Annotated in this window: 53 protein-coding genes, 1 pseudogene and 1 riboswitch (1 of these 55 running past the window's edge); of the genes and pseudogenes, 29 read left to right on the top strand and 25 right to left on the bottom strand. The window is 48.0% G+C overall.

From position 1 onward, the window contains the following. A pseudogene (locus tag L2713_RS18515) lies at positions 1-258 on the bottom strand (IS110 family transposase); the annotation flags it as partial. 412 nt (positions 259-670) lie between these two features. Here L2713_RS18515 and L2713_RS18520 point away from each other — a divergent pair. The 9 genes from L2713_RS18520 (at position 671) to L2713_RS18560 (ending at position 6801) form a co-directional block, all read left to right on the top strand. Further along, positions 671-1147, top strand: coding sequence for a hypothetical protein (locus L2713_RS18520; RefSeq protein ID WP_248968896.1), 477 nt, complete (start codon positions 671-673; stop codon positions 1145-1147). After that, a complete protein-coding gene (locus L2713_RS18525; RefSeq protein ID WP_248968897.1) occupies positions 1060-2130 on the top strand; it encodes a hypothetical protein in 1071 nt (356 codons plus the stop codon). The genes L2713_RS18520 and L2713_RS18525 overlap by 88 nt, the downstream gene beginning before the upstream one ends. A gap of 150 nt (positions 2131-2280) precedes the next feature. Further along, positions 2281-2562, top strand: coding sequence for a type II toxin-antitoxin system Phd/YefM family antitoxin (locus tag L2713_RS18530; RefSeq protein WP_000086647.1), 282 nt, complete (start codon positions 2281-2283; stop codon positions 2560-2562). Continuing rightward, the gene (locus L2713_RS18535) at positions 2559-2846 is read left to right on the top strand and encodes a type II toxin-antitoxin system RelE/ParE family toxin (protein WP_029865673.1); all 288 of its coding nucleotides are present in this window, start codon (positions 2559-2561) and stop codon (positions 2844-2846) included. The genes L2713_RS18530 and L2713_RS18535 overlap by 4 nt, the downstream gene beginning before the upstream one ends. A gap of 171 nt (positions 2847-3017) precedes the next feature. After that, a complete protein-coding gene (locus L2713_RS18540; RefSeq protein ID WP_248968898.1) occupies positions 3018-3731 on the top strand; it encodes a hypothetical protein in 714 nt (237 codons plus the stop codon). Positions 3732-3883: 152 nt separating this feature from the next. Then, the gene (locus tag L2713_RS18545) at positions 3884-4213 is read left to right on the top strand and encodes a hypothetical protein (RefSeq protein ID WP_248968899.1); all 330 of its coding nucleotides are present in this window, start codon (positions 3884-3886) and stop codon (positions 4211-4213) included. A gap of 100 nt (positions 4214-4313) precedes the next feature. After that, entirely contained in the window at positions 4314-4931 is a 618-nt protein-coding gene (locus L2713_RS18550; RefSeq protein WP_248968900.1) for an immunity protein Imm33 domain-containing protein, read from the top strand. Positions 4932-5042: 111 nt separating this feature from the next. After that, positions 5043-6245: an IS4 family transposase gene (locus L2713_RS18555; protein ID WP_248968901.1), complete on the top strand. Its 1203-nt coding sequence runs from the start codon at positions 5043-5045 to the stop codon at positions 6243-6245. A gap of 133 nt (positions 6246-6378) precedes the next feature. Next, on the top strand, positions 6379-6801 hold the full coding sequence (locus L2713_RS18560; RefSeq protein ID WP_248968902.1) for a GNAT family N-acetyltransferase: 423 nt from the start codon (positions 6379-6381) through the stop codon (positions 6799-6801). Between the two features lie 373 nt (positions 6802-7174). Here the strand turns inward: L2713_RS18560 and L2713_RS18565 are convergent, their stop codons facing one another. The 9 genes from L2713_RS18565 to L2713_RS18605 all read right to left on the bottom strand — a co-directional run bounded on the left by L2713_RS18565 (position 7175) and on the right by L2713_RS18605 (position 14926). Then, positions 7175-7411 carry a DUF2897 family protein gene (locus L2713_RS18565; RefSeq protein WP_086903492.1) on the bottom strand — a complete coding sequence of 79 codons (237 nt, stop codon included), beginning with the start codon at positions 7409-7411 and terminating at the stop codon, positions 7175-7177. Between the two features lie 28 nt (positions 7412-7439). Further along, entirely contained in the window at positions 7440-8177 is a 738-nt protein-coding gene (kdsB, locus tag L2713_RS18570) for an 8-amino-3,8-dideoxy-manno-octulosonate cytidylyltransferase KdsB (RefSeq protein ID WP_011622622.1), read from the bottom strand. A gap of 82 nt (positions 8178-8259) precedes the next feature. Beyond that, a complete protein-coding gene (kdnB, locus tag L2713_RS18575; protein ID WP_011716905.1) occupies positions 8260-9330 on the bottom strand; it encodes a 3-deoxy-alpha-D-manno-octulosonate 8-oxidase KdnB in 1071 nt (356 codons plus the stop codon). Positions 9331-9349: 19 nt separating this feature from the next. Continuing rightward, the gene (gene kdnA / locus L2713_RS18580; RefSeq protein ID WP_011716906.1) at positions 9350-10537 is read right to left on the bottom strand and encodes an 8-amino-3,8-dideoxy-alpha-D-manno-octulosonate transaminase KdnA; all 1188 of its coding nucleotides are present in this window, start codon (positions 10535-10537) and stop codon (positions 9350-9352) included. Between the two features lie 429 nt (positions 10538-10966). Next, on the bottom strand, positions 10967-11572 hold the full coding sequence (gene can, locus L2713_RS18585; RefSeq protein WP_248968903.1) for a carbonate dehydratase: 606 nt from the start codon (positions 11570-11572) through the stop codon (positions 10967-10969). Positions 11573-11725: 153 nt separating this feature from the next. Then, complete coding sequence (locus tag L2713_RS18590; protein ID WP_248968904.1) at positions 11726-12556, bottom strand: alpha/beta fold hydrolase; 831 nt, start codon at positions 12554-12556, stop codon at positions 11726-11728. A gap of 65 nt (positions 12557-12621) precedes the next feature. Beyond that, on the bottom strand, positions 12622-13446 hold the full coding sequence (locus L2713_RS18595) for a M15 family metallopeptidase (RefSeq protein ID WP_248968905.1): 825 nt from the start codon (positions 13444-13446) through the stop codon (positions 12622-12624). Further along, positions 13440-14585, bottom strand: coding sequence for a succinyl-diaminopimelate desuccinylase (gene dapE, locus L2713_RS18600; protein ID WP_248968906.1), 1146 nt, complete (start codon positions 14583-14585; stop codon positions 13440-13442). The genes L2713_RS18595 and dapE overlap by 7 nt, the downstream gene beginning before the upstream one ends. Then, positions 14582-14926: an arsenate reductase gene (locus tag L2713_RS18605; protein WP_487250722.1), complete on the bottom strand. Its 345-nt coding sequence runs from the start codon at positions 14924-14926 to the stop codon at positions 14582-14584. The genes dapE and L2713_RS18605 overlap by 4 nt, the downstream gene beginning before the upstream one ends. Before the next feature lie 231 nt (positions 14927-15157). Between L2713_RS18605 and L2713_RS18610 the strand changes: the two genes are divergently transcribed. Next, the gene (locus tag L2713_RS18610; RefSeq protein WP_164717946.1) at positions 15158-15334 is read left to right on the top strand and encodes a hypothetical protein; all 177 of its coding nucleotides are present in this window, start codon (positions 15158-15160) and stop codon (positions 15332-15334) included. 85 nt (positions 15335-15419) lie between these two features. Here the strand turns inward: L2713_RS18610 and L2713_RS18615 are convergent, their stop codons facing one another. From L2713_RS18615 to L2713_RS18630, 4 genes are all read right to left on the bottom strand, one after another. After that, complete coding sequence (locus L2713_RS18615; protein WP_248968908.1) at positions 15420-18092, bottom strand: TonB-dependent receptor plug domain-containing protein; 2673 nt, start codon at positions 18090-18092, stop codon at positions 15420-15422. A 551-nt stretch (positions 18093-18643) separates the two neighbouring features. Next, a complete protein-coding gene (locus L2713_RS18620) occupies positions 18644-20053 on the bottom strand; it encodes an FUSC family protein (RefSeq protein WP_248968909.1) in 1410 nt (469 codons plus the stop codon). Between the two features lies 1 nt (position 20054). Further along, positions 20055-20930 carry an HlyD family secretion protein gene (locus L2713_RS18625; RefSeq protein WP_248968910.1) on the bottom strand — a complete coding sequence of 292 codons (876 nt, stop codon included), beginning with the start codon at positions 20928-20930 and terminating at the stop codon, positions 20055-20057. Between the two features lie 11 nt (positions 20931-20941). Beyond that, a complete protein-coding gene (locus tag L2713_RS18630) occupies positions 20942-21154 on the bottom strand; it encodes a DUF1656 domain-containing protein (RefSeq protein ID WP_248968911.1) in 213 nt (70 codons plus the stop codon). 349 nt (positions 21155-21503) lie between these two features. On the opposite strand from L2713_RS18630, the gene L2713_RS18635 reads away from it, so the two are divergent. The 4 genes from L2713_RS18635 to L2713_RS18650 all read left to right on the top strand — a co-directional run bounded on the left by L2713_RS18635 (position 21504) and on the right by L2713_RS18650 (position 25787). After that, complete coding sequence (locus tag L2713_RS18635; protein ID WP_248968912.1) at positions 21504-23021, top strand: M20 family peptidase; 1518 nt, start codon at positions 21504-21506, stop codon at positions 23019-23021. 118 nt (positions 23022-23139) lie between these two features. Beyond that, entirely contained in the window at positions 23140-23754 is a 615-nt protein-coding gene (locus L2713_RS18640) for a DUF3299 domain-containing protein (protein ID WP_248968913.1), read from the top strand. A 169-nt stretch (positions 23755-23923) separates the two neighbouring features. Further along, on the top strand, positions 23924-24802 hold the full coding sequence (gene pdxY / locus L2713_RS18645) for a pyridoxal kinase (protein WP_248968914.1): 879 nt from the start codon (positions 23924-23926) through the stop codon (positions 24800-24802). Between the two features lie 82 nt (positions 24803-24884). Next, positions 24885-25787: a LysR family transcriptional regulator gene (locus L2713_RS18650; protein ID WP_248968915.1), complete on the top strand. Its 903-nt coding sequence runs from the start codon at positions 24885-24887 to the stop codon at positions 25785-25787. A 197-nt stretch (positions 25788-25984) separates the two neighbouring features. On the opposite strand, the gene L2713_RS18655 is transcribed toward L2713_RS18650, so the two are convergent. Further along, entirely contained in the window at positions 25985-27373 is a 1389-nt protein-coding gene (locus L2713_RS18655) for an SLC13 family permease (RefSeq protein WP_248968916.1), read from the bottom strand. A gap of 79 nt (positions 27374-27452) precedes the next feature. Between L2713_RS18655 and L2713_RS18660 the strand changes: the two genes are divergently transcribed. Continuing rightward, the gene (locus tag L2713_RS18660; RefSeq protein WP_248968917.1) at positions 27453-28289 is read left to right on the top strand and encodes an AraC family transcriptional regulator; all 837 of its coding nucleotides are present in this window, start codon (positions 27453-27455) and stop codon (positions 28287-28289) included. On the opposite strand, the gene L2713_RS18665 is transcribed toward L2713_RS18660, so the two are convergent. From L2713_RS18665 to L2713_RS18675, 3 genes are all read right to left on the bottom strand, one after another. Beyond that, positions 28276-29418 carry a hypothetical protein gene (locus L2713_RS18665; protein ID WP_248968918.1) on the bottom strand — a complete coding sequence of 381 codons (1143 nt, stop codon included), beginning with the start codon at positions 29416-29418 and terminating at the stop codon, positions 28276-28278. The genes L2713_RS18660 and L2713_RS18665 overlap by 14 nt on opposite strands. A 264-nt stretch (positions 29419-29682) precedes the next feature. Continuing rightward, on the bottom strand, positions 29683-32199 hold the full coding sequence (locus L2713_RS18670) for a glucan 1,4-alpha-glucosidase (protein ID WP_248968919.1): 2517 nt from the start codon (positions 32197-32199) through the stop codon (positions 29683-29685). 129 nt (positions 32200-32328) lie between these two features. Beyond that, on the bottom strand, positions 32329-33924 hold the full coding sequence (locus tag L2713_RS18675) for an MFS transporter (protein ID WP_248968920.1): 1596 nt from the start codon (positions 33922-33924) through the stop codon (positions 32329-32331). Between the two features lie 751 nt (positions 33925-34675). Between L2713_RS18675 and L2713_RS18680 the strand changes: the two genes are divergently transcribed. The 3 genes from L2713_RS18680 to L2713_RS18690 all read left to right on the top strand — a co-directional run bounded on the left by L2713_RS18680 (position 34676) and on the right by L2713_RS18690 (position 37176). After that, entirely contained in the window at positions 34676-34969 is a 294-nt protein-coding gene (locus tag L2713_RS18680; RefSeq protein ID WP_086903480.1) for a YciI family protein, read from the top strand. Positions 34970-35103: 134 nt separating this feature from the next. After that, complete coding sequence (locus L2713_RS18685) at positions 35104-35982, top strand: alpha/beta fold hydrolase (protein WP_248968921.1); 879 nt, start codon at positions 35104-35106, stop codon at positions 35980-35982. Between the two features lie 186 nt (positions 35983-36168). Continuing rightward, positions 36169-37176, top strand: coding sequence for a class I SAM-dependent rRNA methyltransferase (locus L2713_RS18690; protein ID WP_248968922.1), 1008 nt, complete (start codon positions 36169-36171; stop codon positions 37174-37176). Between the two features lie 68 nt (positions 37177-37244). On the opposite strand, the gene L2713_RS18695 is transcribed toward L2713_RS18690, so the two are convergent. From L2713_RS18695 to L2713_RS18705, 3 genes are all read right to left on the bottom strand, one after another. Then, positions 37245-37694 (bottom strand): carboxymuconolactone decarboxylase family protein, encoded by a 450-nt coding sequence (locus L2713_RS18695; protein WP_248968923.1) that lies wholly within the window; start codon positions 37692-37694, stop codon positions 37245-37247. A 36-nt stretch (positions 37695-37730) separates the two neighbouring features. Continuing rightward, complete coding sequence (locus tag L2713_RS18700) at positions 37731-38615, bottom strand: helix-turn-helix domain-containing protein (protein ID WP_248968924.1); 885 nt, start codon at positions 38613-38615, stop codon at positions 37731-37733. 285 nt (positions 38616-38900) lie between these two features. Then, positions 38901-41012 carry a glycoside hydrolase family 97 protein gene (locus L2713_RS18705; protein WP_248968925.1) on the bottom strand — a complete coding sequence of 704 codons (2112 nt, stop codon included), beginning with the start codon at positions 41010-41012 and terminating at the stop codon, positions 38901-38903. Between the two features lie 263 nt (positions 41013-41275). Between L2713_RS18705 and L2713_RS18710 the strand changes: the two genes are divergently transcribed. Together L2713_RS18710 and L2713_RS18715 are read left to right on the top strand one after the other, a co-directional pair. Next, positions 41276-42118: a tRNA (adenine(22)-N(1))-methyltransferase gene (locus L2713_RS18710; protein WP_248968926.1), complete on the top strand. Its 843-nt coding sequence runs from the start codon at positions 41276-41278 to the stop codon at positions 42116-42118. Between the two features lie 114 nt (positions 42119-42232). Next, positions 42233-42763 carry an NUDIX hydrolase gene (locus L2713_RS18715; RefSeq protein ID WP_086903475.1) on the top strand — a complete coding sequence of 177 codons (531 nt, stop codon included), beginning with the start codon at positions 42233-42235 and terminating at the stop codon, positions 42761-42763. Between the two features lie 90 nt (positions 42764-42853). Here L2713_RS18715 and trhA read toward each other — a convergent pair whose 3' ends face one another. Further along, entirely contained in the window at positions 42854-43537 is a 684-nt protein-coding gene (gene trhA / locus L2713_RS18720) for a PAQR family membrane homeostasis protein TrhA (RefSeq protein WP_248968927.1), read from the bottom strand. 276 nt (positions 43538-43813) lie between these two features. Between trhA and L2713_RS18725 the strand changes: the two genes are divergently transcribed. The 9 genes from L2713_RS18725 to L2713_RS18765 all read left to right on the top strand — a co-directional run bounded on the left by L2713_RS18725 (position 43814) and on the right by L2713_RS18765 (position 54967). Further along, entirely contained in the window at positions 43814-44995 is a 1182-nt protein-coding gene (locus L2713_RS18725; protein ID WP_248968928.1) for a prolipoprotein diacylglyceryl transferase, read from the top strand. Positions 44996-45170: 175 nt separating this feature from the next. After that, positions 45171-45269: riboswitch (TPP riboswitch) on the top strand. A 158-nt stretch (positions 45270-45427) separates the two neighbouring features. Continuing rightward, the gene (gene thiC / locus L2713_RS18730; protein ID WP_248968929.1) at positions 45428-47644 is read left to right on the top strand and encodes a phosphomethylpyrimidine synthase ThiC; all 2217 of its coding nucleotides are present in this window, start codon (positions 45428-45430) and stop codon (positions 47642-47644) included. Between the two features lie 2 nt (positions 47645-47646). Then, on the top strand, positions 47647-49344 hold the full coding sequence (thiE, locus tag L2713_RS18735; protein ID WP_248968930.1) for a thiamine phosphate synthase: 1698 nt from the start codon (positions 47647-47649) through the stop codon (positions 49342-49344). Beyond that, on the top strand, positions 49341-50357 hold the full coding sequence (locus tag L2713_RS18740; protein ID WP_248968931.1) for a HesA/MoeB/ThiF family protein: 1017 nt from the start codon (positions 49341-49343) through the stop codon (positions 50355-50357). The genes thiE and L2713_RS18740 overlap by 4 nt, the downstream gene beginning before the upstream one ends. Further along, the gene (gene thiS / locus L2713_RS18745) at positions 50354-50557 is read left to right on the top strand and encodes a sulfur carrier protein ThiS (protein WP_011622655.1); all 204 of its coding nucleotides are present in this window, start codon (positions 50354-50356) and stop codon (positions 50555-50557) included. The genes L2713_RS18740 and thiS overlap by 4 nt, the downstream gene beginning before the upstream one ends. Before the next feature lies 1 nt (position 50558). After that, positions 50559-51323: a thiazole synthase gene (locus L2713_RS18750; protein ID WP_089067858.1), complete on the top strand. Its 765-nt coding sequence runs from the start codon at positions 50559-50561 to the stop codon at positions 51321-51323. Next, the gene (gene thiH, locus L2713_RS18755; RefSeq protein ID WP_011622657.1) at positions 51320-52435 is read left to right on the top strand and encodes a 2-iminoacetate synthase ThiH; all 1116 of its coding nucleotides are present in this window, start codon (positions 51320-51322) and stop codon (positions 52433-52435) included. The genes L2713_RS18750 and thiH overlap by 4 nt, the downstream gene beginning before the upstream one ends. Positions 52436-52559: 124 nt before the next feature. After that, positions 52560-52823: a chemotaxis protein gene (locus L2713_RS18760; protein ID WP_086903466.1), complete on the top strand. Its 264-nt coding sequence runs from the start codon at positions 52560-52562 to the stop codon at positions 52821-52823. 2 nt (positions 52824-52825) lie between these two features. Continuing rightward, entirely contained in the window at positions 52826-54967 is a 2142-nt protein-coding gene (locus L2713_RS18765) for a putative metalloprotease CJM1_0395 family protein (RefSeq protein WP_248968932.1), read from the top strand. Between the two features lie 178 nt (positions 54968-55145). Here the strand turns inward: L2713_RS18765 and L2713_RS18770 are convergent, their stop codons facing one another. The 3 genes from L2713_RS18770 to L2713_RS18780 all read right to left on the bottom strand — a co-directional run. After that, positions 55146-56048 carry a LysR family transcriptional regulator gene (locus L2713_RS18770; RefSeq protein WP_011716942.1) on the bottom strand — a complete coding sequence of 301 codons (903 nt, stop codon included), beginning with the start codon at positions 56046-56048 and terminating at the stop codon, positions 55146-55148. Between the two features lie 174 nt (positions 56049-56222). Continuing rightward, a complete protein-coding gene (locus L2713_RS18775) occupies positions 56223-57422 on the bottom strand; it encodes a DUF3541 domain-containing protein (RefSeq protein ID WP_248968933.1) in 1200 nt (399 codons plus the stop codon). Then, positions 57349-57671 carry the 3' portion of a M3 family metallopeptidase gene (locus tag L2713_RS18780; RefSeq protein ID WP_248968934.1) on the bottom strand. It continues 1585 nt past the right edge of the window, so the window shows 323 of its 1908 coding nt (coding positions 1586-1908); the start codon falls outside the window, past its right edge; its stop codon occupies positions 57349-57351. Before L2713_RS18780 ends, L2713_RS18775 begins: the two co-directional genes overlap by 74 nt.

A 57671-nucleotide genomic window follows, 5' to 3' on the forward strand; every position in this document is an offset into this window, starting at 1 on the left:
GTTACCTTGCCGAAAAGGCACGACAAATTGAGGAGCAATTAACTTGACGCTGTGGCCCAACAGCTCAAATTCTCTGGCCCAGTAATTTGCGCCACTACAGGCTTCCATCACAATCAGACAAGGCTCAATTTGAGCGAGAAAGGGCAGCAAGTCTTTGCGTCTAAGCATTTTCTTTTTGAGTACCTTGCCAGCTTTATCGACACCAACAGCATGAAAAACAGACTTTGCGATATCTAAACCGATTGTAGTAATCTTCATAGGTGGACCCGTCCTCTTTCTGATGAGTTTTAGCGACTACATCGTGGCCCATTGTGAGGCCGATTAAAAGTGGATGGGTCCATTCCATTATCCATGCCGAGACTCACGCAATTTGTCTATTCGCCCTGCGGCAACTCCGAGGGGAGGTGTATTCCTTGGAGCTTTGAGTCGTTAGATGGCAATTCATCAGTAAAAAATAAGCGTGAAAGAACGAGAAAGGTAAAACGATATCAACCTATTACCTATTAAACTGTATAAAAACCGCTACCGCAAAAAAGCAAATTCCTATAGCATCATTTATACCCATTTACACGGATGTGGCAGCAGCGGCCAAGTCCAACAAGCGATTTATGCCCTGCAAACAGCGCAGCGCATAAATACTAAGAAGTTATATTTCAATCGGAGTACTTAAGTGAGTCAGCAGGAATTACACGACTTAATTATTTATCAAGATAGATACTTTGAGATATTGACCGAGTTTTTCCTCAGCGTGACAGGACGTCTGCCACGTGACTTTTCACCTCTGGATAGATTTTCGGAATCTATTCAAAGAATGGCTGTTAGTTTAAGAGAAAGCTCTAGCCGGGCTGAAAGTGCTATGGTGGCATTTTCAACTCTCGAAACGGAACTTAAGAAACTATATTCGGAAGAAGGTGGAAAAGCCTTTAGCGCAGCTAAGAAACTAGATGCATGTAAATTGAATTTGGGCGGAAGCAGTCGTTTCCTAGAAACACAGTTAAATGCTACACGCAAATCACTTCTATATTCCGATACAGTTTTAATTCCAGACCCCGTAATGCCATGGCTAGAGAAAAACGAGACGAAGAGAAGTTTAGTCATGTTATCCCGCTTCAGATGGCATTTTTCATATTGCATTTGTGTGATCTAAAAGGAGATGAATTTGATCTCCCACCATTTTTTGTATTTCCAAGTTTTGAGAAGTCACTTGAAGAATATGATCAGCAAACGCAAGAAAATAGCATTCAGCTTATCACCGATGTATTTTCGCATTATGTAGACTCAGGTATAACGCATCCTGAAGATATTTTGGAGTTTGCTACAAAATACCCTGACCTGTACTTTGAAAAAATTGAAGGAGCGAGGCTCTTTGTCTCACCCGGATCTGAACCTGGGGAGCCTCTAAAAGTAGAGTTAGAAAATTACAAGGCAGAAATGAGGCAATGGAGGTCAGAAGATTGGTGTAATGAGCTGTTTTCGAAAGGTGATGCTAGCGTTGTGACCAACGCTATTTTTGAGCGCATTATGCCAAACTACCATTTACTGGAAAATTCCGATGAGCTAAGAAGTCATCCATTTCTGTGTGTAAACGCACAGGCGCATTATTACCAACTTATCGCAAGTATGAAAAATTCATCTGCTGGTGAAGTTGCCTCATTTGATCCATCTACCTCAGCAATTCTACAGTCTCTTACGTCTAAAAGGCTTGATTATTTGGCCAATATCAAAGACGCGCAGCTCGTAGCATTGAGGAAGACCGATGAGAATGTTGAATTTAGGAGAGAGCTAAGAGATTTAGTTAACAGTTTGCCTAATACCAATCTCGAAGATTTAGGGTATGTTGCTGCCGAAGTGTGCTCTCACATTGAAAGAGCCATATCGAAACACGAGAAGCAGATTTCATCACTTAATGATAAATATCAAGCCAAACATAAATACACGGCTTTAATTGCTGGTGGCACACTAGCTGTAACGATGTTTCCAGTTCTTGCCCCTTTCTTGGGTGCATTACTTCCCCTAGGTGGGGTGGCTGCAACAGGTAAATATATTTCCGATAAGCTCGATGAAAAAGCAGAAATTGGACAATTTTCTCACTCCATGATGGGTGTGATATCGAGAGCGAAAGGGAAATGAAATATAACAAGGCGCTGCTACGGAAAATTTACTCGCTGGCGCTCCTAAATTTCCGCAGAGCGCGGCGTTATAACACAGAATCAACTTCTTGCTCAAAACGGTTAGTTGAACTATTATCTGTACGTTATTTTGTACCAATTGGAGTTCAATATGAGTCGTATTCATTTCGATCAAGATATTCAGCCGTTATCTGAATTTCGTGCAGGTGTTGCTTCTTACATCAAACAAATCAATGAGACTCGCCGTCCATTGGTCATTACACAGCGTGGTAAAGGTGTTGCTGTTGTTCTTGATGTTGCAGAGTATGAAGCAATGCAAGAGAAAATCGAATTACTAGAAGAAATGCGCACAGCTGAAGCTCAATTAGCTTCAGGCCTTGGTGTTTCCAATGATGATGCTCGTGCTCAAGTACTGGGGCGCATTAAGAAATGAAAGTAGTTTGGTCTCCATTAGCGCTTCAGAAGCTAGGCGATGCAGCGGAGTTTATTTCTTTGGATAATCCATCTGCGGCAGAAAAGTGGGTAAATGAAGTTTTTGATAAAACCGAACTACTTGGAAGCATGCCTGAAATGGGGCGCTTTGTTCCTGAAATGCCCCATACGAACTATCGTGAAATCATCTTTGGTCACTATCGGATTATCTACAGCTTAAGTCACGAAATCCGCGTGCTAACAGTTCGTAATTGTCGCCAAATACTGTCTGAAGATGACGTGTAAAACTGTGTTATAACAAAGCGTTAAAGACAGATTCGCAACGCGTGGCATTTTGGGTATGAATTGGCTTTTGTGTTTACGGTACAATGGTTTAGGTTCGGTGGTAGCGTTGCTCACTACTTAACGCGGCGTTAGGCTACTTGTGAAGTTTATAGCAAAATAAGGATAGTTTTAGTGACAAAGCGACAGAGCGAAGACGTTAACAATGTAATGAGTGAGTTCATAAATACATTCGATGAATTTGTTGCTTGTATGCATTTTGCGACCAAAGGTATTGAGGTGGCAGGTTTAGAGCTAGCAAAGCAGAGTCTCACGGAAGGGCATCAAACTTGGATTGCTTCTGATTGCGAAGATAATCCAAAGATGCACGCTAGGGTAAACACAAAAGAGTTTATTACGAAAAGTGGGAAAAATAGCCACTTTTCCAATGAAATTAGAAAGTCATTGTTATGCACAATGTATTCATTATGGGACGAGGTATATCGCCACCGTGTAGCCAAAGTTACGGGGTATGAAGCAAGGTATATCGAATGTCCATTAATGGGAGACCTTAGAAAAATAAGGCATTGTATATTGCACCATAAATCAATTGTTCCAGATAATGGGATTGCTTTTGAGGTACTTGAGTGGGATTTGCTACCAGGCAAGTTAGAAGTTACGTATGAACTATTTTTGGATTTCAATGATGCTGTCAGAGGGAAAAGATTGAATATAAGTGGATTTTCACTTTCACCTAAATTAGCTGAACTTACTCCCGAAATGACCAATAAAGAACGAAAAAGTTTTGACGAATTCTTTAAGAACAGAGAAAACAGAATCAATAGTGTGGAATGGCCGGGACTAGCCAAATTTTTAGATAGAATTGGTCAATTACCAGAACAAAAGTGACTTTCCCAACTGGTAGCCTAACAAGCAATTTAAGAGGGATTCACAACGCTTGGCATTTTTGTTTTTACTTCAAATTTAGTGTTTATGGCACAATGCTTTAGGTTGGGTGGAGGCGTTGTTCACCCCTTAATTGGGCGTTATGAAGCATGAACATGGATCGAGTTGAAGCTCTTAAACAAATAGTCAGATTCGGAGACAAAAGAGAGTTTGCTTATTCGGCTTTAGCAAGCTTCCCGTTCGACAGTGAAGTTGAGTTGGTTAAGGTTACAAAAGAAGATTTAGCCAATGTATTAGATAAGTTTCTCTTGAACGAAATTACGGCTGATGATCTAGAACTTTGGGCTAATTTTATCGAGTGTAGGGACGATCTAAATTATGCAGAGATCGAAGACTATATTTACGCCTTAGCCAATCCGGTTCTGGTAGGAGAAATAGACATTATAAAAATCAACAAGATGGCGAAGCTATTAAATGCTTCATAACAAGTTGCTTAATTTCGTTCCGGCCACTAAAAGCGTGGCCTCCACGGGACAGCCTACACTGCGTTTCGGCTGCCCATTAGCAAAGCGTTATGGAGATATCGTGAGTAAAACTTGGTCATTGGAAGATGTTACTATTATCGGTAAGGGGGCTCCATACACTTTTTATTTACCTTCAAGTTCGGTGATCAAGCAACTGAAAGAAGGAAATATTGTAAAGCTAATGTTTAAATGTGGTGTTGAAAATGAGCATGGTTGGACGGCTGAAAGGATGTGGGTAATTATTACTGAAGCTAACAATGGTTGCTATAAAGGTACCTTGGACAATGACCCAAGTTACATACCAGATATTAAATATCAGGATCTAGTTGAGTTTGAAGCTAAGCACATAATGCAAACCGACATAGAAGAAACTGAAGAAGATATTGTCGAAAAGTACCTACCCAGATGTTATGTAACTTCACAAGTATTAAAAGATGGGTTACCCGTTGGTCAATTGTATCGCGAGCCCCCATCAGAAGAGGAAGAGAATTATAGTGGCTGGACTTTATTTTCTGGTTTAGAAACTGAAGAGTACCTAAAAAATGGTGAAAACTGGAATTACGTATCTCTAGGTGCAGTTTTAAACCAATGTGATAGGTTTATTTCATTACTAGATATAGAAGACTATGAGCATGAGTATTCATGGGATAACTCCATATCTGCGTTTATCAAAATATAACGCGCCAAGCTAGTGAATCCCCAGATAAATTCGATGGGATTCAAATAAGTAGACACGCATGATGCTGTTTGATCTAATCAATTTCGCCAAAAACCTACTAGATCCAACATCATGCGTAATATCGACATATTACACGATTTACTCAAAAAACAATGCCCTCAAATACATCAAAAACGCCTTAATTCTCTGATGGTTGCTACCGAGTCTTTACTCGATGGTAATCAACTCTCGTTAACCCAGTTAGGACGGAACATAACGGGGAATGTTGCACCAAAACACAATATCAAGCGCATTGACCGACTGCTCGGAAATTTACATGTTATCAAAGATAAGTTCGCTATTTATCAATGGCATGCACAATATCTCTGCGGCGCAAATCCGATGCCCATTATTCTTGTGGATTGGTCTGATGTACGCGAGCAACTGCGAATGATGACCTTACGCGCATCAATCAGTGTTAAAGGTCGCTCCATTACTTTGTACGAACGCACTTTTCTGTTTGAAGATTACAATGCCCCACGCAGTCATAACACTTTCTTAGCTGAGCTTGCTAACGTATTGCCGCCAGGATGCTGCCCGCTCATCATCACCGATGCAGGTTATCGCAATACTTGGTTTAGGGAAGTCGAACGCCATGGTTGGTTTTGGCTAGGGAGAGTTCGCGGTGACGTCAGTTTTATGCTCAACGGCCAAACATCATGGCAGTCAAATAAATCCCTCTATCCTAAAGCGAATTCAACCGCGAAATACATAGGTAGCGTCAAGTTAGCACGCAAGTCTCCACTACAATGTTGCCTGCACTTGTTTAAAGCTAAACCTAAGCTGCGTAAGGATAAACGTTCTTCTAAGGCTGGGCGAAATCACACCGCACAAAAGAGTTACAGCTTAGGGAGTAAAGAGCCTTGGCTACTCGCCACCAATTTACCGCCGGACTACTTTGGCCCTTCGAAGGTCGTCGATTTGTATGCTAAACGAATGCAAATTGAAGAAACCTTCCGCGATTTAAAAAGTCCGCAATATGGCATGGGCCTCAGACAAAGCCGCAGCCGTTGTCCAAAGCGATATGATGTATTGCTGCTCATCGCTATGCTAGCTGAAATCGTGTTATGGTGTATTGGGTTAGCGGCACAACACCTTGGATGGCAAAGATATTTTCAAGCCAATACCGTGAGACAGCGGGCAGTGCTATCAATTGTTAGACTTGGAAAGGAAGTACGTAAAAGAGACAAATATCCGGTAAAGGAGGCAATTTTTCGCTGGGCATTAGTCGAATATATAAACTTAGTTCATGACGCTGGAAGACCTAAATTATGAGGGGATCCCCCAGCGCGCCAAGTTAACGGGACAATTTTAAGCTGGCTCCCGTCGTTTCGCTCCTAACTTTAGCCAGTTTAAATTTAGCCAGTTTAAAATTTGCCCCTGCTTGGGGCGTTAGGAGACTAGACTAGTGGTTACATTTAGACCAGCTAAGGATTTAGCAAAAGCAGCATATTTTACTCTGTCGAATATGCAGCCATATTATGCACAATACTCTGTAGATTGGGATGAAGCTCAGATTGAGCAAATGACACAAGAACTTGTGAACTTTGATATTTTGTTTGAAGAAAAGCTTGTTGGTGTCGTTAGATTATCTTTTGACACTGAAGCGTGCTGGTTACGAGATTTGCAAGTGGATCAGAGTTACCAGAATCGTGGGATTGGCTCAATTGCTATTGCTGAGGCAGAACGTCTGGCTAAAGAGCATAGCTCTCACATTTTGAAGCTTAAAGTGTTTAAAAATAGCCCTGCCGTTCATTTGTATAAGAGACAAGGGTTTGGTTTAACAAGTGAATATGAGCGGTTTTACTACATGAGCCGTGCCGTCTGCTAACCATCAAATTTTATCGCCAGCCAAAAGCGCTGGCGGTGACGTCAACCCGCAGGGCGGCTTTCCTCGCTAAATTGGGGCGTTAACCCATAGATATTTTTACCCGAAATTCACTTGATACAGCTGACGTCCTGACACGCTTTTGTCCCTTTCCACGCGCTCTTGCTTCGGCTTTTATGAAACTTCAATACGTAAGGCCCGCTCTTATCCTGACGCATTTTAGTGGCGAGTATTATTCTTGATAATTCAATACTTCATCTTTGCTTTGAAAGATTGGGCGTATACGCAAAGCTATACCGAAACGTTATTTCTCACCCACAAAAAAGGCGCTATTGCGCCTTTTTGATTGATAAATCAGAGGAGTAAAGCGACTCGCTTAGGGTTTATCTTGCTCAACTTGGGTTGATTTATCGCGATTTTCAATCGCCGTATCCGCAGACTTATCGGCATCGGGTGAGGAGTTCGCGCGATTATCGGTCTTTAACTGCTTTTCTTTATCGTGCTGACCAAACTGTGGCAGTTTGAATTTTGCACTGTATTTCAGTGCGGCAAGATTGCTGGCAATCACACCGACCACCAAAATAATAATGATCCACACTTCTAAGCTCGACATGACAACTCCTTATTGAGCAACGCCCTGATTAATCAACGGCTAAACGCTGCTCACACTTACGAATATCTTCCGGCGTGTCAACTTCGATTGAGTCGAAGGCGCTGATGGCGACTTTGATCTTATGGCCATGTTCTAGGGCACGTAGCTGCTCTAATTTTTCCAGATCTTCGAGACGACCTAAGGGGAGGGCAGCGAAGGCTTGCACGAATCTGCGGGTGTAAGCATACACACCTAAGTGTTTGTAAACTGGATAATCTTTGGTATCGCGGCCGAAGGGAATACGTGCGCGGGAGAAATACAGCGCGTAATAGTCGTTATCGAACACCATCTTCACATGCATTGGATCGTCGAGCTCGGCTTTGTTGACAATTTCATAGCCGAGGGTCGCCATTTCAAACTCGCCTGGATGACGTTCGAAGAGGCTGATCACTTGCTCGATGGAAGTCGGGTCGATTAGGGGTTGGTCGCCTTGAAGGTTGATGACCAGATCGTCATCCTTCAAACCTAATTGGTTAATCGCATCATTGATACGGTCTGTGCCCGATGCCGCATCAGGGCTGGTCATGACCACTTTGCCACCGAAGCCTTCTACGGCGCTTTTGATACGCTCATCATCGGTTGCAACATAAATATTGGTGAGGCCTTTGGCTAACGACGCGCGTTCATACACGTGTTGGATCATCGGCTTGCCGTTAATCGGGGCTAAGGGCTTGCCCGGGAAGCGGCTTGAACCGTAACGCGCCGGGATTAACAGAGTCACATTCATTAAATTATCCTAATTTATCAAAGATATGCAGTGTAGATAGACAAAAGGGCTCACAACGAGCCCTTGTCATCTGCTTGAGAGCTTAAATGCGACGGAACAGCGCAGTCAACATTTCGTCAGTGACTTTCTCTTCCCATGTTGGGCCGTACACGTTTGCCCATAATGGACCCATGCTCTTAGTCACGGCAACCATTTTCGCGATGGTTTCATCTGGCAGATCTTTACAGATGTTCTTCGGCAGAGTGATGTTGTGCTTCTTCATCATCAGACGGAATTCAGCCACACCTTCTGGGTAGAATTCTTCTAACACGTCGAAGGCGATACAGTTACCGATACCATGGTGGTAGCCGAGGATGTAAGACAGACCATAAGATACCGCGTGGCATGCACCCACTTGGCTGTAAGCGATACTCATACCGCCCATAAATGACGCCATCATCAGCTTGTCGTCTTTTTCTGGGTGATCTTCTAAGTACACTTGGCGGCAAAGCTCCATGGCTTTTTCGGCGTATGACTTAGAGAATTCGTTTAAGAAGGTACCTTCTAATGATTCAACGCAGTGGATATAGCAATCCATACCTGTGTAGAACCATTGGTCAGTTTCAACACCTTCGATTAACTCAGAGTCCATGATGATTTGGTCGAACACTGTGTAATCTGAGTTCAGACCCAGTTTACGCACTGGACCACATAATACTGCGGTGCGTGATGCCTCAGCACCCGTACCTGAAATCGTTGGAATACCAATGTGGTGAACCGCTGGGTTTTTGATTAAATCCCAACCTTGGTACATGGCAGAGCCGCCTGGGTTGGTCAGCATTAGTGATACCGCTTTTGCGACGTCCATGGTTGAACCGCCACCTAAACCGACGACGCTAACCGGTTGTTTGCCGTTGAAGGCTTGAACTTGCTCGGTCAGAGTGTCGATTTGCACTGTGCTTGGCTCATCATCTACGTTAACCCAAATCAGTAAGTCTTGGGCTTTCACTGGGATGCGTGCTTCGAGTGGTTTGCCTTGGTGAACGTCATCGACTAAAAATACCACGAAGTCATCGTCGGCCTTACGCTGAGCAGCTAATACTTCGTCTAATTGTGCGAAGGAGCCACGACCGAAGATCATCTTTTCAACTACTTTAAAATTTTTAAAACTCATTGCAAAAACTCCCGTTTAATTATTGGGCAAATGCTTTCTTAATGTTTTCAATACGCTCGGCAATCTGAGCATCGGTCCAAGACAATTTAATGAGCATGGAAATAGTGCGGCTCATAATGGCATCAGATTTCGGCACAGAAATTTGAGTATAGTCAGGTCTGTCGGCGATTAATGTGATTGGCAACGCAGCAGGGGCCTTAAGCTCCTGAATGTGTTTCCAGTTTTTCAGATAATGCCAGTTGTTCACGTACCAGTAGAAGCAACCGTCAACGCCATTCTCAGCCAGTTTTTTGCTGATCTCTTGGGTACGTGCTTCTGTTGGTAACATAAAGCTTAAGAAGCCAGCTGAATCACCCTCTGGATCGGGAATTTCGCGGAAGCTGACTTCAGGAATGCTCGCCATCGCTTCTTTAATGACTTTTTTGTTTTTACGTTGAATGTCGATAATGGTATCGAGTTTACGTAACTGGGCTAAACCTAAGGCCGCGTTCATTTCAGAGATACGGAAGTTCAAACCCATAATCGGGTGTGACTCGGCGCCACGGTCTTTACCAATATGGTCATGGCCGTGATCGGAGAACATATGGGCGTGATCGTAGATTTCGGTGTTATTGGTGATCACCGCGCCGCCTTCACCACAGGTGATGGTTTTAACAGAATCGAAAGAGTAACAACCTACATCACCGATAGTACCTAGGGCTTGGCCCTTGTAGCTGCCACCAATGGCTTGGCAAGCATCTTCTAACAATACGATGTTGTGCTTAGCGCAAACGGCTTTGATTTCGTCCATCTTGGCCATAGAGCCACACATGTGTACTAAGTTCACTGCTTTAGTACGTGGGGTGATCGCCGCTTCAATGCCTTCTGGTGATAGACACAGTGTCTCGTCGATTTCGGCAAAAATTGGCACAGCACCGGCCATGAAAATCGCTTCTACAGAAGCAACAAAGGTAAAAGGTGGCACGATAACTTCGTCGCCAGCACCAATGCCTGCCGCCATTAAGGCTGTTTGCAGCGCAGCAGTACCGCTAGATAAGAGGTGAGCATGCTTAACATTCATTTTCTCGCAGAGCAGTTGCTCCATATCGCGAGTCTTCCAGCGATCATTACGCATATGGTCGAAGTTATAACGGAAGGTAAAGCCGTGCTCCATCACATCGGCGACTTCTTGCTTTTCTTCTGGACCAAATAATTCAAAACCGGGCATGGAAGGTATCTCCTTAGAATTTGTGGCGCATGGTCGCGCTGCAATTAACTGGCGGATTATAACTGGGCTAAAGATCCCTTGCGATGTTTTATTGATGAAAATAAGGTCATGTTGACGTTTCGAGCTTAGATTTTGCTCACTTAACACTGTGTTATTGCATGTGTTCGTGCATGTTAGCCTTTGCGAGCCGTTGTATTAGGGCATGGGAGTCCCTTAAGCGAGGTGTAGCTCGTGGCTTAGCCGATTGGTGGAGATTAACTGCGTCGTTCAGAGCCAATGGGGCGAGTGTGGAAGCACCTTGGCAGCAAGTTAAGTTAGGCGGTTGGATCTTGTATGTGGCGTGCGATAGATATTGGCATGCATTAAAACAAAAAACCTGCACGGGGCAGGTTTTTGGCGGCGCTTATGGCGCGTTTAACGCAAACCGATTTAAATCTTTTGCGCGCGATCGACAGTCACATCAAGGTCGGTTAATAGACCATTATCAATACCGTAAATCCAGCCGTGGATCGCCAGTTCTTGGCCGCGAGACCAAGCTTCCTGCACGATTGTGCTGCTGGTGACATTAGAAACCTGTTCAATTACGTTGAGTTCACACAGACGGTCGAAACGCTTGGCATCATCCATTTGCATTAATTCATCCTGATGAAGACGGTAAACATCACGTAAATGACCGAGCCAATTGTCGATAAGCCCTAAGCGTTGATTCCCCATGGCCGCACGTACACCACCACAGCCGTAATGGCCTACTACCATAATGTGCTTCACCTTAAGCACATCGATGGCGTATTGCAGAACAGATAGGCAGTTAAGATCGGTGTGGATCACCATGTTGGCAATATTGCGGTGAACGAAGACTTCGCCCGGCATTAAATCGATGATTTGGTTTGAAGGTACTCGGCTGTCGGAACAACCAATCCAAAGATATTCAGGGTTCTGCTGTTTCGCCAGCTGCTCAAAAAAATCAGGGTGCTCTTGGCGAATGCGTCCGGCCCAGCGGCGGTTGTTATCGAATAAGGGTTTGAGTAGTTTCATTTTAACCTATTGTTTTATTGACATATTAAAATGTCTTTATTGCCCTAAGTGATGCAAGCTGCACATTTTTAGCAAGAGTATACCAGTTAATTTACGCTTGCTGGTCTATCCAATGTGCCACGGTTGGGTGGCACATTGCTGATACGTGCGCCGTTACAATACTTTCGCTAAAAACCGAGTTAAATGCTCAGTGACAAACTCGGCTTGCTCTAGGCTAGAAATATGCCCAGCGTTAGGAATATGCACTAATTGACTGCCGTCGATGGCATCGCTCATCAGGTAACTTTCGAGCACGCTGCGGGCCTTGTCTTCGACTCCGACCATGACTAAACAGGGCAGAGTCAATTGCTCGGCAAACTCCATGGTATCGCGGCGGCCAAAAATCATTCGGCCAAGCTTAACTATGCTCGGGATAGTCTCTGGCGTTTGCGCGGCCAAGTAGTCTTCAAAACGCTGTACTAATTCGGGGTTATTTTGTTTGGCATTATCGGCGAAAAACAGTGGCGAAATGGCGCTGATGAGTGGCGCAGGAATGCTGCCGGCGGCTTGGATCATGTCCAGCATGCCATAATATTTAGCGCGGGTGATCTCGGGCTCAAACCCGATAAAACTGTCGAGCATCACCAGAGCATTGACGCGCGCGGGGGCTTTAAGCACGAGCTCGGCGCCCCACATGGCACCCACGGATAAACCGATAACCGCAAATTGCTCGATATTGAGGCTATCCATCAGGGTCAGCATATGCTCGCTGATGTCTAAGAGGCTGTTGCAGCTTTCTGGGACGGCGCCCGATTGGCCGTGTCCCCAGAGTTCGGGCACGATGCAGCGGTAGTGTTGACTTAAGCTGGCAATTTGCGGCGCCCACATGGCGCTATCCCAGAGGTAACTGTGGCCAAATAACAGCGCTGGGCCTGAACCTATATCGAGGTAACTGAGTTGGCTACCGGCGATGTTGAGTTGTTTTCTGTGTGAAGAAAAATCCATAAAACCTACTTTTAAAGATAAGCGCCGAGTGTAAGGCGCCATCAAGTTGTGCGAATGGCGACACCTTAAGGCTTCGCTATTCGATGTACATATTCCGCGACAAGCACGGGTAAGCGGGCGAGCACCGCGTCTTTAAGCAACATATCGCTGTGCTGGATAACCTGCGCTAAGGCCTGCACCTCAAATTGGGGTAACAGGGTTTGAGACACGGGGAAATAGCTGATATGCCAAGGCTCGGCGCTGACGGCGCTTTTACCGCGCTGAAAAGGAAAATAAAACCCAAAATCCTTGGCGTGCTGGAGTAGCCACTGGTGCAAGTGGGCGCAGGGGCCGCCATCAGTGTATTCGGCTTCCACTAACCGCAGGGATTTTACCTCGATTTGCTTGGCATCAAACACATCGATATCTGTGCCCCAGTGATGACGTGACGCGCCGGGCAGTGCCGACCAGAGCAAAATCAAATCGACTAATGCATCATCGCTCAGTGGACTGATATCCACGGGCTGCTCGTTGATATCCAGCACTGCACGTTTACCGCTGGCCTTGGCGTTCCAAATGGCGAGTTGCCGGTCAAAAGGCCGATAGGCCGAGCAAATCGCGAGGGCTATCCCATCTTTGGCGGCGCTGTCCGCCATCGCCTTAAAGGCGAGGGCAGTTTGAGCCTCCAGCATGAAGCGTGTTTCGCTCGGGTGATAGGGACTCAGCAGTTCGACTAGCTTCAGCTTATCCGCTGACTTTTGGGTTGCAGCAGCGGATAAGTCGGTCTGTAAGCCCGTGTCTAAACCGCTTGTGACACCACTTTCTATACCGCTCTCTATTCCACTTTCTATTCCACTCACTATCCCATAAAGCTGGGCGGTGTTGGCTAAGCGTGGGGTGGCGTTTAACACAGTAATTGTTCCAAAATCACTTCGTAGCACAGGGCTAACTGCTCGAGATCGTCGATCTTCACGCACTCGTTCACTTTATGGATAGTGGCGTTCACTGGACCGAGTTCCAACACTTTGGCGCCCGTTGGTGCAATAAAGCGTCCATCTGAGGTGCCGCCCGTGGTTTGCGGATCGGTATCATAGCCAGTGATCTGACGTATAGCATGGCGAGTCGCGTCTAACAGTGGGCCTTCGCCGGTTAAAAATGGCAGGCCGTTGAAGGTCCAGCTGATGTCATAATCCAGTTCGTGGGCGGTTAATAGGGCTTCCACGCGCTCGATTAATATCTCGGCGGTCACTTCGGTCGAATAACGGAAGTTAAACATCACCTCTAGGGTGCCTGGGATCACGTTCGATGCGCCCGTACCGCCATTAATATTGGCGATTTGCATGCTGGTGGGCGGGAAGAATTCGTTGCCATTATCCCAATGGGTTTGGCTTAACTCGGCTAAAAACGGCGCGGCTTTGTGGATTGGGTTATCCGCAAGGTGCGGATAGGCCACATGGCCCTGAATGCCCTTAACGGTTAAGTTGGCGGTCAGGCTGCCACGGCGCCCATTTTTGACCACATCACCGAGTTTTAGGGTCGATGAGGGTTCGCCCACCAGCGCCCAAGTGATTTTTTCATTACGGGCTTCTAGGGTGTCGATAACCCGTGTGGTGCCATTGATAAAGGGGCCTTCTTCATCACTGGTGATCAAAAACGCAATCGAGCCGGGATGATTTGGGTGCTTAGCCACAAAACGCTCGGTTGCGACGATCATCGCCGCCAGTGAGCCTTTCATGTCTGCCGCGCCGCGGCCATAGAGGTAACCGTCAATAATGGTTGGCTCAAAAGGCGGGGTATGCCAGCGGCTTAAATCGCCCGCGGGCACTACATCGGTATGGCCGGCAAAACAAAATACTGGGCCTTCATTACCGCGACGCGCCCACATATTGGTGGTGTCTTCAAAGACCATGGGCTCAATATTAAAGCCAATGGCGGCAAGACGTTCGGCCATCAGGGTTTGGCAGCCTTCATCCAGCGGAGTGACCGAAGGACGGGCGATTAACGCTTTAGTCAGTTCGGTAACTGGGTGGGTGTTCGAAGCGTGCGTCATAGGGAAAAGACCTTCTTATATTCGGCTTCGTTAAAGCCCACCTGCACTTGTTCACCCACAACCAGCACAGGGCGCTTGATCAGCGTCGGGTAAGTGAGCATCAGTTGAATGGCTTTGGCTTGGTCGATATTGGCCTTATCTGCATCACTCAAGGCGCGAAAACTGGTACTGCGTTTGTTAAAGACAGTTTCCCATCCTGCAATTTGACACCAATGCTGAAGATCCTTTTCTGCTAATCCATCTTCCCTAAAGTCATGGAAGTTGACCGAAAGTTGATGGGTTTCAATCCATTTACGTGCTTTACGCACTGTATCGCAATTTTTAATACCAAAAAGGGTCAAGATGATGCTCCTATCGAGGGGCGCCGTTGGCACGCATTGATTTTGCTCGCATTGTGGCATTGTGCGTTAGATGCCACAAGGGGGTTATCGTATTGTGTGGTCATCAATTGCAGCCGATGCAGCCAATGGCAAAAGATTTTTCAGCGCAAGTGCTTAAGCGTCACTTAAGTATTGGCTTCTAGCCTAAGTATTGAACCTGAGCATTGAGCCTAAATCGACAAGGGGATCGCTATGAATATCAGTGCAAGCAGCCCAATGTTAGCGCATAGCTATGCTGCCAACCGTTCGTCTTCACCCACAGCGTTACCCGCTCAGCCTGCGCCAGCCAAGGTGGAAGAGGTGAGCGAGTCCGCCAAGGAGCGAGCCCGTGAGGCAACTAGAGGCGAATCGATTGATACCTATGCGTAACTGAGTGTGAAGCCAATAGATAAAAGCCGAGCAGTTGCTCGGCTTTGTGTTTTAGGAAGCAATGCTAATCAAAACATGAGGTTGATTAGAAGTTCATCTCTACCGCTAAATAATATTCACGTCCAACAACGTTGTAGTAAGAACGTGGGTAATGCGGCCAAGAGTTTTGGGTTTCGTCAATCTCAGGGCCTGCATCGAAGATATTATTAATCCCGCCGGAGAACTTAATCGCATCGGTTAACATATAGCTGGCGGCCCAGTTCACTTCGACATGGCTGTCGATAGTGACGGCGTATTTATCCGCCAAGCCATTGTTAATGAATGCCTCTTTACGCTGGCCATTCATGCTGTCGGTGTACTTGATCAGCAGGTTGGTAGCGAAGTCATCGTAGTTCCAACCCAGATTTAAGTTACCGCGGATTTGCGGGGCAGAGCCGTCACCATCGATCAGATCTAAAGGCTCAGAATCTGGAGTTAATTGCTCCTCCCACTTCAGCAAATAGGTGCCTTCCAAGCGGGCGGTGACATCGCCGTAGCCTGAAGTCTCATAGCGATAGCCCACCGAGAAGTCGATACCCGAAGTTTCTTGGGATGACATGTTGATGGCTTGAGTATTCACTTGAATTAACTTGCCGCTTGCATCGCGGAAAATCTTATCGGCGAAGGCGTCAGAGTGATCCAAGATATACTGGGCGCTTGGGCTATTGACTAGGTTATCGATTTCAACAATCCAGTAGTCCAAGGTTAAATTGAGATCGTTATAATCCCACACCATGCCGAGGTTATAGTTTTTACCGGTTTCGGCTTCAAGTTCTGGGTTTGCACCGATAGTAATTGGCAGTGAGTCAATCTTCTCACAGGCTGGGCCCGTGCCACCTGCGGCCTCACAGGTTGGAGTGTCGATCACTGTGCTATAGGCTGCCGTTGGTTCACCAAATAAGCGTTGCATATCTGGCGCTCGGAAGGTTTCCGCATACAGACCGCGTAACAACAGATTATCAATCGGGCGATACTCGACTGCGACTTGTGGACTGAATTGACCACCCACATCGGATAAATCGTCATAGTAGTCGTAACGGCCCGCAAGGGTGACGGTGAGGTTTTCAATCACGGGCACGGCGACTTCGGCATAACCTGCGTATTGCTCACGTTCACCTTGAGCGCTGCTGCCGCCTTTACCAATCACGCCACCATTGCTGGTAAAGCTATCGGACTTGTCGTAGAACCATTCTTTACCGTATTCGACGCCCACGGCATAAGCCACTGTACCTGCTGGTAATTCAAAGGCTTCGCCACTGATCCCCGCGTTAAAGCTCGACAGGGTAGATTGCCCCTTCTTGCCACCTTGGAAATCTAGCATTGCGGCATCGTCCGGTGAAATCACATCCAGTAGAGAATTGCCGTTTGTGCCCGCGGTGAGGTAATTCCACATGCTTTGGTAGGTGGGCGAACCTGCGGTGGTGGAGTCTACCGTTTGGCGCGCAATCGACCACGAGGTGTCGTACTCGATAGTATCCGTGAGGTAACCTTTACTGCCTAATAAGAAGGAGAAGTTATTGGTCTCAAAATCAGAGGTGCGTGGACCTAACTCAGACATACGGCGAGTGTAGTAATAGTCTCCATCGGCCGCGCCGGCAAAATCTCCGCCGAAGGCGGTATTTTTATCGAACACTTGAGATAAGCCATTGAGCTCATCGACGATAGTGACGTTATCGCCCGACACGTTAAACATAAAATCGTCGCCCACAGTGGCCGATTCAATTTCTGTGTAGGTCGAGGCATGGGTGTAATCGAGGCGCGAATACAGCTGATGATTGTCGTTTAAGTCTTTGGTGAGGTTAATCATGGTGGAGTAGCGCTTTTGCTCAGGCGAAAAGTCGCGCTGTGCGGAGCGATCGAAACCACATTTGCCATTGGACATCATCACATAGCCGCGTGCATCACATTCGGCGGCGCTTAAGCTCTTGAGCAATTTGCCATTGCTATCCACAAGGTTGGCGCCATAGGAGCTGTAACCAGCATAATAGTTACCTGGGATTATATCAGTGCCCCATTCAGGGCGGTCTGAGGCTTTTAATGCTTGGCGATCTTCATATTCGGCGAAGAAGGTCAGGTTTGCTTTATCGCTGCTGACACCCGTCATAAAGGAGAACTGGTTGTTCTGCAGGCCGCCATCGAAGGTATCTGAGTGGCGGTATTTGAAGGTGCTTTGCTCAACGTCTTTTTTCAAGATGATGTTGATTACACCGCCCATCGCATCGGAGCCGTAAATGGCCGAGGCACCCGTGGTTAAAATTTCAATACGCTCAATCGCCCCTAACGGAATGTTGGCGGTATCGACAAAGCTATCAGTGCCGCCAGCGCCAAAGGGATATTTAGGCACACGTTTACCGTTGATCAGCGTCAGTACACGTCCAGCGCCCACACCACGAAGGTTGACGGCAGATGCTGCTGGGGTAAAGCCGTGCACTTCCTGTTGAGTCATCGACCCACCGGAGTTTTGCGACAGGTTGCCTAACACGTCTTGCACTGAGTTAAAGCCGCCTTTTTCGATATCTGCGGCGCTCACCACCACGATAGGCGAGGCATTTTCAAGATCGGTACGTTTAATACGTGAACCCGTGACCTCAATACGTTCCACTTTATCATTGATAACGGCCGCTTCATCGGCGGCAAATACTTGCGGTGTCACCGAGGCGGAGACCAAAGCGAGTAAACTAAAACGAACCGCACGCGCCACGGTTGTTTGCGTAGTCATATTTTCATTCCCTTAACAATGCCATGACGATCAGGAAGGGTTTCATCACGGCTTATATTTATTTGCAACTGCCCTCCATAGTCGGAAAATTATCATTAACAACTTTAATATCAACAGCTTAATTGTTATTCGCATGCTGCCTGGATGTTGCGTTTGTAAAAGCGGAGAGGCTAATTAAGCGTGAGGGGAAATAAAGGGTGACGGAACGGTATGCGCTATGGCGTGGTTGTATCTCAATGTAACGAAACATTATCTTTACAATGTCAATTTATATCCTAGGTCTTTAGTTTGATTGAGTTTTAGATTCTGTGAGCTGAATCAAGGTGGGATAAAAGTGGTGGATTGGAAGTATCTTATTAACTGTTGAAAAATAGCGCATTATTGCCGCAGCTTTAGGGATTTAACAAATCGCTCTGCAAAATGGACAAGATACGGACTTTTACCTGTCGTTATGGATCTATACAGTTACACATGTTATCCGGCGCGCAAAATGCCTCGAGGGGGAGATGTCCCCCATGGATGCATTTACCTAGAGCAAAGGTATTTAGGTATTAGTGACTGGCCGTGGCCTTGTTACTGGCGGGCATATTGGCCTGAGTATCAAGGATATTAGGTTGAAACACATCAGCGCAGATTTTTGCGATCATCAACACCATCACAATATATGTCATCATGCTCATGGGCATGACGATGTCAAAACGGGGAGTGAGGTTTAATGCGCCAGAGGTTAATACCAAGAGTAAATTGACTCCCAGCACCTTGTATATCCCAAGTCTTGGGGTATCGAAGATCTTCCAGATAGCAACCACGTTGATAAAGTAGAAACAGGCGAGCTGCCACAGCTCTGTAAATCCAGGCATGATAAAAACAAATTGTGCGAGATAAAAACCACCTAAACTGATTGTAGCCCAAAAGGCATCTTTAATCATGCTGCTTAGCAGTAGCGGAACGTTGGCTGCGATAACGCCTGCAAGCATAGGGAACACAAAGCCGCCGGGAACGGGCAGATAAATCCATATCATGATGGCAACGACAAAGGTAAACACGCCTTGTACAACTTTCATCCCATCCTCTTTTAGATGCTGCTTAACGCTGCGAGAGTAAGAAAAGCTTGGATGCGTGGCGTAGGGCTGTGTTCGCTCAATCAGTGCTTGTGGCAATAGGGCTTGAGTGGGGTCATTGCTTTCGGCCTGCATCAGTTTTTGTTGGATCTCATCAAGATAACAGGTTAACTCGCTTGCGGTGTGGCGCGCGCTATCAAGCAGGCGAATAATCACATGCATCTCGTGAATACGATTCAGCCACTGGGATTGATAAAACTGCAAATCATAACTGCCACTATTGGGGAGCGCTAACAGGTGATTAAGCGAAGTGGTGTCTTGCTGTAAGCGTGAAATCTCATCTTGTGGTAACTGGCCATTTTGCAGCTTATCGATTGCCTCGGATAGCGCGTGTCGCAGTGCCTCATACTTGCCCACAAAGATACTTTGAGTCGTGACTGGCCAAAGCACTTTATAGATCAAAGAGAACACCACAATCCCTAACATTGTCTCTTGCAGCCGTAACACAATCGTTTGGAAGGTATTAGTGTTATCGAATCCCCCCATGCAGCAAACGATGGTGCAGACACAGAAACCCTGAATGAAGATATAACCGTATTTTTTATCACTAGCCATAAAGAGGCTGGCGGCCAAAAACAGTGAGTAAAAGGCGAAAAATAAAAAGCGTTCCTGAGAAAAGAAGACGATCAGAAATAGGGCATATCCTACGCCCAAGAGCGCGCCGATGATGCGGTTTTGGCCTTTTTGCAGCGCGTGAGCAAAGGTTTCGTCCAGTGCCATCACCGCGACTGTTATCGCAGCCCAATAGGGTTTTTCCCATTGAAACCCAATCGCTAAGCAAAGCGAGCAAACAACTGCCAGTGCCGCTTTAATGGCTTCTTTAGAGGTGGCTTTTAACATATTAATGCTCGACTGATTGTTTGATGACTTTGATTGAGGCCGTCATGCCTACGCGCAGTTGAAAATCGGTGGGAAGCGCCTTGAACGTGACCTTGACCGGAATACGCTGTGCCAAACGGATCCATTGGAAATTAGGATTGATGTTAGGTAACAGTTCGTTGCCTTTCAGGCCATCTTGTTTAGCAATACCAAAGCCAATGCTTTGTACTTGCGCGTCAAACACCCGATCAGAATCCATCAACAGCGTCACGAAGGCCTTATCATTGGGGGCAACACCTTCAAGATCGGTTTCCTTAAAGTAGCCTTCTACCCAAAAACTATTCGCGTCGATAAGCGCAACCACGGGCGTATTGGCCATCGCATGTGAGCCGATACGAAGGTTAAAGCTGGTCAGGAAACCATCGGTCGGGGCATACACTTTGGTGTACTGTAAATTCAATTTTGCCTCTTCGACACCAGCTCGCGCCAGTTCAAGGCTGGCCCGGGCCGATGTCACTGTATTACTGAGATTATTGAGTGTGAGCACTGGCACTGAGCCGGGAGTGCGCTTTTGCAAATCGTTGGCGCGCTTGTCCTCATTCAAGGCTCTTTCAAGCACGGCCTGTTCCTGCGACTGTGAAGCCATGGCTTTGTGATAGGCCGCCTGATAGAGGCTATCGTCGATTTCAAACAGTAGCTCGCCTTCTTTGACATGGCTGTTGTCTTCCACATAGATATGAGTGATTTGACCTGTGACCCGAGGTGTAATGGAAATGATATGGGCGTTCACTCGACCGTCCCGCGTCCACGGATGTTGATTGTAGATCTGGTAAAAATGGGCGATGACGCTGCCAGCACCCAGTAATAGCAGTAATGTGATGAAGTAACGTTTAAACATGATGGCTTACCTTAAAAAACATAAATGAATTGGCTAATAGCGCCGCAGAAGATAATTGTCAGGCTGATTTCGGCTAACACAGGATGACCGACGTAACGATAAAAACCTGTTTTGACGATGATTTTTGTCACCAATAGGGTAAAACCATAGGCGAGCGTGACGACAAGGAGGAGCGGCGGGAGATAAATCTCGCCAAACGCGAGTTCGTGGGGTACGGTGTACATAATGCACCTCTTAAATGTTTGTTGCTTAAGAGGATAAAGTGGCAAAAACAGAATCAATAATCACATATGTAGGATGCCACCCATCAAATACCCGATTAAGTCTGTCTTGTGCTGAGAAGAAGGGCACTTTTTTGGATTATTCCTTTACTCAAGGAAAAATCGCTCTTAAAGGAGAAGTCATTAAGTGTCGGTTTCGATGGGGTGTGGGGAACAAGCCAAGGATCATCGCCTGTGGCCTATGTAGGGTGCAATCCTTCAAATGCGATTGGTTTGACGTGAAAATTTTGATGATACTGAGCCCATCAACACGAAATGTAATCCAATCTCTCGTTAATGAAGGAAACTCGTTATGACAAAGCAATCAATCATCTTTACCTGTATCGCCTCTGCGCTTGCACTGTCAGCCAGTACTTTTGCAGTAGAAAACCAAGATTTCAGTTCAATGCAGATGAAAGGCATTGAGAAGGTCGAAGTTAAAGTCGATCTCGACGGCGCGGCTCAGCGTCTCTCACAGGCGGTGCAGTTCCCAACTATCTCTAACCAAGACCGCAGCGATTTTGATGAAAAAGCATTTAATGATTATCACGACTTTTTGGTTAAGTCGTACCCATTAGTGCACAAAACCTTAAAGCGTGAGCTGGTTGGCTCACCCCGTCCATTTAGCTTGATTTACACATGGGAAGGTAAAAATCCTGCATTAGCACCAGCAGTGTTTATGGCGCACCAAGATGTGGTTCCAGTGGCGGCAGAGTCGCGTGATCAATGGAAAGTTGACCCGTTCTCCGGTGCCATTAAAGATGGTTATATTTGGGGCCGCGGTTCATTAGACGACAAAAACCAAATCCAAGCGATTTTAGAAGCGGCAGAAATGAAGATCAAAGAAGGCTTCCAACCCGATCGCACTATCCTGTTTGTCTTCGGTCATGATGAAGAGGTGGGTGGCCCCGAAGGCGCTAAACATGCGGCGGATATTATTGAGCAACGTTATGACAAAATTGCCTTTGTGATTGACGAATCTGCACCGCTGATCCCCGGCGTATTCCCAGGTATTCGCGAAAACACCGCGCTGATTGGGATTGCCCAAAAGGGATATGTCAGTCTTGAGATTGCCATTAATGGTATGGGAGGGCACTCATCACAACCACCCGTAGAGTCGAATATTGTGGCACTGGCCAAAGCGGTTGAGAAGGTTGAGGCGGCGCAGTTCCCCTACAAGATACATGATGCAATTCGTTACCAGTATCGCTTTATGGGGCCTGAGTTACCCGAATCGCAGCAGCCCATGTATAAGGCCGTGGCTTATGGTAACAATGATAGTGTGAGTGAACTTGAGAAGAAGTTTATGGAAGTGATGTCGCAAAACCAAGTGACGCGCGCCATGCTGCATACCACGACTGCCGTGACCATGTTTAACGCGGGGATTAAAGATAACGTGTTGCCGCCAGCGGCAACGGCGGTTGTGAACTTTAGACCTATGCCTGGGGATACGCCTGAAGTGATTATCGAGCACGTGAAAAAAGCCATTAACGATGACCGTATCAGCATTCGTGATATTTCGGCCTCAACACCTGCAACCAATGTGGCGGATCCCAATGGTGGTGGTTATAAATTGCTTGAGAAGACTATCCGTCAAACCTGGGGTAACGATCTGATTGTGTCACCTTTCTTTGTGATTGGTGGTTCGGACTCTAAACACTTCCAAGCCCGTGATTTTGCGCCAGATGTGTACACTATTACCGCATTACAGTTGGAGAACGTTAAGGAGTTTGAAGGTTTCCATGGCGTGAACGAACGTATTCTTGTTGAAGAGTATGGCCGCTCAATTGGTTTCTTCTACCAACTGATGGATAACTTAACGAACCTATAAGACACAAGCTCACATCCAGACAGTGAGGTGGCTACAACAACGCAGCCACCCACTGTTTTTACTCGCTAAAGTACTTTCGTAAGATCCGCACAATCTCATCCTCTCGGAGATGAAACCGATGAAACACTTCATTTTATTGATGGCGCTCCTGACATCATCCTGGGTTAATGCCACAGAAATCCTCACGTGGGATGTGCTTAAGCCTAATCCTTCCCAGCAACAAGCTTTATCTGCGAGCGATAAAGCCTTGGTCAGCGAGATCCATTTGTATGAACTTGCACAGCAGTCTCGCCAGTTAAGCCAACTCGAGTACGATGGCTATATTCAGCGGATAGCACTGGCAGAAAAACGAGGCCTAGATGTTAAAGAAGCCGTAGCGCAAATGGTGCTCGGTGAGCAAGATGCGACCGCGGCGATCCCAGCGCTTGAAGTGAATGATATGCAGCTACGCGGTTATCTCATTCCACTCGAACATCAAGGCCTTATTGGCAATCAATTTGTGTTAGTGCCTTCAGCCGGTGCCTGCACCCATACACCGCCGCCACCCGCAAATCAAACGGTATTGGTTGAGATCCCTAAGGGCTATCAGTTACATGGCCTTTATACGCCAGTGTGGGTTAAGGGCAATATTCGGGCCGAGCCTATCAATACTTCGGTTGCGCTGTCCGATGGGTATCAGGCGTTGCAGGCTGGATATGTGATAGATGCAACGGCGATCCTTGATTATCACTAACACAGCTTAAAATGGGTGAGGGAGAGAGTGTTGAATCCCGTTCTTGCCTTATCAAATGTTTACTGGCGCGATTGTGCTGTTTATCGTCAAGACAATATCCACTGGGATAGAGCAGCGAATAACCCGAGCCATTTTTTGATGTGTACTCTCAGAGGTTAAAAGATTTTCGATGGAAGGCATTATTTCTATTCAGTCCAACTTAGTCTACGGACACGGGGGCAACAGCGCGGCGGTTTTTCCTGTTCAACGTATGGGGCTTGAGATCTGGCCAATCAATACTGCGCAATACTCTAACCATAGCCAATACCAGCAAGGTTGGACCGGGCGTTGTTATCCTGCAAGCGATATCAGAGAACTACTGCATGGGCTGGGCAATATTGAGCTACTGGCTCATTGCAAAGCCATTATCTCGGGCCATCAAGCGAGCGTGGCGCAATGCATCGCGGTCAAAGAAGCCGTGATGCAGGTAAAGTCCCAAAGTGCGGCGGCGCTTTATGTGTGCGATCCCTCACTAGATGAAAGTTATCAGAAAATGGATAGCGAACAAGCAGTTAGTCAGCACCTGTTAACTGAGCTTATGCCGATGGCCGACGTGATTGTTGCTAATCTTTCTGAGCTGGTGCAATTCACCCATTGTCAGATTGAGACTGTCGCGCAAGCGGTGAATGCCTGTAAACAAGCTTTAGCTTTAGGGCCTAAGATGGTGCTACTGAAAAACCTGAGATTTATCGATGACACGAGTTATAGCATGATGTTAGTGACGGCTAAAACTGCCTATCTAAGCCAGCGGCCCTTGCTTAGGTTTGAGGTGATACCTGCGGGGATCCGCGAATTGCTCACGGCGATCTTTACCGCTTGTTTAGTAAAACAGATGTCGCCCGCGGCGGCATTGCGACATACCAATAATGCCGTTTACGGCGTGCTGGAACTCACGCAGGATAATGGCAGTCTGGAGCTTGAAACCATCGGTGGCCAGTATGAGTTTGTTGAGCCAACCCATGATTTCGCGCTGAAAAAATTGCAATTTTCGTCTAACTCACAAAATTGAACTGATATCTAGTTGATTTCTCTGGTTTACCAATCTTTATCGGTGCTATCTTTATTTCACTGATGAGGGTGCAGGGAACACTATGAATTTTAGTCTTGAACAACTGCTGGCATTTGTCACTGTGTATGAACACTTATCCTTTAGTAAAGCGGCGGTAAAGCTCAACAAGCACAGAACTACGATAGGACAGGTGATCACTAATCTTGAAGATCAGCTCGCCGTGACCTTGTTCGAGCGTATTGGCCGCTCCGTTGAGCCGACGGAAGACGGCCATCTTCTGTATCATTACGCCAAGCAAGCGATTGAACAGGCCAGAGTGTTCGATAAAATTGCGCTCAGTTTGTCATACGGTGAACTTGAGCGAGTGGTGATTGCTTACCCAAGCTTTATTCCCCATCAAGCGCTCTATCTTATCCGTAAACAGTTAGTGCAGGATTTCCCAACATTGCGAGTCGAGTTTTTGGTACGTGACCGTGCGGCGATCAAGCATGGCATTGTGGATGGTTCGATTCACTTTGGCATAGTGAACATCCATGATAGTACGGCTATTCATAGCATGGATACGGCATTTCTTGGTCATGTGGAATTTCTGCCTTACGTACAAGAAGGCGGAAAGTTCGCCTCGATGGAACCTGCAATCGTCGGCGATCTGTTAAAAACCGAGCGCCAATTTATTTTAAAGTCGCTGGTGGATGAGGGCCTAGGGGATAAATTTGTATTGTCGGCGAATAACGAACAGGTTGACCAACTGGCGCTGATCATCAAGATGATCAAGGAAGGGCTCGGCTGGGCATGGCTACCCAAGGCGCTGTCAGAATCTCAGTTCGCGTTGGATGGTGTGGTGCCCGTCAACTCCGACATGTTGTTTGAAGGGCTTAAGTTACCCATCTCACTCTGGTGTCCACACTCAAAGAGCGTGAAAAATATCAAGGCTTCAATCATCAAAGCCATCGCCGATCACGTAAAAAAGTATCACTTAACCTAGTTCGTAACTAATAATGCACGCAGTTAATAGACGACTAAAGGGCTTACTTAGGGGCGGATCCTCAGTAAGCCCTTGCGTAGGCTGCGGTGTTATCTGTTCAACTGTTTAACTATTGTGTGCTGCTTAGGCGTTTACATCGCTCACGCCGTATGAATTCCTTTGCGAATAATGTTCAGCAACTTAGGGTTTGATGCGTGTTAGCTTATCCAGCCCAATAACTGCCACCAGAGGTAGTCCAGCGGCATCAGCACTAGTAAGGTGATCAGCGCTAAGGGTAAGGTGACTTTCAGCAGATGGGCGAGGGACTCCTGAGATAATTGCATCGCCAAAATCAGCGGCGGCGCTTGATAGGGGAAAATCACCGTCGAAAAGCCGATCACTTGGGTCATCAAAACTGCAGGGAGAGAAAACCCTGTCGCATTCGCCAAGTCGGCAGCCATCGGGGTTAATACCGTAGGCACACCAGGCACGGTTGCCACTAATCCGGTTAAGGTCGATATCAGTGATAAGGACATAAAGTTGAGGAAAGAGGCGCCTTGTGACAAGGGAAGGTATTGGCTGAATACTTGACCGAGTTCGCTGCCAAGCCCAGATTGATTGACTAAGACGCCTAGCCCGAGTGCAGCGGCAACAAAGATAACCGTTGAAAAATCAACTGACTGATTAAAACGCTTTGGTTCAATAATGCCCCATTTCGGCAGTAAGAGGATAATCGCGGTCGTTAGCCCCACCCATGCAGGATTGATCCCGTGCCATGAGTCAGTTATCCAAAATAACAGGGTGATGATGAGTAACACCCCGAGTTTAACTTGCTTGACCACGTCATACGCTTCGATATCCGTCGCTGCCGCCATCTGGGTTTTATCTATCTTGGCCGGAAACAAATACACCACGAGTGCCACTATGATGGCCGATTTGAGCAGACCCAAAATCGGAAAGTGCAGAAACAGATATTCTGCATAGCCAAAATGCACGTTAAACAGATTTTCACTCGCACCAGCCAAAATCATATTTGGAATATTGGCGGGCAGTACCGCAAGGCTTGGCATATTACAGGCGAGTGCTAGGGCGGTGGCTATGCCTATTCTACCATTGCTGCCACGGCTAAACCCGAGCTGCTCGGCCAAGGCCATGCCGATGGGCAGCATCACAACCGCGCGCCCCACGGAGGATGGCATCACAAATCCCAATAGCATCGCGCTGATGACCAATCCTGCAATCATGCGTGGATAACTCATGGTTAACGCGGGGGCGATAAGGGCGGCGAGGCGGCGACTTAATCCCGACTCTGAAATGGCGCTACCAATGACAAAGCCAGAGATAATTAACCACACCGCCGCCGAACCGAATCCCGAGAACAACGCACTGGGATCGATCAGCTTGAAAATGGTGGCCAGGGCAAAAAAGATCAGCCCAGCCATAAAGGGCGGAATAAAACCCGTGCTCCAAAACAGCAGGGTGATGAGTACGACCGATGCGCTGTAGGAAAAAAGGGTGGGATGCTGCTTGAGTGGAAACATAGCCAACAAAACGGCGACGAGCATGGCGCTAAAGATCAACCATTTTTTAATACTTAACTTATCCATAGGGGATCACCTTAATATTGCGGGCATTGATATTGCGGCCTAAGATAGCCCAGTTGATATGGCGTTTTAAGGTGGCAACGTGTCAGATGTTATTTCCAAAGCGACAATGTTGGCGCCCAGCCAATTTGCGTTCACGTTAGACGCAAATCGTCCCGTATTGAGTAATGCGCGCAATCTCGAGGCCGAAATGGGCGTTGAACCCCATTCTCACCCTCGGGGGCAGTTACTTTGGGCGGCAAAAGGGATTTTACGGGTACAGAGCGACAATGCGGTTTGGGTGGTGCCATCGACCCATGCCGTGTGGCTCCCCAGTGGTTGCCGGCATCAAATTAACTGTGAAACCCATGCCCATCTTCGCAACTTGTATATTGATCCCAGTTATCGCGTAAGAGTGCAGGACACGCAGGTGGTGATGGTTACCATGACGCCGCTAATGCGGGAAATGGTGCTGAAGCTATGTCAAAGCACCTCGATGGAACCCGCAAAGTATTTCCGCTTGGGTTTAAGTGCCATTGACGAGCTAGATACACTCGACAGTGTGAATACCTATTTGAATGCGGGCTCGGATCCGCGTCTTGGCCGAGTGATCCAACTGTTGATCAAAAAACCGCAGGCGGAATATACCTTGGCCGAATTAGCCCAAGGCGCGGGGGCGAGTATCAGAACCATAGAACGACTCTTTAAAGCCGAAACCGGACAGACCTATAGACAATGGCGCCAAAGGTACCGATTACTCAACTCCCTTGAGCGGTTAACCCAAGGGGAGAGCACGACGGGCGTGGCCCATAGTCTGGGGTATTTGAGTGTCAGTAGCTTTAGCGCAGCATTTAAAGCCCTATTTGGTTGCACGCCTCAGGAATACGCCCAAAAAAGCGTGCAAGCCACAGCCCTAAGCCACGGGCCTACAGCAGTCTAGTGATGAGTTGGACTCTTTGTGGCTCAAGCTCATTCAAACCTTGTTGATAGCGGTCTAATGGTGGAATGCTCGAGCAGAGGACAAATTTACCTAGCGGGTTATACATAAACTGGCCGACGACAGCGATAGACAAATGGGCGGGGCAATCTTGCAGAGGTGTTGTACCATCTAAAATTGCCGCGTAGCGATTCGCTGTGTCTTGAGGTTGCATTAACGGCGTCAGTAACCATTGCGTCACTGTTGTGCTGATATCTTCATCATCAATTGTCTGTAATGCTTTGGTCATGCCTGTAAAGTAATACCATTCTCCCGCTTTCGTGCTATCAAACGACATCACCGCTGACGGAATAGGCATTTGCCAGCTAACGGGAATAGCGCTGTTGAGTTGAGCGTGTGGTAATTGCTTCAAGACTAATTCGCCAAATTTCATATTTGTTGTGATGCCGTTTTGACTAACGGTTTTTATTAGCAGCACATGGGTGTTGGCGGCTACGCGTTGCCAAAACAACATATCTTGATTAATCACATCGGCAATCTGCTGCGCAGACATGGTTTGAGCGTGAGCCAGTAAATCGATGAAGTAGAGTTTTTGTGCCGTGAGCAGATGTGAAAGTGACGGAGAAGACAAAAAGACATTAAATTGGCTGCCTTCTTGCCAAGTATCTAACTGAATTAATGTTTTATAACGCGCGATTAATTCGGCGTTTGTTACGAGGAGTTCGTCAAAAGGCGTTTGTTCTGTCAGTACAGGGAGACAACTGGACAAAAAGTCATCACGATTAATGCACTCGTTGAATGGTGTTTGCGGTTTATCTATACGCGTTGTGTTTAGCGTTGGGGAACGCTCCAAAATGCCAAGCTGTTGTATGGTTTTGAGTCGAGAAATCCCGGCATCCATCGGTGAGGTACCACTATTCACATCAAAGCCCAGCGCATAGAGATAGGCATTCTGAGCTTGGTTATTCGCTAATGCCTTATCACTCTTTTGAATTTCGTCTAGGTAGGCTTTAGCCTGCTCTGAAGCTGGGCTATCTTTCATGTTGATGGCGACAAGGATCAGATAAAGACTCACTGGCACCAAGAATAGCGTGAGCAAAATCCATTTGATTGCGGTTTTTAAATGTTTCATCAAAACTCCACTTTTCGATAAATTAACAAAATCGCAAATAGATTAACATTTGAGCCAGCTTCTGTAAGTCAATTTTTTATTTAAACAACTGCAATAAAAACAAGTATTCACGTAAAAATCAGAGAATACCTTTACTGTGCATAAATGGATGATGTGGGCGAATTGAAGGAATTAATTCGGTGCTGAATGATATGCCACTTGTGATCATAAAGCCCGCAAAACTGAGGTTTTGCGGGCTTTATTCATTGGTATCAGCCTTAAAAACTATTTCAACGCTTCTGGGACGATAGGGTAGTTATCCCAGACTCGACCATCGCTCATTGAACGCACCAGCTTGATATATTCAGCGTGGGTCCAGGCGAGCGGGGTGGCGGAGTTAGTGCCTTGGCCGAGTTGATATTGGTAACGTGTGGCGTTACCCACACCGTCCCACGCTTGTTCGGGGAGCATTAGACCCGCGTTGGCGAAGGTTTCCATCCCTTGCACATAGGTATTGATAAGCTGCTGTTTGGTTTGCTGCGCGTGAGCACCGCTTAGCTCTCCCTTCGCGCTGGCGAGGGCCAATTCAAAATGGCCACGCTCACCGGTGAAGAAGGGCCAGACGCGGCCGCGTTGGTTGTCGCTATTACTGCCTGATTCGGCGTAGTTTGCACCAGTGAGGGTATCTTCACCGTAGCCATCGTTACCGTATCGTCTAAACCCAGGAACACTGCTGCCATCTTTTGCAGTAAAGTTGTATTTGAGGCGTAAATTGTCCTCAAGCTCAGTATTATCCACCAGCGTTAGGCTTTGATTAATCAGCTTATCGGTGGCGCCACGCACGCCGTAGCGCACCAACTCTAAAAAGCCGCCATCGAGGATCTGACGTTGATCTAATCCCGCACGACCATTATTGGCGGCGAGTTGCTCGGCGGTGTTTGGCTCACCGTTGGGGCTTAATCGCAGATAATAAGGCGCTTTAATGCCTTGGCTATCGGTAAGCAAACCTTGAGTCGTCACTAAGTGTTTTTCAAGTTGTTGATTAAGCATTTTGGCGGTTGCGAGATAACGCTGACTGGCATCGCTATCGTTTACTGCCTTGGCAATATCACTCGCGGCCACTAAGCCTGCGATCACTGCGGCCGTGGTGGAAGGCGAATAACCAGCTTGTTCTTCCCAACGTTCTTGCTGGGTTTTCGGTGGCGTAATTTGCGTGTGATTCCAGTCAAGATTCACCTCACCGCCGCTAACTAAAAAGTCCGCCGCGGCTTTTAGCATCTCTTGATACCAATGGCTCAGTTCCGCTTGACTCAGCACGCCTGCCTGCCAGAGTTTCCAGCCGAGCATGATCGGCATCGCCGTTTGGTCGAGCTGTACGCCCACCCATTCGATTTGGCCATCCACATGAGTCTTTTGTAAAAACCAACCGGGCGTGCCGCTATAGCCTGGAGTTTTGTCACTCACTTGCACCTTTTTAAGGTACTCAAAGGCGACTTTAGGCGTTTGCGTATCGCCCATGGCGAGAAATGCCATGGCGCACTGGTAAAAGTCACGGGGCCAAACGGCTTTGTAACCCGTGCTGGGTGTGACAGCAGGGACAGTATCGCCCCAAGGATTAGAAAGCGACGCGATAAGGGCGCCCGCGTAGGTTTTATCTTCCTGCGCCTTAAGTACCATGGCACTGGTATACAGCAGCTTGCCATTATCTGTGGTGCTTTGCGCCATATCAGGCATCGCGGGTAGCGATTGTAAATAACTGTGCCAACCGGCGTTGTATTGGCTCAGCACAGCGTCATACCCCGCCGTTAAGCTGGCGTTGGCATTGGCTAAACTGCTGGCTTCATCATGGCCAAAACCAATCGCCAAATTCACATTAAGAGGTTGATTCGCTTGGAGTGCAGGATAACTGGCGGTAAAAGCAATGTTGCCTTGAGTAGGCTTTTCGGCGCTGCTGGTGGCCTGATACAGGGTATCGAGCTTGCCGTTATCGGCTAAATCGGTCAAACCGTCGGATACACCGACAAAGCCCGTAGTCGCCTGCGTAAAATCGATATCCGATTTCACTGTCATTACGCTGCTGTGTGGGTCAGCGGTGCGAGCGATAAGGGCTTGATGATCGATTCTGCCAATATCATTCGCGCCCGCATTATCGATATGGGGGTTAACGTATAAATGCGGTGTGATGCCTGCTTCAAAGGCGGTAAACGTCACGCGCATCATCAGCGTATCGCGGTCGGGATCGGTAAAGATATGTTTTTCTATCTGATACTTACCTTCAACATCGCGATTGATAATCTTATAGGCCAAGGATTGTGGGCGGCCATTGGCATCGGTATCTAAGTATTCAATGCTACTGATAGTGTTGTCTTTTTCGGTATCGACAAAGCCATTGCCTGTGATCACAAATTGCAACTCTTTGAGCTGAGCGTTGTGAATAAGGCCGTACATGGTCTCGGTTAAAATCCCCTGTGCGACGGAGAACCACACTCGGCTAATGGGATTTTGGATGCTGTCTTGGTATTGCCCCTGAGTATAAGGCTCATAGGAGGTGCCGATACCGGTTTTGCCGGAAAACGCCCAAGTTGGGGCTTTGCCGGGGGCGCCGGGGGCTATTTGTGCGTCGGTGGCTTTGGTGACGGTTGGTGTTGATGTATCTGCATTGGGGGCCGAGGGTGAGTAGCCCGTTAAACTGGCAACGCCGATAAGGCTTGCGGCAATTGCGAGCGCAATCGGCTTACGGCTTAAGTTACAGCGGTCTGAAAAGCTGCGAGCTTGCTGCGAAGGTACTGTTGTCGATGCCATATTTATCAAAATCTCCCCAATCTATAGATGGTGCTAATTGCGATTTATTCTTGTTGTAAGCTATGTGGCCATGCGTCTTGGCGTTTAGTTGCTAAAACGCCAAGGGGGCCGAGTTGTAGGATCTGCGATTTACGCTTGAGAGTGCTGAGTATTCGGTTGCTCAACAAAGAGCACGGCAATCCCAGCGCAGAGCATCAGGACGCCGCCAGTGATCAGGGCATAGATGGGCTGACCATCAAATAATCCATTAAGAATTAAGCCTAAAACACTGGCTGCGAGCAGCTGTGGGATCACGATAAAGAAGTTAAAAATCCCCATATACACGCCCATCTTTTTCGGCGGCAAGGCGCCAGATAACATGGCGTAGGGCACGGAGAGAATCGAGGCCCAGGCGATACCTACGCCAATCATGGGTAGCCATAACAGACTGGGATCTTTGATAAAATAGAAACTGATCAACCCAAACCCGCCGCAGAACATATTAAAGGTGTGAGTCAGTTTGATGCCGATGCGTTTAGCAAGCAGTGGGATAAACAGGGCCGCAATGGCCGAAAATCCATTGTAGGAGGCGAACAGTACGCCCACCCAATCGGCACCATCGTTATAGGCCTTAGACAACACATCGCTGCTGCCAAAATGGTAGGACGTCACCGCTGAGGTGGTGTAAATCCACATCGCAAAGAGCGCGAACCAAGAGAAAAACTGCACTATGGCTAACTGATGCATGGCCTTAGGCATATGGAATAAATCATCGACCACATTAAAGACAATGCCCAGTTGCGCGCGCTGTGAGGGCGCTGATTTGCCTAAACGGAGGGCGCAGTATAGTTGCAATGGGCCAAAGGCAAAAATCCCTAAGGTTAAAATATACAGCTGCTTATCTAAATCCTGTGTCCACACCGCAAGCGTCAGTAGTGCGCCTACGGCCATCCAAACGATAGCGGCAAATTGATAATTCTTGTGGGTGCGTGTGCGATGTTGTTGCTCATCTATGCCTGCGTCAGCATTGCCATGGAAGGCGGCAAGTTCATCGGGGGAATATTCTTTGGTGGACACAACAGTCCAAGCCACGCTAAGAAACAGCACGGCGCCCCCAAAATAGAAGGCATAACGCACCGAGTCGGCTATTTCGCCCGCGGGCGCGGTATTGGCGACAGCAAAGAAGTTACTGAGAATATAGGGCAGGGCCGAGGCCACAACCGCGCCGATGCCGATAAAAAAGCTTTGCATAGCATAGCCTTGGGTGCGCTGCTTGGGAGGTAAATTATCCCCCACAAAGGCACGGAAGGGTTCCATGGCGATATTGATTGAGGCATCCATAATCCACAGCATGCCCGCGGCAATCCACAACGTAGGGGAATGCGGCATCACAAAAATGGCGAGAGTCGTACAAATGGCGCCGATTAAAAAATACGGCCGGCGGCGACCTAAGCGCCCCCAAGTGTTATCGCTCAGATAACCAATAATAGGTTGAACCAGCAGACCGGTTAACGGTGCGGCAATCCACAGGATAGGAATATCATCGATAGAGGCGCCAAGGGTTTGGAAAATTCGGCTGACGTTGGCATTTTGCAGCGCAAAACCGAATTGGATCCCCAAAAAGCCGAAGCACATATTGAAGATTTGCCAGAAATTCAGCTCGGGTTGCACCCTATGCACGGCGCGCTGCGCCACCTTGGGCGAGAAATTCTCTAATGGGGTAACCGTTTGTTGATCCGCGGACATGCAACTTCCCTTCAGTAGCGGGCAGCGGGGCTGCCTTGAGTCATTTATCGTTATAATGTGTGGCCTATTCAATGGCCTTTGCTCAGTTTTACGCGTGTTGTGCTAGCTTCCCAAACGTGCATCAGCGCTTGGCCGTGTGGGTGAAAAAATGGCGAATATACCTCTCCCTCAGAAGCATATTCGCCAATAAATTCATTTTCATACTCAATGATGCAAATGCTCAATAGCAGAAAAGAACCTAAGCCTGACAGCTATCCTCAAAGGCAACCACCAGAAACGACCTCACAGTGTTCAACCCCACAAGCAGAGGGTGAAACTAGCGAATTTATAGTAGCCGCAGCGCTGATTGACGCACAACCGCTTACATACGTATTCATCATTCCTTGATAACCCTATCGAAACAGCCCTGTAACTAATAGTGTGTGGATTTTACGTGAGGCGTGGATGGGTTTAAACCCTCGATTTATCCAGTTCTCACATCGGTGGGGGGAGTTCAGAACCTTGCTCCATGGATCACTCGCGCTGTGATGGGGGGCTATGCATTCAATCCACTCAGATCAGTGGGTAAGTACATGGATCATCTTTCAGTTTAATCAACAGACTCATCTTTATAGGCTATTGATAGCGAACGCATAATGCATCACTATGTCGCCAGACTTTACTGACTATTGGCGACTTGCCGCCATTGACGTGTGTGGCAAGAGCAATCGAGTATTCATTCTGGCTTGTTATTACGCCTTTAAGGAACGCTATGTTTGTTATTACCTTAACCTACAAAAAACCGCTGGCCGATGTGGAACTTCATTTGGCGGCCCATATTGCCTATCTCGATGAATATTATGCCAAGGGTACCTTTATCGCCTCTGGCCGTAAGGTACCCCGCACGGGCGGAGTGATCCTTGCCAAAGCGGATAATCGCGCCGAGCTTGAAGCCATTGTCAAACTCGACCCCTTCTATATCGAAGAGGTGGCCGAATTTGAGGTGGTGGAGTTTGTCCCCACTCGAGCCGCTGCTGGTTTAGAGCCGTTGATTGAAGTGATTTAATGGCCTTTAAGTCAGTCATAGAGGCTGATATCGGCAGGCTAGATTTCGTCGCTTTAGCGAGAGGTGCCAAATGCTGAGATTTGGTAATTTCATCCCGCTTAACTAGCACAGCGGGACGCAATAAGTAGGATTTGATGGATAAAATTGGCAATGAATTACAACAGGCAAAGGTTTTTAAGACCTTTTCTGACTCTGGCGAAGGTGCGCATTTTTACCATGCGAATGGGTTTCCATTGGGTGTTTATGCGCCCTTATTAGCAAAGTTGCAGCAAGCATTCAGCCTGAGTGCACTCGAGTTAAGACCGACATGGCCCGATGTTGGTTTGCCGCCTAAGCGCCGAGATTGGCAGCTATATGCCGATGATTTGATCTCGCATATTGAACAACATTGCAGTGAGCCAATTGTGGGAATAGGCCATTCGATGGGAGCAACCAGTACTATTCTTGCCGCCAGCAAAAGACCCGATTTGTTTAAGGCATTGGTCCTTATTGAACCCGCAATGGTATCGCGCTCTATCGCTTGGTTTGCCAAACTGATGCCTAAATCACTAATGAATTTTACTGCGCCCGCAAAAAACACCTTAAAGAAGCGCGATATGTGGGAAAGCCGTGAGCATTTTCTTGAATATTGCAAAATGAGTAAGCTATACAAACGCTTTGATGATGAGGCGTTTGCCGCCTTAGCCCAATTCGGGGTTTATCAAAACACTGATGGACAGTTCACGTTGAAGTTTCCTAAACAGTGGGAAGCGCATAATTACACTCAACCGCCGAATGTATTATCGATATTGCAACAGCTAAAGCTTCCCTGCGTCGCCATCCGAGGGAAACCGTCAGTTTTCTTTTCTGAAGCGACTTGGCAGCGCTGGCAACAGCTAGCGCCAGACACAGTGTTTTTAGAAGATCAGCGATATGGACATCTGCTGCCATTAGAAGATCCCTCTGCCTGCTTAAGCCTTATCCAAAGTGGACTCGCTGAATTGCATCGAAACGGAAGGTATAAATTAGTCTGAGCATGCATTTAACGGTAACGACTAAAGCTAAAAGGCGGGTTAACAATCGCGGCGAGCCAAGATGCTAAAGGCTATTTTTTGCACAGGCAGGGTGAATTTATCCGATATTCTGCGGCCTAGTTTGGTATTATGCCGTTTTGCCCTCGAAACCTTACGCAGGTTTCCGCTGTATGAGTCCCACTTTTTATGTCTATTCAAACGCTGTTATCGACGGCTCTGGCCAAGCGCCATGATTTTTTACTGCAAGCAGAACAAGACCATACCGATTGTTTTCGGGTATTCCATGGCACAGTCGAAGGTGTCAGTGGCTTGAATGTCGATCGCTACGGCGATAATTGGTTAGTGCAGAGTTTTCACCAAACCTTAACCGCTGCGGAATTAGCTGAAATTGTGGAAGTGCTCACCCAAGAAGTGGCTCTGCCTGTGGTGTATAACGATCGCTCCGCTGGTCATTCCCGCGTGCTCAATGCATTAAGCCCTGAGCTGGATGATATTGCCTGTGCGGAGTTGGTGATGCAGGAAAATGGGATCAAATTCACCACTAAGCTGCGCCACGAAGGACAGGATCCGCTGCTATTTCTTGATATGCGTATTGGTCGTGAATATGTGCGGGCACACAGCCAAGATAAAACCGTGCTGAATTTGTTTTCTTATACCTGTGGTATTGGAACCGCAGCTGCGATGGGCGGTGCAGAACGGGTTGTGAATGTTGACTTTTCCTCCTTTGCACTCGCCGCTGGGCGAACCAATGCCGAGTTAAACCAAGTGTCAGAGGTATGTGAATTTGTGCAGAGCGATGCGTTTCCGGCCCTGCGCCAATTAGCAGGTTTAAATGTGGGCGGACGTCGCAATCAAAAATTGCCGAGTTACCCTAAATTGCCGCAAACCCAGTTTGATCTGGTGTTCCTCGATCCTCCTCGTTATGCCAAAAGTGCCTTCGGAATTGTCGATTTAGTTAATGATTACCAAGGGTTATTTAAACCCGCCTTATTATCAACTAGGGCCGGTGGCACAATCGTGTGTTGCAATAATGTCGCCAAAGTAGACCGACAAGATTGGTTTGACAGCCTAGTACGCTGCGTTGAAAAACAAGGCCGAGGTGTGACTGAGCACACTTGGCTCGATCCCCATGAGGATTTCCCGTCATTCGATGATAATCATCCACTTAAAATTGTCGCGTTGACCTTAAACTAACGACACAGTGATATCAACAAGCAGGGCACCCGATTCGGTGCCCTGTTTATTTGTCGATTTATCTGCCACTAGATGGGTTGTAAATGGAAGGCGATCGCGATGCGGTTCCAACCATTAATGGCAATGATGAGGCTGGTGAGATCCACAATCTCCTTCTCAGAATAATGCTCGGCGAGCGCAGCATATTCACTGTCGTACACCGGCGATTGGGCGACGCGGGTTAAGGTTTCGGTCCAGCGCAGCGCCGCTTGCTCCCGTGGAGCAAAGAGATCATCGACTTCGTGCCAAGCGGCCAGTAAATCTAAACGTCGCTGGGTTTCACCGTCACTTCTGGCTTCCTCGGCGTGCATTCGCTGACAAAACGCGCAGCCATTGAGCTGCGATGCCCTAAGCTTAACTAAATGTACCAATAATGGTGAAAACGCCGAGTCAGCCGCCGCTTTATCTAGGCTAATGAGTGCTTTGGCGAGTTCGGGTTGGAGTTGGTAAATCTGTTGGCGTGCAATTCGTTCAGACATAAAGCCTCCTGTAAGTTGAGGCTTCAATCTAAGGGCTTAATCGGGCGTTTTATTGGAGATTTGCGACATCTTGCGTTTTTTATATTGCCCCGGTGTTTGCTGCATTACCCGCAAAAAATGCTGGTGTAGGTGGGCTTGATCGTAAAATCCACAATCGAAGGCCACCTGCGCTAGGCTAAGGGATGGCGATTGGCTCAATAAGTTGCGGGCGATTTTGACTCGATTCAGCTGCAATAATTGCGCGGGTGATAAACCCGTTTCCTGCTTAAATTTACGTTCAAATTGGCGCCGACTCATGGGGAGTTGCTCGTAAAACGTGTCTAAATTGGCTTGGGTGTGGATGAGTCGAGGCAAGGTTGCGGGGACTAGACTCATTCGCGTCGATAAGCTTAAGTCTAATTGCTTCGCTCGTTGCAATAGCCAGTGTTCCACGAGGGCGATACGCTCGCAGGGCTGTGGTGTGTCGACGAGTTGGTATAAGAGCGCCGTTAAACCCACGATGGGCCACTGGGTCACATCGATAACGTTTGCTGTCGTATTGGCGCGAATAGCGGCAAGCTCAACACCCAATAAATGGAATGCGCCACCGGGCTGAAAACGCACCGTAATTTGCTCGGTACCCGGTGCGAAGCTGTGATAATGACGCTGCTGCCCCGAGTAAAAATACGCTAAAGGCGTATCGCCAGTGCCGGGTGATGGTAAATAGAAATGCAGGCTTGTGCCGCCGTCAGGATAGAAGCATTGTTCGATTGGCTGTGGTAAATCCGCTGCGACATGCAAATGAAAATAACGCTGCACCCAAGGGCGCAGTGGGGCAATGGCTTGAAAATGATTAAAGCCTAAGTGGGCAAATTGGGTCTCGAAACGCTTAAAACTGCGCATTTCGAGTTCATTAGCCGTGTATCGCAAGGTCGTCACCATTAAGCATTGGGGGAGTTTAGCTTAAGCTAACTTAATGCAATTTGCATCCGTGTCGCGTGTGACTCAGTAGTGGAGGGCAATGGTACAGCTCACATGCAATCCGCCAACGGTTGTTAGGCGCTGTAACGCAAACTAAGTGACTAAAATAAAGGAACTTAAACAAAGTAGCTTAAACAAGTAACTTTAGTAAGTAACGAAGTGGCTCAATAATAAAAATAGTCACCAAGAAGGGCTTCTCGGTGACTATTGCTCGGGTTTTTTAAGCGTTCATGTTAGTGCTTGTCGTTACAGCGCTTTAAAACGGATCGCTGTGCCGCCACTGTTGGCTAGCTGTAATGTCAGGCTATCCTTGGCGCTAACCTCTTTGGTTTCAATTACATAATCATAGGGATTGGTTTTCCAATCGGCTTTTGCACCATCGCGATAAATCTGGGCTTGATAGCGTTTATTTGGGTCGAGGAAATCCAGTTTGACCTTAACCTGACGGGCATTTTCATCAGTCAGCGCGCCTAAGTACCAATCCTGTTGATCCTTGGCCTGACGGGCAAACACCACATAATCACCCACTTCGCCAGCCAGTGCGATACTTTGATACCAGTCTGTTGGTACATTGCGGATAAACTGGAAAGCATCTAGATGTTTTTGGTAATTGCGCGGCAAGTCGGCGGCCATTTGGATTGGGCTATAGAGCACCACATACAGGGCGAGCTGCTTCATCAAAGTGGTTTGCACACGGTTTTCGGTATCTAAACCCTTAGGCGCTAAGTCAAAAATCCCTGGGGTAAAGTCCATTGGCCCTGCCAGCATGCGGGTAAAGGGCAGCATGGCAGTGTGTTCTGGGTTATTTGGTGGGCTGCCCCAGGCATTGTATTCCTGTCCGCGTGCGCCTTCGCGGGCAAGCCAGTTCGGATAGGTGCGGCGAAGTCCGGTATCTTTAATTGGCTCATGGCTGTTGATGCTGATATGGTGCTTTGCGGCTTCGGTGACACTGTGCAGATATTCACCGACCATAAACTGTCCATCGTGCCATTCGTGACGGGTGATGCCATTTTCATCGATGCGTTTGATTTGTCCGCCGTCAGCCACATAACCGGTTTTGACTTGGGTCACGCCATGTTTTTCATACAGGGCGAAGGCATCATCCATTTGATTACGGTAATGGGTCACTGAGCCTGCGGTCTCATGGTGACCAATCAGGCGCACGCCTTTTTTCGCGCCGTAGGCGGTAATGGCGGGTAAATCGAAATCATCATAGGCCTTGGTAAAACTGAATTGGTCGCCATTATGGAACCAATCGCCATCCCAACCTTGGTTCCAGCCTTCGACCAAGACGCCATCAAACTGGTACTTGGCGGCGAAATCCATATAGCGCTCTGTTTCGCTGGTGGTTGCGCCGTGTGTTGGGCCCGAGCCCCAAGTGTTTTCATTGAGGTGCATCCCCCACCAAATGCCGACATATTTGCCCGGTTTAACCCAAGAGACATCCCCCAGTTTATTGGGTTCATTCAGGTTGAGTATAAGGTGAGAATTAAGCAGTCCCGTGGCCTTGTCGGCGATTTGAATCGTGCGCCATGGGGTATAAAAGCCCGCTTGGGTTTTAACCCGAATACCATCTGACCAAGGAGTAAGATCGGCCTTGAGCTTGCCATCACGCTGCTGATCTAGGGTCATCGAGGCAAAATCTACTAACGCCGCCTCGTGAATGCTTAAATGGGTGCCATCGACCAGTTTAAAGGTAAAAGGGGTGTGGGCTCGGTCGACCTGATTGAGCGCGCTGGTGCGATACAGATATTCGTAGCGGTTCCATCCCCGAGAAGGGATCCACCAAGCGGTGGCCTTATCACTTTGGCCAATATTAAATTCGGTGAGCTCATCGGTAATGGCAAGTGGCGTATTGGTCGGCAGTGCGTTTTGGGGCGCTAAGTGATAACGAAAGCCGATGCCATCGTCAAAGGCTTTAAACTCGAGGTTTAAGTCGATTTTACCGTCGGTTAATACCACGCTCAGTTGATTGTGTTGATCCTTTATCCACTCTTGTTCACCCCAAGGTTGCTGCCATTTTTCATCGGCGCTGGCGGTGTGGCTCGATTTAATGCGTAGACCTTGGCCTAATTCGCCCAATGAGGCAAAGACTAACCCTAAGCGGCTCGGTTCGATAATCGATTTGCCATGAAAATGGACTTGGTATTCGGGACGGCCCGTATCATCACTCAGACTCAAGACGATTTGCTTATCGGGGGAGCTCAGGTTGAGGGTCTGTGCTGTGGCACTGGTGCTGAGCAGGCTGCCAATGCTGAGTGCGAGCAAGCTAGGCGTGAATAGGCTGGCGGTCCAAGGGCGGCGATTTGGCGTTGGCGAGTTGATGTGGCGTGCGTGGGTAAGAGGATTGCTGAACATTCCCTGATCCTTGTTTTTATAGTGTATATGGGTCAATGCATACTAGTGGCGATGGCTTTTTGCTCGCAATGCTTTGCATACGTATTCACCATAGCGAGCGGGTTGGCGGCAGGCCGAACGCAAGGCGTAAAGAGATGGGTTTTAACTGCTGACTCGGGTAGAATGCGCGACTTTCTTGGCTTTCTTATTGTGCTTAAGGGGCTTAAGGGGCTTAAGACTTAAGCCGATATGGGCAGCGATATCAACGCGTTGGGGAGTGAGTGGTGAAAATCAGTCAGCGATTACAGCAGATCAATCGAATGGTGGGGCCTGGATACGATCATATCTGGGACTGCTGCTGCGATCATGGTTTACTCGGCATGTTGTTACTGCAAAGAAATGCCGCACCTAAGGTACATTTTGTCGATTGTGTCGCGCCCTTGATGCAGCAACTCAGCCATGAGTTAGCAAGGTTTTTCCCTATGCTGCCTATCTCAAACCCTCAAAATGCAACTGAGCAAACCGCAACTGAGCAAACCACCCATGCCCAAAGTGAATGGCAAGTGCATTGCCTCGATGTGGCGGCCTTGCCACTGGCGCAATACGGCAAGCAAGCCAAGCACTTAGTGATTATTGCGGGTGTCGGTGGTGAGTTATTGGTTGAATTGGTTCGCAGCATTGTGGCGAATCAGCAAAGTCAAAGTAATGCTCACAGTGGAAATGATTCGAGCAATCATGACCTTAGTCAAGGCGCCTGCCAGCTCGAATTTATTTTGTGTCCCGTGCATCATAATTACCATGTGCGCAGCGCGTTGGCGGAATTGGGCTTATCCCTTAAAGAGGAATATTTACTCGAAGAAAACCAACGTTTCTACGAGATACTGCATTTAACGCAGGCAAATGCTAGATCAAAGACGAATGCCAGCTCAAAAACAACTGAAGCTGTGCCCTTAAGTGCGACGGGCTCAATCATGTGGCAAGGGTTAGATGCAGATAAAACCCGTCAGGCCAAGCGTTATCTTGACCAAACCATCGGCCATTATCAGCGTATTCCTGAGCATCGCATGCCCAACAAACCCCAAATTGTGGCGGCCTATCAGCACATTTTGCAGCAACTGAATTGTTAACCTCATAGGCCAACATGCGCCCATTGAGCGCTACATCTTGGCGTTAAAACGGTTTTGCTCTGTAAATCCACCGAGTTGGTTTATGCTAATAGGCCATTAATCTTGAGTTTTATTATGCGTTTATTGAAGTCCACCCAAGCTGCCAATCTCAATCTTAAACAGGCGAAGATTTTTTATCGCCAAGCCGCCCGTGCCATAGTGTTGTCGGGGGAAGATATTTTGCTGCTCTATACCCAGAAATATCGCGATTATGGTTTGCCTGGCGGTGGGGTGGATAAGGGCGAGAGTATCGAAGTTGGACTTATCCGCGAATTGCAGGAAGAAACCGGCGCCATTGCCGCCAGAGTGTTAGCGCCCTTTGGCCGTTATGAGGAATATCGTTCCTGGTTTCGTGAGGGGGCAAACGTGATGCATATGGACTCTTACTGCTATCTTTGCGAAATCGATATGAGCCTTGGCGAACGCGGCTTGGGTGAGCCAAGACTCGAAGCCCATGAGATAAAAAATGGGATGCGCCCAGAGTGGATCAATATCCATCAGGCTATTGCCCATAATGAAGCGATCCTACGGACGTTTGCCAATAAAGGGCAATCCATCGACAGGGAAACCTTTCTGCTTAAACGAATCGTTGAAGAGTTGCTGTAGAAAGCCATGCTTGATGGTCAAATTGGCTCAACGCGCAGACATAAAAAAGCCATCCTAAGGATGGCTTGTGAGGAAAGGCAGTCTTAGCGGTTAGATCACGGTTAAATAAATACAAAAAAAATGGCTCATCGCGCCCGCCAATACAAATAAATGCCAAATCGCGTGATTGTACGGAATGCGTTTACCGACATAGAAGATCACCCCTAAGGTGTAAAACAACCCGCCCAATAGCAGAAGCTTAAATCCTAGCGGTGACATCGCCGCCGTCAAATCGCCCATCACAGTCACACACAGCCAACCCATCACTAAATAGAGCACTAGGCTCATTTTTTTAAAGCGATGAATAAACAAGGTCTTAAATAAAATCCCACCAATAGCCAAAGACCAAATCGCCGTGAGGATAATGGTGGAAAGCTGTCCTTGCAGGCTGATTAACATCAGCGGGGTATAGGTGCCTGCAATTAAGCAGTAAATGGCACAATGATCGGCAATCTTGAGTTTATGTTTCCAGCCCACATGCGTCACGCTGTGATACAGGGTAGAACTTAAAAACAACAGGATGAGGCTTGCACCATAAATAATAACACCTGTGAGCTGAATATTGGTGAGATGGTCGGCGCCTTTGAGGATCATAAACACTAAGCCTACTATACCCGCGATCACCCCTAGGCCATGGCTTATGCTATTGGCTATCTCTTCACTAAGGCTATACCCACTGATATTCAAGGGTTTTTCATGACTCATTTGCGGCTCTATCAAACTCTGGCTTGGCATGCTGTTGATCCACTCGATGGTGATAATGATTGAGTCTATCAGTTGGTAAATTGGAAAGCCATAATTAGCTTACACGTGTAAGCTAATTTATTTTAGGGTTAACATTATCAACTGAGACTTAGGCGAGCTCTTATCTAGTTGTACAACATTATGGTGCCTATTTACGACCGATTAATGTCAACGCCCTGGAACTTTGTGCGGTGCGCTTTCTCTAATCCCCCGTAGTAATCATGGATTTGTTAAGTACTTTGTCCATAAAGTACTAAGGGATGGATTTTGCCTGTTCGTTCGACTATTACCCCAGAAGATGATCTCAGTTTTGTTGCGCACCGCCGCGTGACAAACGACGAGATCGTAGCATTCTCCGCGATGCCATTTTGTGCTACGGCTTTTAGCGCCCATGCAGAGCCTTTGGGCAGTGCAATAAACCTCAATTTGAGTGAGGCTAACCAAAGAGAGAGCGATAGCGCATTCCAACCCAATTTAGGCTTAAGTTGGCGAGAGTGGTCGCATTATTTCAATCTTAAGTTATTGCTTTGGGTCATCTTGGGCCATGGTTTACTGCTGTTGTTGCTAATTTTTTTATGGCGAACCCAGTCGGAGCAGTTAGGGCTGTCGTTTACAACAACTTCAGCCAATGCACGAACTGCAACCAAAGCATTAAAGGCATATTTTATTTATGCGCCGCCAACGCAAACCGCTCCTGTGGATTCGGCTAAAGATTCTTCTGTGGAAGAGCCTGCGGTTTCTCGCGAGCCAATAACTTCAGCACCTAATACGGTAAAATCGATGCCAAAACCCACTGAGCAGATTACAAAACCTCCTGAAGTCAGCGCCCAATTATCAGAAGTAAAAGCATCAAAAGTAACAGAATCAAAAGCATCAGTACCAAGCACATCAGTGCCGAACACATCAGCGCCTAACGCCTCAACACCTAACGCTCCAACACAAAGCCAAACCCAGAAGAGTGCAAAAGAGGCTGTTAAACCTCAAAAGGCAGAAATCCAATCAAGCTCGACACAAGCGGCCAGTACAGAGCCGTCAGCGTCAAACGAGCAAAGCGGCGGCGGGGCGGCAGGGAGCGTGGGATTATTTACCCAGCGCTATTTTGAGCGCCAGCGTGAGCAAGCCTTGGATGATTTAGTGTTAGAGCAGGCAAATCATTACTCTAAACGGTCTAATTTGTCTGAAATGAGCCCTGAGATGGAGGTGTTGATTGTGCCCAATGCAGACGATTTTAGCGGCCCCAGCAGTTTGGATTTAGAACTGGATCCTAATCGAATTGTCCGTAAAGGGGATACCTGCTATCGGGTCGTCAAAGTGGGCACCCAAATTAATCCCTATGCCGAGAATTTAGGTTTCCCCTTTGATTGCAGTGGCAAGAAAATGAACCTAGAAATTGATGATGCCATTAAGGCGCATCTCGATAAAATGATGGTAAAGCGGCCAAAAGGTTAAAAAATAGTGATGATAAATTTTCACCAAAAATAGTAGAAATCATAGATTGTAAGATGGATTTGAATTAAAAATATTTAAATACAATGCATTATGAATTCTTTATTTTTGATTGTTAATTTAATTTTTATCCTAAAATTACGCTTGTTTGTTCGCTGCGCTTCTGCCTATACTTTTGCCCATCTTGTCGGAGTGCCTCTTGGCTGAGACCGTTTATTCGGGATCCGTTGAACCTGATCAGGTTAAAACCTGCGAAGGAAACAAGCATAATAACATCCATTAAATCGTATCAGCGGCCACCTTTTGCCCTGTATTAACCCATCGATTTAGTCGTTATTGAGTCCGTAAACCCGCTTAGGGTTTGCAAGGCTCAGCTTCAACACTCAAGTCTCCAGACAAGCAACCCCATTTTTATTTGTTAAAGTGAGATTGCTTATGTCCAGTTTAGAATCGTCCTCAGAATCGATTGCCGTTAATGCCCAAGGGCAAACGAGCCGCCGTGCGGCGCGCGCCCAAGCGCAAGCCTTTATCGATACCCTTAAACCATTACAGCATCCTAATTCGCAAAAGTTATATCTGCAGGGAAGCCGCGAGGATCTCCGTGTAGGGATGCGGCAAATTCTGCAAACCGATACGCGGATTGGCGGCACTGCGACTGCGCCCATAGTCGAGAAAAACCCTCCCATTCCTGTGTATGACTGCGCTGGTCCTTATTCCGATCCGGCTGCGCAAATTAACGTGCGTCAAGGTTTAGCCAAACTCAGATTACCTTGGATTATCGAGCGCCAAGATACCGAAGTGCTTGATTGTGCAACCTCAGATTTTACCCAGCAACGTCTGAAGGATGATGGGCTCGATCATCTGCGGTTCGAAGCCGGCTCAAGTGCGATTGTTCGTCCTCGCCGTGCCTTACCGGGTAAACGCGTGAGCCAATTACACTATGCCCGCCAAGGGATTATTACCCCTGAAATGGAGTATGTGGCGATTCGGGAAAATATGGCGCTCGCCGAGGTACAGGATGAAATCTTAAACCGCCGCGGCCAAGGTGAATCCTTTGGCGCCGTAATAGGTAAACCGATAACCCCTGAATTTGTCCGCGATGAAATTGCCCGTGGCCGCGCTATTATTCCGTTAAATATCAATCATCCAGAAGCCGAGCCTATGATTATTGGCCGTAACTTTTTAGTGAAAGTGAATGCCAATATCGGTAACTCGGCGGTCACGTCCTCCATCGAGGAGGAAGTCGAAAAGCTTGTCTGGTCAACCCGTTGGGGCGCGGACACTGTGATGGACTTGTCCACTGGGCGCTATATCCATGAAACCCGCGAATGGATCATCCGTAACTCGCCAGTGCCTATTGGCACAGTGCCGATTTATCAAGCATTGGAAAAAGTGAATGGGGTTGCTGAGCACCTGACCTGGGAAGTGTTTCGCGATACTTTAATTGAGCAAGCGGAGCAGGGCGTCGATTACTTTACCATTCACGCGGGCGTGTTATTGCGCTATGTACCCATGACCGCCAAACGGGTGACTGGGATTGTGTCCCGCGGCGGCTCGATTATGGCCAAATGGTGCTTGAGCCACCATCAAGAAAACTTCCTCTATACCCATTTTCGTGAGATTTGCGAGCTGTGCGTGGCCTACGATGTGTCGCTGTCATTAGGCGATGGTATGCGTCCAGGCTCGATTGCCGATGCCAATGATGAGGCGCAGTTTGCCGAGCTTGAGACCTTAGGCGAGTTGGTCAAAATCGCTTGGGAATACGATGTGCAGACCATTATCGAAGGGCCTGGGCACATCCCGATGCAGCTTATCAAAGAGAATATGGAAAAGCAGCTTATCCACTGCGCCGAGGCGCCGTTTTATACCCTAGGGCCGCAAATTACCGATATTGCACCGGGTTACGATCATTTCACCTCAGGGATAGGTGCGGCGATGATCGCATGGTATGGCTGCGCCATGCTCTGCTATGTGACGCCGAAAGAACACTTAGGTCTACCCAATAAGCAGGACGTCAAACAAGGGCTGATTGCCTACAAGATTGCCGCCCATGCGGCCGATATTGCAAAAGGCCACCCGGGCGCGCAGATCCGCGACAATGCATTATCCAAGGCGCGCTTTGAATTCCGTTGGGAAGACCAATATAACCTGGGACTTGACCCTGATACCGCCCGTGCCTATCACGATGAATCCCTGCCACAGGAATCAGCTAAGGTTGCGCATTTTTGCTCTATGTGTGGCCCTAAGTTCTGCTCAATGAAGATCACCCAAGATGTGCGCGACTATGCGGCAAGTTTAGCGGCGGGTACGTTGTCAGTGGCTTCGTCAAGCCAAAATGTTGAGAGCGCTGAAGCGCTTGCATCGATAAACCCTGCTCAACAAGGGCAATCTGGCAACGAAGCAATCCAGCAGATCAGAGTCAAAACTCAAGATGAATTAGCGGCGGCCATGGCGCAAAAATCGGCCGAGTTTGCGGCCTCGGGCGCCAAACTGTATCTACCACTGGGTGATGCTAATACAGCTAATACAGCCAATACAGCCAATACAGCCAATACAGCCAATACAGCCAATACAGCCAATACAGCCAAAGAATCGGCAAAGCAGCAGGATGGGACTGAGCTCAAACCAACAGCACAGGTTGCGGAGGTTTGATAATGACCCCAGCTAAACATGTTAGCTACGTGGCGCCTAAACCTATCGTCTGGACCATTGCCGGTTCAGACAGCGGTGGCGGCGCGGGGATCCAAGCCGACTTAGCCACCATCAAGGATTTGGGCGGCCATGGATGCAGCGTGATCACCACGTTAACGGCCCAAAGTTCGGTGACGGTGGCGTTAGTTGAGCCTGTGAGTGAGGCAATGTTACTCACACAGCTCTCGACCCTGTTAGCCGATCTACCGCCTCAGGCGATTAAGATTGGTTTACTCTCAAATCAGCAGCAAGTGCATTTAGTTGCCGACTGGTTGGCTGGTTTTAAAACCCAATTTCCACTCGTCCCCGTTATTCTCGACCCTGTAATGGTTGCAAGCTGTGGGGATGAGCTCGGCGATAAGAGCACGGCGAGCAAACCTCTGGATTTTACTCCTTTTAAGGGCTTGATTAGCCTGATAACGCCGAATGTGCAGGAGTTGGCAAGGCTAACTGCCGACACAGACAAACAAGCGTCAGCAATTCACACAAAAGCAGAATTCGCCGCTGCGGCAATGCAACTCTCAGCGCAATTAGCGTGCAGCGTATTAGCCAAGGGCGGCGATATTGATTTTGCGGCTAAGACAAGTGCTGGCATTAACACCAGTGATCTCTTAAGCGATCAAAAAAGCGATATCACAAGTCATCGCATCGCCGCAGATAATCAGCGTTTGGCGGAAGATCTGCTGATTTGTCATCAGGTTACTGGCTGCTCACCGCTCGATGCTAATGGCGGTTTTTGGCTCAGCAGTGCGCGGATAAACACGCGCCATAACCACGGCAGTGGCTGTACTTTGTCTTCGGCCATCGCCTCGGTGTTAGCCTTTGGCTTTGTATTGCAGGATGCGATTGTGGTAGCAAAAGCCTATGTCAATCAAGGCTTAACTTATGCGGAGGGGATTGGCCAAGGCCCTGGGCCACTCGCGCGTACCGCTTGGCCGCACAATTTAACGGCGTATCCTCACGTCACAGCTTATTCTCAAAACAGCTTGAGTGAATCCAGTGATTTGCAATGCGGCGCGTTTAAGCGCCTTGATCCAGACTTAGGGATTTATCCAGTAGTCGATAACTTACTGTTACTCGAACAGTTATTGGCGGCGGGCGTGAAGACGGTACAGCTCAGGATAAAGTCTAATGCGCTAAAGTCTAATGTGCTGGCGTCGGACGAACTTGAGGCAAAAATCCAAACCGCGATTGCCTTAGGTAAGCATTATGATGCGCAGCTTTTTATCAATGATCATTGGCAATTAGCGATAAAGCATGGCGCATTTGGGGTCCATCTTGGGCAAGAAGATCTGGCAGTGACGGATCTTCACGCCATTCATGCAGCAGGCTTGGCTCTTGGCATCTCTAGCCACGGTTATTTCGAGTTGCTGCGTGCCCATCAACATGCACCATCTTACATCGCCCTTGGGCATATCTTCCCAACGACCACCAAGCAAATGCCATCGGCGCCACAGGGGTTATGTAAACTCACTCATTATGTTGAGCTGTTAAATGCGCACTATCCCTTAGTGGCAATTGGCGGCATAGGACCTTCGAATCTTGCCCAAGTCAAAGCGACTGGGGTGAGCAATATTGCCGTTGTGCGGGCGATTACCGAAGTAAATGATCCAGTTATGGCCTATGCCGAATTGACGCGAGCATGGGAGTCAAGCTTATGAGCATGACACAAGAGCAGGCGCAATCCCTTGCCGATAAAGATTTTATTCGTTATTCGCGGCAAATATTTTTACCTGAGGTCGGCGAGGCTGGCCAGTTGCAGCTTAAGCAGGCCCATGTCCTTATCGTAGGCCTCGGCGGCCTCGGGCAATTGGCGGCGCAGTATTTGGCTTGTGCCGGTGTTGGGCGCTTAACGCTTGTCGACGGCGATAGGGTGGAATTGACCAATCTGCCAAGGCAGTTACTCTTTAGTGACGACGATATTGGCCATCACAAAGCCCTCATTGCTAAACAGAAATTAACCGTATTGGCGCAAGGTTGTGAGATTGATGCCTTTGCCGAGCATTTGACTCTCGAGTCTGCGAACACTGTATTTTCTGGTCTGTTAGCCCATGGCGATGAGATTAGGTTAGTGCTTGATTGTACCGATAATCTTGCGGCGCGCCATTGTGTCAATCGGCTGTGTATTGAGCATGCCTTACCTCTGGTGAGTGCCGCCATTGCTGCCTTCAACGGCCAACTGTTTGCAGTCGATCAACAGCGTTTCCCAATGGGCGGTTGTTATCACTGTGTTTTCCCCTCAAGTACTCGCGCGCCACAAAACTGCAGCAGCCAAGGTGTCCTCGGGCCCAGTGTCGGCGTGATGGCATCGATGCAGGCGCTTCTAGCCATGCAATTGTTGCTCCTAGCCACGCCGCCAACCTCTGCAACAAAGCAAACAGCCAATCAGACTTTTGAAGAGGAAAGTTATTTAATCGCCCCCACGAGAGCGCTACTTGGGCGATTTTGGCGCTTCGATGCCAAGTTGCTGCAATGGCATTCGGCCGCATTAACCCGTGATCCCGAGTGCGAGGTGTGCGGATTAAAACCGAGTTCATTAAAGCCGAATTCATTAACGCCGAGTGAATTCATGCAACGCCAATCAAGCGAGCACCTAGAAAATGCGAATGCTAACACCCAGCATTCGACCGCAACCGTTTCATTCAAATCTGTCCCTAATCGAGGTTTGTTATGATTTTAATTCATCTCAATAATGTGCCCCAAACACTGCAACAACCACTGAGTTTACAAGCCTTGTTAGAAGCACAAAATATTTGCCAACACTCGGTTGCCTTAGTGCTTAACGAGGCCGTTGTGCCAAAACATCGATGGTCATCTATCCAGTGCCAAAACGAGGATAAGATTGATGTATTTGCCGTTGTAGCTGGAGGTTAAGATGTTAACGATTGCAGGCGTGGAATTTGAGTCACGATTATTTACGGGCACAGGAAAATTCAGCTCAAGTCAGCTGATGCTGGAGTCAATTAAGGCGTCTCAGTCGCAGTTGGTGACGGTTGCGATGAAAAGAATTGATTTAAAAACAGGGGCTGATGATTTGCTATCGCCACTTAGGCAAGCGGGCGTGCGACTCTTGCCTAATACCTCGGGGGCGCGTAATGCTAAAGAAGCGATATTCGCCGCCGAATTAGCGCGGGAAATGCTGGGAACACAATGGGTTAAACTTGAAATTCATCCCGATCCTAAATACTTGATGCCCGATGCGGTCGAGACGTTAGCGGCGGCCAAAACCCTGTGTGAACGCGGGTTTATCGTGATGCCCTACGTGCATGCCGATCCTGTGCTGTGTCGCCGCTTAGAAGAGGTCGGCTGCGCCGCCGTGATGCCATTGGCAAGCCCAATTGGCACCAATCAGGGGTTGGTGACTGAGCCATTTATCAAGATGATTATTGAGCAGGCAAAAGTGCCTGTGGTGATTGATGCGGGGATCGGCGCGCCATCCCATGCGGCGCACGCGATGGAATTGGGAGCCGATGCCGTGCTGGTTAATACCGCCATTGCGAGCAGTGCTTCTCCCATTGAAATGGCGCTGTGCTTTAAGGATGCAGTAGATTGCGGGCGACGCGCCTTTGAAGCGGGGCTTGGCCGAGTGCAAACCCAGGCTGTACACACCAGCCCATTAACGGGATTCTTGCAGCAATGAGTTTTGTCGACCAATTTGCCCGCATTGAACGGGATAAGTTATTGCTGGCGTTATATTCCTGCACGGCAGCGGAGGTTGAGCGCGCCCTGATGCAACCCGAGGGTAATCTAGAGAGTTTACTCGCCTTGTTGTCTCCAGCAGCAGAGCCCTATATCGAAGAGATGGCGCAGCGCTCGGCGGCGCTCACTCGGCAACGCTTTGGGGCCAATATTGGACTCTATTTGCCGTTATATCTGTCAAATCTGTGTGCCAACGAGTGCGACTATTGCGGCTTTAGCATGAGCAATAAGTTAAAGCGTAAAGTGCTCAATGAGCAGGAAATTGCGGCCGAAATGGCGATTATTAAATCCCGTGGTTTTGACTCCATCTTACTGGTGTCGGGTGAGCATGAAACCAAAGTGGGGATAGATTACTTTAAGCGCGTGTTACCCATTGTAAAACAGCAGTTTAGTTATTTGGCTATGGAGGTTCAGCCGCTTGAAGAGATTGATTATCGCCAGCTTGTCGAGCTAGGGCTTGATGCTGTGATGGTGTATCAGGAAACCTATCAAGCGGCGACCTATGCTAAGCATCACACCCGAGGCAATAAGCAGGACTTTGCGTATCGGCTCGCAACGCCCGACCGCGTTGCCAGCGCAGGTGTCGATAAGATTGGCCTAGGCGTGTTATTGGGTTTGGATGACTGGCGACTCGATGCCTTACTGATGGGGCATCATTTGGACTATTTAGAACGGCATTATTGGCGGACTCGCTTTAGTATTTCGTTACCTCGTTTGCGGCCTTGTACCGGCGGCATAACACCAAAAGTGCATTTAACCGATCTTGGACTGGTACAATTGATCTGTGCCTTCAGGCTTTTTAATCAGCAACTTGATATCAGTTTATCGACACGCGAGGCGCCATCACTTCGGGATAATTTACTGCCACTTGGGATAACACAAATGAGTGCGGGGAGTTCAACGCAACCTGGTGGTTATCAGGCGCCAGAGAGCCAATTAGATCAGTTTGAGATAAGCGATGAACGTACCGTTGAGCAAGTCATGACTCAGATGCGCCTTCGGGGATTTAATCCGGTTTTTAAGGATTGGGAATCGGCTTGGATTGCGGGTTAAATGGCGTGCGAATATCCTGCAGAAATGCGCTCGAAAATGCCGCTAGAAGGGGCGATAAATCTGTACTTCGCACTAGAGTTGGTTAATAATTAATCCAATCATCACCAGATGCAGGAATACTCCTATGCAAATCCAATCTGCTTATGCTTCCGGTCTGCAAGGCTTGCAAACGGCTCAATCAGGGCTCACGCAGGCAACGATTGATGTGGCCAAACCCAGCCCATCGCAAAGTGCTGCGCCGACAGAAACCGCTAAGGCGGTAGATGAGCCCGATAAAACTTCGGCGTTACTGGCGGCGAATGAATCATTGCGACAAGGTGAGGCATCGACCGAGGTACTCCAGCGAGAGTCAGAAACCATAGGTTCGATAATTAACATCAAGGTATAGTTATGTCGGTTATGGCGCTGTCAGCACAAATTGGCGCGCCATCCACTTCGTTTTTGGGCGCGGATAAGTCTATTGAGCCAGCAAAAGGCGTAAAACCTCAAGGCGGTCAGACTTATCAAGGGGGAAATGGTCAGGCGGTCGCAACGTTCTCCGCTTCAACCCTTAACCTAAATGCGCCAAAACTCGAAGCGAGTGGGGCACTTGCACCATCACTAAGCAGCCTCGGGGCTGTGATGGACCAAGCTATGCCAATCAGTACGACACTGCCCGCTTCATTGACGGATGTCAAACCTGCTAGTCCTCCGATTTCATCTCATGTTGATACTGGATCTGTTCAGAAGGCTTTCACCGCACTCGGTGGAAATGCCAAGGCACAACTCCATTCTAACGAGACTGTTTCGACTCCGTTAAATACAAGCTTAGATGCTTCAACTAGCTTTAGCTTACTCACAGGCCCTCGCTCCATTAGCGGAATGAGGGAAGGGCAAATTGCAGCTATAGCCACACAGCCATCAGTTTCAACCTTAGGGGCATCGGATGTAGGTTTTAGCGCCCCAAGTGGTGCTGTTACGCCTTTTTCTCCTCCGGCCCCAAGCCTTGCGGCCACAATTGCCACGACTGGCAGTAATGTTGGCTCCGAAAGTGTGGGGGGCGCCAATATTTTCTCTACATCGACAGCGGTCGCTACGAATATTGGCTCAACCGGGTCAAATAGCATTAATCCAAATGCCTCAAGTGCAGTGGTGACTCCTTTTGCGACTGAATTTGCTGGTGCAGATGCGACAGGCAAAGCGTCACATTCCAGCGCTTCAGCTTTTGCCAATTCAAATGCGCTTCCTGATAGCAATCATTCCAGCGGTTTAAGCGAGCAGTTGAGCCGTGTCTTTAGTGAACCCTCGGGTGAAAGTGGCCAAGTCGGTACTGGAATTACCCCAAATGCTCAAACGCAACAACAGCAGACTCAAACAGAACAAATTCAAGCTAAAGATGCGCGAGATGAACAAGCCAAGCAGGCAAGGGCACAGGCGGTACAAGAGCAGGAGCAAAAGCAGCAAGCGTTAGCCGAGGTTTTTGCCAAAGCAGAGCAAACTAAACAAGCTCAGCAGACACAGGATGAGCAAACTCGTCAGCAAGACGTAGCGAAGGAGGCGCAAGAAAAGGCAATTGAGCAGCAAAAAGCCCAAGTGGACGCATTAAAATCAAGGGACACAGAAGTCAAAGCCCATGAACATGCCCATGCGAGTGTGGGCGGTCAATATGCTCAAAGCCCCAGTTTCAAGTATGAAAAAGGTGCCGATGGTCAGCGATATGCGACTGACGGTGAGGTGCAAATCGATGTGTCGATAGTACCTGGCGATCCTCTGGCGACCATCAATAAGATGAAGCAGGTCTATGCAGCGGCGATGGCACCCGTTGATCCTTCTTCGGCGGATATTCGTGTTGCCGCAGAGGCGCTGCAGAAAATGAATGAGGCCAAGGCGAAACTTGCAGAGGAACGTCAGCAGCAGATAGTTGATCAACCGACAACGGAAACGCTGATTGGCGCCGAGGCACAGATTGAAGGTTTACCACCGCTTAAGGAGCGGCAAATTCAAGTCACAGGCAAGATTGATGCTAATGGTAATATCGGAGCGCCCCAAGAGGAACCATCGGCACCTGTAACAGATGTGATTGATAAGATTAAACAAGCCATTGCGGCGCAGGTCGCATCGAGTAAAACCTCAGATGCAGCAAATACCTCTGAAGTTGATAAGACAGATACCATCGAGCCGCCAACGGCGACCTTAGCGTTCGGCGCCGTATCAAATAAGGATGAAGCGCCAGAGGTTGCTATGCAGCGGTTGGCGTCGTCTCGCGACAACAAGGGTACATCGAGTCACACAACAAACGGCAGTAATGCGGTGCGTTTTTATGGCTCGGTCGCCGTGGCAACGCTGGCGAGTAAGGGAAACAGTGAAGTTAATCAATCAGGTTCGGATGATGTTTCACTTGAGCGGATAAGTGATTCGTCTAGCTACGAGCAAGGTAGTATTATGTCCAATGGATTGGCGCTCGAGTCCTCAAGCGGTCAAAATACACGCGGCCTGTTCAATCCTCAAACCTTAGCACTGCATCGTCCACGCTTCTTAGATGTGAATGTCTAGCCTCTCATTTTCGAAATGCCCGCAAATTTTAACTAACTAGCGTTTGCCTATTAAGACCAATCGCTTAAGCCATGTTCTGCATGACAAGTTCAGTCGCCATTAAAAGGATAAACCCACAATGATTCCCTGCTAGCCTGGTGCTCGTTTTGCCGCACACGGTGGAAGAGTGTGAGAGTGGTTAATCGCTTGTACTCACACCATGATGTTTGAGGAGATAAGAGGCCAGCAGTTTTGAAGCTGGGCCCTGTTGGTCACGATTTGGGATCACTAGGCTTAGCATAATCCGCCGTTTCTGACTGCCTTGGAGGTGTAAGCGCACTAGTTTACCTGCGGCTAATTCCTCTTGGATAAGGAAAGATGGGATCCAGCAGAAACCAATGCCCTGATTTAAAATGACTTTCGCCTCATGGAAGTTCGATACTGTCCAGCGCTGCTCGGCCTTCAACCAACCGATATCAACATTGGGTTGCAGGCCCGTGTCTTTGATCACCAGTTGCAGGTGCTGCGCTAGTAGCTTGTCATCGTCTAAGGTGCCCATTTCAGCCAAGGGGTGGCTCGGGTGGCAAACCAGATGCAGCTCCTGTTCACACAGGGGCTCGGATAAATAGCCCTTCGGTGGAATTCCGGCGCAAATTGCAATATCGACCTTATTTTGAAGGATTAATTCTTGAGTACCTGTGATGACTGAGTCCAACATAATGATCCGAGTGCCGCGGCTATGGGGCAAAAAGTCACTTAGTGCGCACACTAGACTTTCCATCGGATAGACGATTTCGCGAGCAATGGTAAGTGTGGGCTCCCAACCTTGCTCAAGGTTGCTAGCGAGTTGTTCTAACTCATTGACCGCTTGGGTCACATGGCGCGAACGGCGCAATAATACTTCGCCCTGTGGTGTCAGGTAAGCTTTGCGGCCTCGAACTTCGAGTAGTTCTATACCGAGCTGGTGTTGTAACTTAGCCACCGCATGATTGAGTGAGGATTGGCTCTTATTGAGCTTTTCTGCCGCCTGCGCGTAGCCGCCATAGTCGACGACAGCCTGTAAAATACGCCATTGCTCAAGGGTGGATTTCGCGCGAGTCATGGTTGTCCTCATGTCGAAAACGACAGGTTTCTAAAAAAGCGATAGATTGAGGCTTATAGTGGCGAGCTATGATCGTTTTTTCAATACTATTATCCTGTTAATTGAAAAAGAGGTTATCGCGTTGCAATGCTGCGGCGTGACAACCTCTTATCAGTACGAACTATGGGTAATGGATTAATCGATAACCTTAGGAGTGACGCCCATAGGTAAATACTTTTTCGTCGCGTTAAGTTCGTTAAGATAGGGGCCGGGATAGAGCGTTTCTGGCCAATTAAGCAACATTATCGCAAGCACATTGCGATGCTCGCCAAGGGCTAAGTCAGGATTGCCCTTGGGTGAGGGGATAATTTGACTATCAGGGTCGAACGAATTGGCAATATAAGTCCGAGTTTGAGCCACGACAGTATGGTCTGTCTTGCCCGCTAGCAGAAAACTAATGCCGACTTCGGCAATAATATCGTCAGTCGCATCCTGTAAAATTCGCTCAATGTTGGCGTCAAAGTAGTCCAAAATCCATGCAAACTCAGTGGCATCCACCCGATGCTGATAATATTCACTCGCGGCAAAGATAAAATGCGTCATGCCGTAGAGCTTATTACGAAACTGTGCTTTGCTGAGTGTGGCATCCTGCGAATCAGGATAAACCCGAGTAAACGCTGTTTTATAGTCCTCTAGATAATCTCCTACACCCAATTGTTTGGCCCAATACACATAGTTAATTAGCTGCGCCGCCCAGGCTTTTATCATCGCGGGATCGGTCAAACCTTGTCGTAAGTCGGCCTTTTTAAGGGCTTGGATCATCTGGCTATGGCAAGGACCTGTAAAGCCTAACTCATCGATTCGACTGGCAAATCGCAATAGCACATCGGAGTAAAATAAAAACTCAGGAAAGGGTGCGAGTGCTTTTTTACGGGCCTTGGCTCTGGGACCATTGCCCAGTTCGGCGATGGCGTTCTGTGAGGCTTGGCGAACAAACTCAGGGTTATCCATTTGGCAGGCATAAAACGCTTGAGCTTCGGTTACCGCATAAAGATCGACTAACGCCGCGTTAGCATATTGCTCATCGCCCGTCAGGCGATAGAGGCGGATCCCATAATGGCCCTGCACCCGAGGCGGGAGTGTATAGAGATGGGTTTCAAGGTTCTGTTGAATAAGCTGCGCAACGTCGCTTTGGCTTAATTCGGTTTTATCTGCGACGTTTGACTTGAGTACCTTTTGTGAGTACTCAAGCCCAGCGTGACTTAGGGGGGAGCTTTGCGTGTTGGCGAAAGCACTTTGTGCGGTAAAGAAGGCTAAACCGCTAAAAAGCGCAATGGGTAGTGTGAGTTTGTGTTTCGGTTGTGGTGTATGGGTGATTTTCAGATCCTGAGACATGGATAATCCTTTGGATAAGCGCAGCGGCATCCACGGGTTCGCCAAGTATGACGCGCAGTTGCTCGCTCAAGGTGAGTGCGGTCTCATTGACCACGAGGAGATTAAAAAGCCCAAGTTTATCTTGGCAGTCTTGGGTGGATTGATGGACAAGCGTTGCGAGTTTGGCTTGCCACAGGGATTGATAATAACGCGGGCCTTCGTTGGCGATAGCATTGAAACTGTATGGGTAATCAATCGCTTGTGTCCAGT

The organism is Shewanella seohaensis (assembly GCF_023283775.1).
Lineage (GTDB): Bacteria > Pseudomonadota > Gammaproteobacteria > Enterobacterales > Shewanellaceae > Shewanella > Shewanella seohaensis.

Excerpts from the sequence above, each read along its gene's own strand:
- L2713_RS18525 (WP_248968897.1), top strand. The coding sequence starts at position 1,060 with ATGGCTAGAGAAAAACGAGACGAAGAGAAGTTTAGTCATGTTATCCCG.
- L2713_RS18685 (WP_248968921.1), top strand. The coding sequence starts at position 35,104 with ATGGATAAAATTGGCAATGAATTACAACAGGCAAAGGTTTTTAAGACC.
- L2713_RS18695 (WP_248968923.1), bottom strand. The coding sequence starts at position 37,694 with ATGTCTGAACGAATTGCACGCCAACAGATTTACCAACTCCAACCCGAA.
- kdnA (WP_011716906.1), bottom strand. The coding sequence starts at position 10,537 with ATGCCCGGTTTTGAATTATTTGGTCCAGAAGAAAAGCAAGAAGTCGCC.
- L2713_RS18705 (WP_248968925.1), bottom strand. The coding sequence starts at position 41,012 with ATGTTCAGCAATCCTCTTACCCACGCACGCCACATCAACTCGCCAACG.
- L2713_RS18670 (WP_248968919.1), bottom strand. The coding sequence starts at position 32,199 with ATGGCATCGACAACAGTACCTTCGCAGCAAGCTCGCAGCTTTTCAGAC.
- L2713_RS18615 (WP_248968908.1), bottom strand. The coding sequence starts at position 18,092 with ATGACTACGCAAACAACCGTGGCGCGTGCGGTTCGTTTTAGTTTACTC.
- L2713_RS18590 (WP_248968904.1), bottom strand. The coding sequence starts at position 12,556 with ATGGATTTTTCTTCACACAGAAAACAACTCAACATCGCCGGTAGCCAA.
- trhA (WP_248968927.1), bottom strand. The coding sequence starts at position 43,537 with ATGCCAAGCCAGAGTTTGATAGAGCCGCAAATGAGTCATGAAAAACCC.
- L2713_RS18740 (WP_248968931.1), top strand. The coding sequence starts at position 49,341 with ATGAGCATGACACAAGAGCAGGCGCAATCCCTTGCCGATAAAGATTTT.
- L2713_RS18610 (WP_164717946.1), top strand. The coding sequence starts at position 15,158 with ATGAATATCAGTGCAAGCAGCCCAATGTTAGCGCATAGCTATGCTGCC.
- L2713_RS18565 (WP_086903492.1), bottom strand. The coding sequence starts at position 7,411 with ATGTCGAGCTTAGAAGTGTGGATCATTATTATTTTGGTGGTCGGTGTG.
- thiE (WP_248968930.1), top strand. The coding sequence starts at position 47,647 with ATGACCCCAGCTAAACATGTTAGCTACGTGGCGCCTAAACCTATCGTC.
- L2713_RS18620 (WP_248968909.1), bottom strand. The coding sequence starts at position 20,053 with ATGTTAAAAGCCACCTCTAAAGAAGCCATTAAAGCGGCACTGGCAGTT.
- pdxY (WP_248968914.1), top strand. The coding sequence starts at position 23,924 with ATGGAAGGCATTATTTCTATTCAGTCCAACTTAGTCTACGGACACGGG.
- L2713_RS18775 (WP_248968933.1), bottom strand. The coding sequence starts at position 57,422 with ATGTCTCAGGATCTGAAAATCACCCATACACCACAACCGAAACACAAA.
- L2713_RS18665 (WP_248968918.1), bottom strand. The coding sequence starts at position 29,418 with ATGAAACATTTAAAAACCGCAATCAAATGGATTTTGCTCACGCTATTC.
- dapE (WP_248968906.1), bottom strand. The coding sequence starts at position 14,585 with ATGACGCACGCTTCGAACACCCACCCAGTTACCGAACTGACTAAAGCG.
- L2713_RS18700 (WP_248968924.1), bottom strand. The coding sequence starts at position 38,615 with ATGGTGACGACCTTGCGATACACGGCTAATGAACTCGAAATGCGCAGT.
- L2713_RS18760 (WP_086903466.1), top strand. The coding sequence starts at position 52,560 with ATGCAAATCCAATCTGCTTATGCTTCCGGTCTGCAAGGCTTGCAAACG.
- L2713_RS18535 (WP_029865673.1), top strand. The coding sequence starts at position 2,559 with ATGAAAGTAGTTTGGTCTCCATTAGCGCTTCAGAAGCTAGGCGATGCA.
- L2713_RS18690 (WP_248968922.1), top strand. The coding sequence starts at position 36,169 with ATGTCTATTCAAACGCTGTTATCGACGGCTCTGGCCAAGCGCCATGAT.
- thiS (WP_011622655.1), top strand. The coding sequence starts at position 50,354 with ATGATTTTAATTCATCTCAATAATGTGCCCCAAACACTGCAACAACCA.
- L2713_RS18630 (WP_248968911.1), bottom strand. The coding sequence starts at position 21,154 with ATGTACACCGTACCCCACGAACTCGCGTTTGGCGAGATTTATCTCCCG.
- L2713_RS18750 (WP_089067858.1), top strand. The coding sequence starts at position 50,559 with ATGTTAACGATTGCAGGCGTGGAATTTGAGTCACGATTATTTACGGGC.
- L2713_RS18635 (WP_248968912.1), top strand. The coding sequence starts at position 21,504 with ATGACAAAGCAATCAATCATCTTTACCTGTATCGCCTCTGCGCTTGCA.
- thiH (WP_011622657.1), top strand. The coding sequence starts at position 51,320 with ATGAGTTTTGTCGACCAATTTGCCCGCATTGAACGGGATAAGTTATTG.
- L2713_RS18715 (WP_086903475.1), top strand. The coding sequence starts at position 42,233 with ATGCGTTTATTGAAGTCCACCCAAGCTGCCAATCTCAATCTTAAACAG.
- kdsB (WP_011622622.1), bottom strand. The coding sequence starts at position 8,177 with ATGAATGTGACTCTGTTAATCCCGGCGCGTTACGGTTCAAGCCGCTTC.
- L2713_RS18655 (WP_248968916.1), bottom strand. The coding sequence starts at position 27,373 with ATGGATAAGTTAAGTATTAAAAAATGGTTGATCTTTAGCGCCATGCTC.
- L2713_RS18555 (WP_248968901.1), top strand. The coding sequence starts at position 5,043 with ATGCGTAATATCGACATATTACACGATTTACTCAAAAAACAATGCCCT.
- L2713_RS18545 (WP_248968899.1), top strand. The coding sequence starts at position 3,884 with ATGGATCGAGTTGAAGCTCTTAAACAAATAGTCAGATTCGGAGACAAA.
- L2713_RS18625 (WP_248968910.1), bottom strand. The coding sequence starts at position 20,930 with ATGTTTAAACGTTACTTCATCACATTACTGCTATTACTGGGTGCTGGC.
- L2713_RS18530 (WP_000086647.1), top strand. The coding sequence starts at position 2,281 with ATGAGTCGTATTCATTTCGATCAAGATATTCAGCCGTTATCTGAATTT.
- L2713_RS18680 (WP_086903480.1), top strand. The coding sequence starts at position 34,676 with ATGTTTGTTATTACCTTAACCTACAAAAAACCGCTGGCCGATGTGGAA.
- kdnB (WP_011716905.1), bottom strand. The coding sequence starts at position 9,330 with ATGAGTTTTAAAAATTTTAAAGTAGTTGAAAAGATGATCTTCGGTCGT.
- L2713_RS18765 (WP_248968932.1), top strand. The coding sequence starts at position 52,826 with ATGTCGGTTATGGCGCTGTCAGCACAAATTGGCGCGCCATCCACTTCG.
- can (WP_248968903.1), bottom strand. The coding sequence starts at position 11,572 with ATGAAACTACTCAAACCCTTATTCGATAACAACCGCCGCTGGGCCGGA.
- L2713_RS18650 (WP_248968915.1), top strand. The coding sequence starts at position 24,885 with ATGAATTTTAGTCTTGAACAACTGCTGGCATTTGTCACTGTGTATGAA.
- L2713_RS18770 (WP_011716942.1), bottom strand. The coding sequence starts at position 56,048 with ATGACTCGCGCGAAATCCACCCTTGAGCAATGGCGTATTTTACAGGCT.
- L2713_RS18640 (WP_248968913.1), top strand. The coding sequence starts at position 23,140 with ATGAAACACTTCATTTTATTGATGGCGCTCCTGACATCATCCTGGGTT.
- L2713_RS18675 (WP_248968920.1), bottom strand. The coding sequence starts at position 33,924 with ATGTCCGCGGATCAACAAACGGTTACCCCATTAGAGAATTTCTCGCCC.
- thiC (WP_248968929.1), top strand. The coding sequence starts at position 45,428 with ATGTCCAGTTTAGAATCGTCCTCAGAATCGATTGCCGTTAATGCCCAA.